Annotated in this window: 59 protein-coding genes and 1 pseudogene (1 of these 60 running past the window's edge); 28 read left to right on the forward strand and 32 right to left on the reverse strand. The window is 71.2% G+C overall.

All coding sequences use genetic code 11. The features are described 5' to 3' along the window. Positions 1-135: 135 nt before the first annotated feature. Positions 136-1500, reverse strand: a complete 1365-nt coding sequence (locus ACIPJI_RS26205) for an MFS transporter (RefSeq protein ID WP_402249206.1) — start codon at positions 1498-1500, stop codon at positions 136-138. A gap of 299 nt (positions 1501-1799) precedes the next feature. On the opposite strand from ACIPJI_RS26205, the gene ACIPJI_RS26210 reads away from it, so the two are divergent. The 13 genes from ACIPJI_RS26210 (at position 1800) to ACIPJI_RS26270 (ending at position 15187) form a co-directional block, all read left to right on the forward strand. Then, a complete protein-coding gene (locus ACIPJI_RS26210; RefSeq protein WP_402249207.1) occupies positions 1800-3284 on the forward strand; it encodes an aldehyde dehydrogenase in 1485 nt (494 codons plus the stop codon). 30 nt (positions 3285-3314) lie between these two features. After that, positions 3315-4316, forward strand: coding sequence for a VOC family protein (locus ACIPJI_RS26215; RefSeq protein WP_402249209.1), 1002 nt, complete (start codon positions 3315-3317; stop codon positions 4314-4316). Then, positions 4313-5110, forward strand: a complete 798-nt coding sequence (locus ACIPJI_RS26220) for an aspartate dehydrogenase domain-containing protein (protein ID WP_402249211.1) — start codon at positions 4313-4315, stop codon at positions 5108-5110. The genes ACIPJI_RS26215 and ACIPJI_RS26220 overlap by 4 nt, the downstream gene beginning before the upstream one ends. Before the next feature lie 107 nt (positions 5111-5217). Continuing rightward, positions 5218-5997 carry an alpha/beta fold hydrolase gene (locus ACIPJI_RS26225; RefSeq protein WP_356624569.1) on the forward strand — a complete coding sequence of 260 codons (780 nt, stop codon included), beginning with the start codon at positions 5218-5220 and terminating at the stop codon, positions 5995-5997. Between the two features lie 39 nt (positions 5998-6036). Further along, positions 6037-6558: a cupin domain-containing protein gene (locus ACIPJI_RS26230; protein ID WP_402249212.1), complete on the forward strand. Its 522-nt coding sequence runs from the start codon at positions 6037-6039 to the stop codon at positions 6556-6558. Next, positions 6551-7306, forward strand: a complete 756-nt coding sequence (locus ACIPJI_RS26235; protein ID WP_402249214.1) for an SDR family oxidoreductase — start codon at positions 6551-6553, stop codon at positions 7304-7306. The genes ACIPJI_RS26230 and ACIPJI_RS26235 overlap by 8 nt, the downstream gene beginning before the upstream one ends. Positions 7307-7325: 19 nt before the next feature. Beyond that, on the forward strand, positions 7326-8114 hold the full coding sequence (locus ACIPJI_RS26240) for an SDR family oxidoreductase (protein WP_402249216.1): 789 nt from the start codon (positions 7326-7328) through the stop codon (positions 8112-8114). A 9-nt stretch (positions 8115-8123) separates the two neighbouring features. Then, positions 8124-9749, forward strand: a complete 1626-nt coding sequence (locus ACIPJI_RS26245; RefSeq protein WP_402249218.1) for a thiamine pyrophosphate-binding protein — start codon at positions 8124-8126, stop codon at positions 9747-9749. A 56-nt stretch (positions 9750-9805) separates the two neighbouring features. Beyond that, positions 9806-10741: a PDR/VanB family oxidoreductase gene (locus ACIPJI_RS26250; RefSeq protein ID WP_402249219.1), complete on the forward strand. Its 936-nt coding sequence runs from the start codon at positions 9806-9808 to the stop codon at positions 10739-10741. Positions 10742-10785: 44 nt separating this feature from the next. Then, entirely contained in the window at positions 10786-11022 is a 237-nt protein-coding gene (locus ACIPJI_RS26255; RefSeq protein ID WP_402249221.1) for a recombinase-like helix-turn-helix domain-containing protein, read from the forward strand. Positions 11023-11024: 2 nt separating this feature from the next. Continuing rightward, positions 11025-12041 (forward strand): aromatic ring-hydroxylating dioxygenase subunit alpha, encoded by a 1017-nt coding sequence (locus ACIPJI_RS26260; protein WP_356624502.1) that lies wholly within the window; start codon positions 11025-11027, stop codon positions 12039-12041. A gap of 434 nt (positions 12042-12475) precedes the next feature. Beyond that, complete coding sequence (locus ACIPJI_RS26265) at positions 12476-13660, forward strand: low temperature requirement protein A (protein WP_402249223.1); 1185 nt, start codon at positions 12476-12478, stop codon at positions 13658-13660. Positions 13661-13741: 81 nt separating this feature from the next. After that, positions 13742-15187 carry a glyceraldehyde-3-phosphate dehydrogenase gene (locus ACIPJI_RS26270; RefSeq protein WP_356624498.1) on the forward strand — a complete coding sequence of 482 codons (1446 nt, stop codon included), beginning with the start codon at positions 13742-13744 and terminating at the stop codon, positions 15185-15187. Positions 15188-15251: 64 nt separating this feature from the next. Here ACIPJI_RS26270 and ACIPJI_RS26275 read toward each other — a convergent pair whose 3' ends face one another. The 4 genes from ACIPJI_RS26275 to ACIPJI_RS26290 all read right to left on the reverse strand — a co-directional run bounded on the left by ACIPJI_RS26275 (position 15252) and on the right by ACIPJI_RS26290 (position 19101). Then, complete coding sequence (locus ACIPJI_RS26275) at positions 15252-16307, reverse strand: maleylacetate reductase (protein WP_402249225.1); 1056 nt, start codon at positions 16305-16307, stop codon at positions 15252-15254. 98 nt (positions 16308-16405) lie between these two features. Further along, positions 16406-17527 carry a PP2C family protein-serine/threonine phosphatase gene (locus ACIPJI_RS26280; RefSeq protein WP_356624496.1) on the reverse strand — a complete coding sequence of 374 codons (1122 nt, stop codon included), beginning with the start codon at positions 17525-17527 and terminating at the stop codon, positions 16406-16408. 133 nt (positions 17528-17660) lie between these two features. Continuing rightward, positions 17661-17864: a cold-shock protein gene (locus ACIPJI_RS26285; RefSeq protein ID WP_005320750.1), complete on the reverse strand. Its 204-nt coding sequence runs from the start codon at positions 17862-17864 to the stop codon at positions 17661-17663. Positions 17865-18096: 232 nt separating this feature from the next. Next, positions 18097-19101, reverse strand: a complete 1005-nt coding sequence (locus ACIPJI_RS26290) for a glutathione S-transferase family protein (protein ID WP_402249227.1) — start codon at positions 19099-19101, stop codon at positions 18097-18099. 155 nt (positions 19102-19256) lie between these two features. On the opposite strand from ACIPJI_RS26290, the gene ACIPJI_RS26295 reads away from it, so the two are divergent. Then, positions 19257-20225, forward strand: coding sequence for a GNAT family N-acetyltransferase (locus tag ACIPJI_RS26295; RefSeq protein WP_402249228.1), 969 nt, complete (start codon positions 19257-19259; stop codon positions 20223-20225). A gap of 20 nt (positions 20226-20245) precedes the next feature. Here ACIPJI_RS26295 and ACIPJI_RS26300 read toward each other — a convergent pair whose 3' ends face one another. Next, positions 20246-23206 carry an ATP-binding protein gene (locus ACIPJI_RS26300; protein WP_402249229.1) on the reverse strand — a complete coding sequence of 987 codons (2961 nt, stop codon included), beginning with the start codon at positions 23204-23206 and terminating at the stop codon, positions 20246-20248. 353 nt (positions 23207-23559) lie between these two features. Here ACIPJI_RS26300 and ACIPJI_RS26305 point away from each other — a divergent pair, with 353 nt between their 5' ends. Next, complete coding sequence (locus ACIPJI_RS26305) at positions 23560-24678, forward strand: isoafricanol synthase (RefSeq protein ID WP_356624493.1); 1119 nt, start codon at positions 23560-23562, stop codon at positions 24676-24678. Between the two features lie 74 nt (positions 24679-24752). Here the strand turns inward: ACIPJI_RS26305 and ACIPJI_RS26310 are convergent, their stop codons facing one another. Then, complete coding sequence (locus tag ACIPJI_RS26310) at positions 24753-25823, reverse strand: alcohol dehydrogenase catalytic domain-containing protein (RefSeq protein ID WP_402249230.1); 1071 nt, start codon at positions 25821-25823, stop codon at positions 24753-24755. A gap of 165 nt (positions 25824-25988) precedes the next feature. Continuing rightward, positions 25989-26996, reverse strand: a complete 1008-nt coding sequence (locus ACIPJI_RS26315; RefSeq protein ID WP_402249231.1) for an NADP-dependent oxidoreductase — start codon at positions 26994-26996, stop codon at positions 25989-25991. A 101-nt stretch (positions 26997-27097) separates the two neighbouring features. Here ACIPJI_RS26315 and ACIPJI_RS26320 point away from each other — a divergent pair, with 101 nt between their 5' ends. Next, entirely contained in the window at positions 27098-28024 is a 927-nt protein-coding gene (locus tag ACIPJI_RS26320; RefSeq protein ID WP_402249232.1) for a LysR family transcriptional regulator, read from the forward strand. A 1-nt stretch (position 28025) separates the two neighbouring features. On the opposite strand, the gene ACIPJI_RS26325 is transcribed toward ACIPJI_RS26320, so the two are convergent. After that, a complete protein-coding gene (locus ACIPJI_RS26325) occupies positions 28026-28349 on the reverse strand; it encodes a hypothetical protein (protein WP_402249545.1) in 324 nt (107 codons plus the stop codon). A gap of 361 nt (positions 28350-28710) precedes the next feature. Here ACIPJI_RS26325 and ACIPJI_RS26330 point away from each other — a divergent pair, with 361 nt between their 5' ends. Beyond that, positions 28711-30834, forward strand: a complete 2124-nt coding sequence (locus ACIPJI_RS26330; RefSeq protein ID WP_402249234.1) for a SpoIIE family protein phosphatase — start codon at positions 28711-28713, stop codon at positions 30832-30834. Between the two features lie 16 nt (positions 30835-30850). Here ACIPJI_RS26330 and ACIPJI_RS26335 read toward each other — a convergent pair whose 3' ends face one another. From ACIPJI_RS26335 to ACIPJI_RS26365, 7 genes are all read right to left on the reverse strand, one after another. After that, the gene (locus tag ACIPJI_RS26335; RefSeq protein ID WP_402249235.1) at positions 30851-31972 is read right to left on the reverse strand and encodes an amidinotransferase; all 1122 of its coding nucleotides are present in this window, start codon (positions 31970-31972) and stop codon (positions 30851-30853) included. A gap of 220 nt (positions 31973-32192) precedes the next feature. After that, positions 32193-33371 carry a hypothetical protein gene (locus ACIPJI_RS26340; RefSeq protein ID WP_402249237.1) on the reverse strand — a complete coding sequence of 393 codons (1179 nt, stop codon included), beginning with the start codon at positions 33369-33371 and terminating at the stop codon, positions 32193-32195. Between the two features lie 622 nt (positions 33372-33993). Further along, the gene (locus tag ACIPJI_RS26345; RefSeq protein WP_402249238.1) at positions 33994-34833 is read right to left on the reverse strand and encodes an aldo/keto reductase; all 840 of its coding nucleotides are present in this window, start codon (positions 34831-34833) and stop codon (positions 33994-33996) included. 122 nt (positions 34834-34955) lie between these two features. Further along, the gene (locus ACIPJI_RS26350) at positions 34956-36515 is read right to left on the reverse strand and encodes an FAD-dependent monooxygenase (protein ID WP_402249239.1); all 1560 of its coding nucleotides are present in this window, start codon (positions 36513-36515) and stop codon (positions 34956-34958) included. Between the two features lie 134 nt (positions 36516-36649). Beyond that, positions 36650-37708: an ArsO family NAD(P)H-dependent flavin-containing monooxygenase gene (locus ACIPJI_RS26355; protein ID WP_402249241.1), complete on the reverse strand. Its 1059-nt coding sequence runs from the start codon at positions 37706-37708 to the stop codon at positions 36650-36652. Then, positions 37705-38742 (reverse strand): ACR3 family arsenite efflux transporter, encoded by a 1038-nt coding sequence (arsB, locus tag ACIPJI_RS26360; protein WP_402249546.1) that lies wholly within the window; start codon positions 38740-38742, stop codon positions 37705-37707. Before arsB ends, ACIPJI_RS26355 begins: the two co-directional genes overlap by 4 nt. Positions 38743-38864: 122 nt before the next feature. After that, a complete protein-coding gene (locus ACIPJI_RS26365; RefSeq protein WP_307704968.1) occupies positions 38865-39173 on the reverse strand; it encodes a helix-turn-helix transcriptional regulator in 309 nt (102 codons plus the stop codon). 220 nt (positions 39174-39393) lie between these two features. Here ACIPJI_RS26365 and ACIPJI_RS26370 point away from each other — a divergent pair, with 220 nt between their 5' ends. After that, positions 39394-39813 carry an arsenate reductase ArsC gene (locus ACIPJI_RS26370; protein ID WP_307704969.1) on the forward strand — a complete coding sequence of 140 codons (420 nt, stop codon included), beginning with the start codon at positions 39394-39396 and terminating at the stop codon, positions 39811-39813. Between the two features lie 559 nt (positions 39814-40372). Here ACIPJI_RS26370 and ACIPJI_RS26375 read toward each other — a convergent pair. Then, the gene (locus ACIPJI_RS26375) at positions 40373-40567 is read right to left on the reverse strand and encodes a hypothetical protein (protein ID WP_356620491.1); all 195 of its coding nucleotides are present in this window, start codon (positions 40565-40567) and stop codon (positions 40373-40375) included. Between the two features lie 178 nt (positions 40568-40745). On the opposite strand from ACIPJI_RS26375, the gene ACIPJI_RS26380 reads away from it, so the two are divergent. Next, the gene (locus tag ACIPJI_RS26380) at positions 40746-40898 is read left to right on the forward strand and encodes a hypothetical protein (protein WP_402249243.1); all 153 of its coding nucleotides are present in this window, start codon (positions 40746-40748) and stop codon (positions 40896-40898) included. Here the strand turns inward: ACIPJI_RS26380 and ACIPJI_RS26385 are convergent. Next, positions 40895-41407, reverse strand: coding sequence for a hypothetical protein (locus ACIPJI_RS26385; protein ID WP_402249245.1), 513 nt, complete (start codon positions 41405-41407; stop codon positions 40895-40897). The two genes, ACIPJI_RS26380 and ACIPJI_RS26385, sit on opposite strands and share 4 nt — an antisense overlap. A 5-nt stretch (positions 41408-41412) precedes the next feature. Next, positions 41413-41562 carry a hypothetical protein gene (locus ACIPJI_RS26390; RefSeq protein WP_402249246.1) on the reverse strand — a complete coding sequence of 50 codons (150 nt, stop codon included), beginning with the start codon at positions 41560-41562 and terminating at the stop codon, positions 41413-41415. Between the two features lie 118 nt (positions 41563-41680). Here ACIPJI_RS26390 and ACIPJI_RS26395 point away from each other — a divergent pair, with 118 nt between their 5' ends. From ACIPJI_RS26395 to ACIPJI_RS26405, 3 genes are all read left to right on the forward strand, one after another. After that, positions 41681-42250 (forward strand): TetR/AcrR family transcriptional regulator, encoded by a 570-nt coding sequence (locus tag ACIPJI_RS26395; RefSeq protein WP_402249248.1) that lies wholly within the window; start codon positions 41681-41683, stop codon positions 42248-42250. An 87-nt stretch (positions 42251-42337) separates the two neighbouring features. Continuing rightward, positions 42338-42535 (forward strand): hypothetical protein, encoded by a 198-nt coding sequence (locus ACIPJI_RS26400; protein WP_402249250.1) that lies wholly within the window; start codon positions 42338-42340, stop codon positions 42533-42535. Next, on the forward strand, positions 42532-43428 hold the full coding sequence (locus tag ACIPJI_RS26405) for an RNA polymerase sigma-70 factor (RefSeq protein ID WP_356620485.1): 897 nt from the start codon (positions 42532-42534) through the stop codon (positions 43426-43428). Before ACIPJI_RS26400 ends, ACIPJI_RS26405 begins: the two co-directional genes overlap by 4 nt. A 187-nt stretch (positions 43429-43615) precedes the next feature. Here the strand turns inward: ACIPJI_RS26405 and ACIPJI_RS26410 are convergent, their stop codons facing one another. The 7 genes and pseudogenes from ACIPJI_RS26410 to ACIPJI_RS26440 form a co-directional block, all read right to left on the reverse strand. Then, a complete protein-coding gene (locus ACIPJI_RS26410) occupies positions 43616-44251 on the reverse strand; it encodes a DUF305 domain-containing protein (protein WP_402249252.1) in 636 nt (211 codons plus the stop codon). 89 nt (positions 44252-44340) lie between these two features. Next, on the reverse strand, positions 44341-44760 hold the full coding sequence (locus ACIPJI_RS26415; protein WP_402249254.1) for a DUF6153 family protein: 420 nt from the start codon (positions 44758-44760) through the stop codon (positions 44341-44343). Between the two features lie 149 nt (positions 44761-44909). Further along, positions 44910-45038: a hypothetical protein gene (locus ACIPJI_RS26420; RefSeq protein WP_402249256.1), complete on the reverse strand. Its 129-nt coding sequence runs from the start codon at positions 45036-45038 to the stop codon at positions 44910-44912. A gap of 292 nt (positions 45039-45330) precedes the next feature. Continuing rightward, entirely contained in the window at positions 45331-45693 is a 363-nt protein-coding gene (locus tag ACIPJI_RS26425) for a metalloregulator ArsR/SmtB family transcription factor (protein ID WP_356620482.1), read from the reverse strand. After that, positions 45690-46136 (reverse strand): SRPBCC domain-containing protein, encoded by a 447-nt coding sequence (locus ACIPJI_RS26430; protein WP_307704983.1) that lies wholly within the window; start codon positions 46134-46136, stop codon positions 45690-45692. Before ACIPJI_RS26430 ends, ACIPJI_RS26425 begins: the two co-directional genes overlap by 4 nt. A gap of 142 nt (positions 46137-46278) precedes the next feature. After that, positions 46279-46563, reverse strand: a pseudogene (locus ACIPJI_RS26435) (iron chelate uptake ABC transporter family permease subunit); the annotation flags it as partial. 77 nt (positions 46564-46640) lie between these two features. Next, positions 46641-47138 (reverse strand): winged helix-turn-helix transcriptional regulator, encoded by a 498-nt coding sequence (locus ACIPJI_RS26440; protein WP_402249258.1) that lies wholly within the window; start codon positions 47136-47138, stop codon positions 46641-46643. Between the two features lie 101 nt (positions 47139-47239). On the opposite strand from ACIPJI_RS26440, the gene ACIPJI_RS26445 reads away from it, so the two are divergent. Together ACIPJI_RS26445 and ACIPJI_RS26450 are read left to right on the forward strand one after the other, a co-directional pair. After that, complete coding sequence (locus tag ACIPJI_RS26445) at positions 47240-48040, forward strand: crotonase/enoyl-CoA hydratase family protein (protein ID WP_402249260.1); 801 nt, start codon at positions 47240-47242, stop codon at positions 48038-48040. A 158-nt stretch (positions 48041-48198) separates the two neighbouring features. Continuing rightward, positions 48199-48708, forward strand: coding sequence for a DinB family protein (locus ACIPJI_RS26450; RefSeq protein WP_402249262.1), 510 nt, complete (start codon positions 48199-48201; stop codon positions 48706-48708). A gap of 30 nt (positions 48709-48738) precedes the next feature. Here ACIPJI_RS26450 and ACIPJI_RS26455 read toward each other — a convergent pair whose 3' ends face one another. After that, entirely contained in the window at positions 48739-49110 is a 372-nt protein-coding gene (locus ACIPJI_RS26455; RefSeq protein ID WP_402249548.1) for a helix-turn-helix transcriptional regulator, read from the reverse strand. Next, complete coding sequence (locus tag ACIPJI_RS26460; protein WP_402249264.1) at positions 48993-49511, reverse strand: cupin domain-containing protein; 519 nt, start codon at positions 49509-49511, stop codon at positions 48993-48995. Before ACIPJI_RS26460 ends, ACIPJI_RS26455 begins: the two co-directional genes overlap by 118 nt. 146 nt (positions 49512-49657) lie before the next feature. Here ACIPJI_RS26460 and ACIPJI_RS26465 point away from each other — a divergent pair, with 146 nt between their 5' ends. From ACIPJI_RS26465 to ACIPJI_RS26475, 3 genes are all read left to right on the forward strand, one after another. Next, complete coding sequence (locus ACIPJI_RS26465) at positions 49658-49882, forward strand: hypothetical protein (RefSeq protein ID WP_307704987.1); 225 nt, start codon at positions 49658-49660, stop codon at positions 49880-49882. A 96-nt stretch (positions 49883-49978) separates the two neighbouring features. Continuing rightward, the gene (locus ACIPJI_RS26470; RefSeq protein ID WP_356620478.1) at positions 49979-50437 is read left to right on the forward strand and encodes a CBS domain-containing protein; all 459 of its coding nucleotides are present in this window, start codon (positions 49979-49981) and stop codon (positions 50435-50437) included. A 54-nt stretch (positions 50438-50491) separates the two neighbouring features. Beyond that, positions 50492-50893, forward strand: coding sequence for a hypothetical protein (locus ACIPJI_RS26475; RefSeq protein WP_356620477.1), 402 nt, complete (start codon positions 50492-50494; stop codon positions 50891-50893). Between the two features lie 124 nt (positions 50894-51017). Here the strand turns inward: ACIPJI_RS26475 and ACIPJI_RS26480 are convergent, their stop codons facing one another. After that, positions 51018-51833 carry a NosD domain-containing protein gene (locus ACIPJI_RS26480; RefSeq protein WP_402249267.1) on the reverse strand — a complete coding sequence of 272 codons (816 nt, stop codon included), beginning with the start codon at positions 51831-51833 and terminating at the stop codon, positions 51018-51020. On the opposite strand from ACIPJI_RS26480, the gene ACIPJI_RS26485 reads away from it, so the two are divergent. Continuing rightward, positions 51799-52359, forward strand: a complete 561-nt coding sequence (locus ACIPJI_RS26485) for a GH32 C-terminal domain-containing protein (RefSeq protein ID WP_402249268.1) — start codon at positions 51799-51801, stop codon at positions 52357-52359. The two genes, ACIPJI_RS26480 and ACIPJI_RS26485, sit on opposite strands and share 35 nt — an antisense overlap. A gap of 156 nt (positions 52360-52515) precedes the next feature. Here the strand turns inward: ACIPJI_RS26485 and ACIPJI_RS26490 are convergent, their stop codons facing one another. The 3 genes from ACIPJI_RS26490 to ACIPJI_RS26500 all read right to left on the reverse strand — a co-directional run. Then, positions 52516-53559 carry a LacI family DNA-binding transcriptional regulator gene (locus tag ACIPJI_RS26490; protein ID WP_402249270.1) on the reverse strand — a complete coding sequence of 348 codons (1044 nt, stop codon included), beginning with the start codon at positions 53557-53559 and terminating at the stop codon, positions 52516-52518. 74 nt (positions 53560-53633) lie between these two features. Beyond that, the gene (locus ACIPJI_RS26495) at positions 53634-54470 is read right to left on the reverse strand and encodes an ATP-binding cassette domain-containing protein (protein ID WP_402249271.1); all 837 of its coding nucleotides are present in this window, start codon (positions 54468-54470) and stop codon (positions 53634-53636) included. Continuing rightward, positions 54467-54475, reverse strand: partial view of an ABC transporter permease gene (locus tag ACIPJI_RS26500; protein ID WP_307705001.1) — the 3' portion only. Its footprint extends 987 nt past the window's final position; only the last 9 of its 996 coding nucleotides appear in the window; its start codon lies off the right edge, out of view; the stop codon is at positions 54467-54469. The genes ACIPJI_RS26495 and ACIPJI_RS26500 overlap by 4 nt, the downstream gene beginning before the upstream one ends.

The raw sequence follows: 54475 nt of genomic DNA on the forward strand, positions 1-54475 counted from the left end.
GTCAGTTGGCCGGGGGGGGGGGGGGGGGGGGGGGGGGGGGGGGGGGCGGGGCCGGGCGGCGCGGGGGGGGGGGGGGGGGGGGGGGGGGCCCCCCCCCCCCGGCCCCCCCGGCCCCTCGCCGGACCGGCGGCCGTGTCAGGAGTTGAGCTCCTCCAGCGTCCGGCCCTTGGTCTCGACCGCGAACCAGGCGATCACGGCGCCCACCGCGGCCACGACCGCGAGCTGCGCGAAGACGAGGGACAGGCTTCCGCCCGCGCCGATGATCGCGCCGACGGTGACCGGGCCGATGATGACGCCGAGCCGGTTCCACAGGCCGCCGAACGCCGCGCCCTTGGCCCGGTTGGAGGTCGGGTACAGCTCCGGCGAGTACAGGTAGAGCCCCGCGTTGATCGCGTACAGGAAGAAGGTCGTGCACGAGGCGAAGACGGCGACCTGACCGCCCGACGTGGCGCCGGCCAGTGCGAGCACCCCGAGGGACAGCACGCTGCCGCCGAGCGCGGCCACCAGCGCCGCCCTGCGGCCCATCCGGTCGATGACCATGGCGACGACGAAGGTGCCGAGCAGTCCTGTGACGTTGCTGAGCAGCGTGTAGACCAGCGCGGTGGTCAGATCGAGGCCGAAGTGCTTGGTGTAGAGGGACGGCAGCCAGGTGGAGATGCCGTGGTTGACGTAGTACGCCACGAACCACAGGCCGGACAGGACCGCCGTGCGGCGCAGGTAGCGGCCCTTGAAGATGTCGCCGAGCCGGCCCCGGCCGGTGTCCTCCGTGACGTTCGCGGAGGGCAGCGGCAGCGGTTCCGCGGTGGCGCGGGAGACCTGCGCCTCGATCCGGGCCATGGCGGCCTCGGCCTCCTCCGTGCGACCGCGGGCCAGCAGCCAGCGCGGGGATTCCTCGACGTGTCGGGGCAGCGCGGCGGCGATGAGCACGGGCAGGGCGCCGATGACGAACATGGCGCGCCAGCCGAGGTTGGGCACCACCCAGACGGCGACCAGGGTGGCCGTGGCGAGACCGGCCGGAAAGATCATCTCGTACAGCAGCACGAAGCGGCCGCGCTTGTCGGAGCGGGCGATCTCGTTGATGTACGTGGCCGCCACGGGCACCACACCGCCGATGCCGAGTCCCTGGGCGAACCGGAACAGCGAGAACGTCTCGATGCTGCCGGAGAAGGCGACGGCGAGGCTTGCGAGCCCGGTGACGCCGACCCCGAGGGCCACCGTGCGCACACGGCCGATCCGGTCGCCCAGCCAGCCGGCGCCGATGGCGCCGATGAGCATGCCGATGGACGCGGCGGTCACGGCGAAGGTGGCCTGCCCGGTGGTGAGGTTCCATTCCTTCATCAGGACGGGCAGGGCCGAGGCGGCCAACAGCTGGTCGAACGCCTCGAAGAAGGTGACGGCGCCGATCAGGAACCGGACCTTGACGTGCCAGCGCGAGTGCGGCAGTCGTTCGAGTCTCGCGGCTATGGAGCCAAGGGCTGGCTTGCCGGCCACAGTCGTCATGGAGGGTCCTTCCGCGAACCAGAGGAGTTGCGGAGACAGTAGGTTCCTGTACCTAAGCGGTCAATGGTTAAGAGCTTAGGAATATCGAAGCCGTACGCTCGCCCCTCATCCTCAACGCCACCCAGATCGAGCTCAAGGCATGCCGGGCAACGATTTCACCTCGGGGTCTTGCGGCTAGAAACTTAAGCACTTAGATTTCTAGCACTTCAGGAACGACGCACGACCCGGCCGGCCCGGCCGCGTCCGGTGCCCGACCGCCCGAAGTCCCCCTTCCCGCCGCCTCGTCCGGAGGTCCCGCCGTGCCCACCGTCCCCACCGACATCCTGATCGCCGGCCAGTGGCGGCGCGGTGCGGGTGAGCCGCTCGACACCGTCGACCCGGCGACCGGCCGCGTCCTCGCCACCGTGAGTTCCCCCTCCGCCGCGGAGGTCTGCGAAGCGGCCGAGGCCGCCGCCCGCGCGGCGGCCGAACCCGCCTGGCGCGACCTGCTCCCGCACGAGAGGGCCCGGCTGCTGCACCGCATCGGTGACCTCACCGAGCAGAGCGCGGACGAGTTGTCCGCCCTGCAGACCGCGGACACCGGGAAGACCCTCGCCGAGACCCGTGCCCTCGCACTCAGCGCGGCCGGCACCTTCCGCTACCTGGCGGCCGCGCTCGAGACGGCCGAGGACACCCTCACCCCCTCCCGCGGCCCCTACGTCACGATGAGCGTCCACGAGCCGATCGGTGTCGTCGGCGCGATCAACCCCTGGAACTCCCCCGTCGCCAGCGACGCCCAGAAGCTCGCCCCCGCGCTGGCCGCCGGGAATGCGGTCCTCCTCAAGCCCGCCGCCTGGACCCCACTGGTCTCGCTCGCCCTCGGCCGGCTGATCACCCGGGCACTGGAGGAGTTCCGGCTGCCCACGGCACTGCTGTCGGTACTGCCGGGCAGCGGCCGGGTGGTCGGCGACGCCATCGTGCGCCATCCGCTCGTCGCCCGTATCGGCTTCACCGGAGGAACCGCCACCGGCCGGTCGATCGCCGCCGTCGCGGCACAGAAACTGATCCCCGCCTCGCTGGAGCTCGGCGGTAAGTCGCCGACGATCGTGCGCGCCGACGCCGACGTCGAACAGGCCCTCGCCGGCGTGCTGTTCGGGATCTTCTCGTCCAGCGGCCAGTCGTGCATCGCCGGTTCCCGGCTGTTCGTCGCCCGCGGGATCTACGACTCCTTCGTCGGCGAACTGGTGGACCGCGTCCGCGCGCTGCGCGTCGGCCCGGGTACGGACCCCGCCACGCAGGTCGGCCCGCTCGTGCACCACCGCCACCGCGACGCGGTCGCCGCCTACGTCGACCTCGCCCGCTCCGAAGGCGCCCGCGTGCTGTGCGGCGGCTCGGCCCCCGAGGGCGAGCGGTACCGCGACGGGGCGTACTACCTGCCGACCGTCCTCGACGGCCTGCCCAACACCTCCCGCACCTGCCAGGAGGAGATCTTCGGTCCGGTCCTCGTGACCCTGCCCTACGACGACGAGGAGGACCTGGTCCGCCAGGCCAACGACTCGGTCTACGGACTCGCCTGTGGCATCTGGACGCGCGACGCGCGCGACGCGTGGAGCCTGGCCCGCCGTATCGAGGCGGGCACCGTCTGGATCAACACGTACAAGCAGTTCAGCGCCTCCACCCCGTTCAGCGGATGGAAGGACAGCGGCCTCGGCACGGAGAAGGGCCGTGACGCGATCCGCGCCTACCAGCGCCAGAAGTCCCTGTACTGGGGCACCTCCACCGCCCCGCTCCCCTGGGCCAACTGACCCGGCACGCCTGCCCGTCTGGAGAGACTCATGCACCGTCCACCGCCCGGTCCGATCGCCCGGCTCCGCTCCCTGCGCTACGTCGAGCTGCACACGCCCGCCTTCGCCGAGGCCGCCGGCTTCTACGAGGAGGTCTGGGGCCTGACGAGTGTCGAGTCCGACACCGGCGCCCGCTGGCTCCGCGGCACCGGCGACGAGCACCACGTCCTGCACCTCACGGAGCGGGAGCGGGTGGGCCTCGGCCGGCTCGCGTTCGCCGTCGGCACGCCCGCCGAGGTCGACGAGGCCGCCCGCCGGCTCGCGGCGCACGGCATCGTCCCCGTCTTCGGCCCCGGCCCGCTCGAGCAGGCCGGCGGCGGCTACGGGCTGCGGTTCACCGACCCCGAGCAGCGGCTGATCGAGATCAGCGCCCATGTCGAGGCGGTCGCTCCGAGCGGCAGGGACGCCGCGGTGCCCGTCGGCGTCACGCACGCCGTGCTCAACACCACCGACATCGACGCCGCCGTGACCTTCTACTGCGACGTGCTGGGGCTGCGCGTCTCGGACTGGTCCGAGCACCAGATGGTGTTCCTGCGCTGCAACGCCGACCACCACTGCATCGCCTTCAACCAGGCGGAGTGGACCTCCCTCAACCACGTGGCCTACGAGATGCCCTCGGTGGACCACTTCATGCGGGGCCTCGGACGGCTGCGCCACCACGGCATCGCACCGAAGTGGGGGCCCGGCCGGCACGGCCCCGGCAACAACACCTTCTCCTACTTCACCGACCCGTCCGGCCTGGTCTGCGAGTACACCTCCGAGGTCGCCCAGATCGTCGAGGACGCCTGGATCGCCCGCGTGTGGCGGCGGGTCCCCGAACTGTCCGACCTGTGGGGCACGGCCGGGCCGCCGTCGAAGGAGATCCGCTGCCACATGGCGGGCACGCCCGACCCCGGACCGCTCGCCGCGCCCGTCGACGCCGCGCCGCCCAGCAAGAACCCCGCGGACGACGACTCGGACCGCACCCACCACGCAGAGGAGAACGCCGCATGAGCACCGTGCGCAAGGTGGGCATCGTCGGCTGGGGCGCCATCGGCCGGGTCGTGGGCGCCGCTCTCGCCGAGGGCCGGGTGGGCTCCGCCGAGCTGGTCTGTGTCGTCGACAACCGCCCGCTCGGCGAGGCGGCACCGGCCGCGCAGGTCACCTTCGAGGACGCCATCGAGCGCTGCGACCTGATCGTGGAGGCCGCAGGTCAGGGCGTCGTCCGCGATTGGGGCGAGCGGGTCCTGGCCTCCGGGACGGACCTGCTGATCGCCTCGACGGGCGCGCTGACCGACGAGGAGCTCGCGAAGCGGCTCCTCGCCGCCGGCCCGGGACGGGTGTACTTCACGGGCGGCGCGGTCGGCGGCCTCGACCTGCTCCAGGCCGCCCGCTCCCTGGGCCCGCTGGAAGAGGTCCGCCTGACCACCACCAAACTGCCCGCCACCCTCGAACAGCCTTGGATGGACGCCGAGTTGCTGTCCCGTATGCGGACCGCGACCGGACCTGTCGTGGTGATGTCCGGCACCGCGCGGGACGTACCGGTGAAGTTCCCCAAGTCCACGAACGTGGCCGCCTCGGTCGCGCTGGCCGTCGGCGACCTGGACACTGTGCGGGTCCAGGTCGTCGCCGACCCGGCGGCGCACCGCACCCGGCATGTGGTCGAGGCGTCCGGTGAGCTGGGCGCGTACCGCTTCGAGGTCACGCATCTGCCGGACCCCGGCAACCCGGCGACCAGCCGGATCGTGCCGTACACGGTGCTGCGCTCGCTGGCGGCGATCACCGGCCGGACGGGGCAGATCCTGTGAGCGCCCGCACCGGCGTCGACGTCGACGTCCAGGCGGACGACGCCCACGGGCCGGGCGGCCACAGGGCCGGCGCCCGTGTGCCCGGTGTCCATGTGCCCGGCGCCCGTGTGCCCGGTGTCCATGTGGAGGAGGCCGGCGACCAGGGGCCGCTGCTGCTGTGCCTGCACGGCATCGGCTCGTCGTCCGCCGCCTTCGCCCCGCAGCTCGCCGGACTGTCCCCGTACGTCCGGGTCGTGGCCTGGGACGCACCGGGGTACGGCAGATCCCCTGACCCCGAGGGCCCGCTCACGCTCGACGACTACGCGGACGCGGTGGCCGCCGTCATCCGCGAGCGCGGCACGAGCGCCCATGTCCTCGGAGTGTCCTGGGGCGGTGTGATCGCGCTGCGGCTCGCCACCCGCCACCCCGGCCTCGTCGACTCGCTGATCGTCGCCGACTCCAGTCCCGGTTCGGGCACGGACGCGGCGAAGGCGGAGGGCATGCGGGCGCGGGCCGCCGAGCTGGCACAAGCCGGCCCACGGGCCTTCGCCGAGGCGCGCGGCCCACGGCTGGTGTCGCCGGGCGCGCCGGCTGACCTGGTCCGGCGTGTGGTCGACACGATGGCCGCCTCGGTGCGGCTGCCGGGTTACGCGTACGCCGCCGAGTCCATGGCATCGGCCGATCTGCGTGCCGAACTGCCCTCGATCGCCGTGCCCTTGCTCGTCCTGTGCGGCGACAAGGACACGGTCACCGGCATCGAGGCGAGCCAGGCGCTCGCCGGAGCCGTCCACAAGTCCGCCTACGTGATCGTCAAGGACGCCGGTCACCTGGCCAACCAGGAGCAGCCGGTCCGCTTCGACGCCTGGGTGCTCTCCCACCTGAGGATCACCGCGCGCATCCCCGAGTGATCCCGCCCCCTGAACCCCCGTCAACAAGGAGCAGTCACCATGCCTCTGACCACCACCGAGTACGACAACGGCGGCGACCTCGCCTCGTACACCGACTCCCTCATCGCCACCAAGGACTCCCGTGTGGCGGACTTCGGCACCCTCTCCTTCCAGGAGAAGGCCGGCCCGCAGTACCGCCGCGGCCAGATCCGCTACGTCGGGTCCGGTGCCACCGGCAACCACGAGAACGACAGCCGCATCCTGCCGTCCGGAGGCTTCACCTTCTCCAACATGCTGCTGCCGCCCGGCGCCGAGGGCCCGGCCCACACCCACCACGACGTGGAGGAGGCCTTCTTCGTCCTCGAGGGGCAGGTCCGGGTGGGTATCCACCGCGGCCCCGACGAGGTCGAGTACCGCACGCTCGGCTACCGCGACATGATCGTCGTGCCGGCCGGTGTGACCCGTTCCCTGAAGAACGAGGGTGACTCCGACGCCCTGTTCTGCGTCGTCATCGGCACGCGGAAGCCGCAGGTGCCGACCTACCCCGAGTACTCGCCGATGCACGGCGTCACCCGTGACTGACACGCCCCTGGCCGGTGTGCGCACCGTCGTCGTCACCGGGGCGGGCCGTGGCCTGGGACTGGCCATGGCCCGCCGGGCCGGCGAGGACGGCTTCCGGGTCGTCCTCGCCGAGCTGGACCAGGAGACGGGCGAGAAGGCCGCCGCGGAGCTGCGTGCCCAGGGCGTCGACGCCCACTTCGTACGCTGCGACGTCGCCGACCCGGCGTCGGTCGCCGCGCTGGCCGACGCCGTGCGGGAGCTCGGTCCGCCGTACGGGCTGGTCAACAACGCGGCACTGGCCAACGGCGTGGGCGGCAAGGAGTTCTGGGACATCGACGTCGAGGTGTGGGACCGGCTGATGACGGTCAACGCCCGCGGCCCATGGCTGGTGTCGAAGGCCCTGTACCCGCTGTTCACCGCCCCGGGCCGGATCGTCAACATCGCCTCCGACGCCGCCTTGTACGGCTCGCCGCGGCTGTCCCACTACATCGCCTCCAAGGGCGCCGTCATCGCGCTCACCCGCGCCATGGCGAGGGAGCTCGGCGACAAGGGCATCACGGTGAACGCCGTCGCCCCGGGTCTGACCGAGTGCGAGGCGACGGAGAGGGTGCCCGCCGAACGGCACGACCTCTACCGCGCCAACCGGGCTCTCTCCCGACCGCAGCAGCCGGACGACCTCACGGGGATCGTCTCGTACCTGCTCGGCGAGGAGTCCCGCTATCTGACCGGACAGGTGATCGCCGTCAACGGCGGCTTCACCATGAACTGAACCCCAGGAGAACCGAGTTATGGATCTGGGCCTCGCCGACCGCACCATCGTGGTCACCGGCGGCAGCTCGGGCGTCGGCCTGGCCACGGTCCGCGCCCTGCTCGACGAGGGTGCCCGCGTCGCCACCTGTGGCCGCGACGCCGACCGGCTGGACAAGGCGGCCGCCCGCCTCGGCGCCGCACCCGACCGGCTGCTGACCGGGGTGTGCGACGTACGGGACGCCGCGGCGGTGCGGGACTTCGTCCTGCGCGCCGCCGGGCATTTCGGCGGCATCGACGGACTGGTCAACAACGCCGGCCAGTCCCGGATGAAAAACCTCGACGAGTCCACCGCCGACGACTGGCGCGACGAGCTGGAGCTGAAGTTCGCCGGGGTGCTGAACCCCCTGCACGCCGCGCGCCCGTATCTCGCCGCCTCCGACGCGGCGAGCATCGTCAACGTCAACGCGGTCCTCGCCAAGCAGCCGGAGCCCCGGCTGATCACCACCAGCGCCGCCCGCGCGGGCATCCTCAACCTCTCCAAGTCCCTGTCGTCGGAGCTCGCCCCCGACGGCATCCGGGTCAACTCGGTCTGCCTGGGCCTCGTAGACACCGGCCAGTGGGCCCGCCGGCACGCGGCGGCCGGCTCCGGAACGAGCTACGAGGACTGGCAGGCCGAGCTCGCGGCCGACCGCGGGATCGCGCTGGGCCGCCTCGGCCGGGCCGAGGAGGTCGCGTACGCGGTCGTCGCCCTGCTCTCCCCCCGTGCCTCCTACATCACCGGCACCTCCATCGACGTCTGCGGCGGAGTCGGCCGCTCCATCCTCTGAGGAGACACCATGCGTCACGACACCGGAGGCGATCTCCTCGTCGCCGTCCTGCGCGAACTCGGCATCGACACCGTCTTCGGCATCGTCAGCGTGCACAACCTGCCGCTGGTCGAGGCCGTCGACCGCGATCTGCGCTTCGTGCCCGTGCGGCACGAAGCCTCGGCGGTGAACGCCGCCGACGCCTACGGGCGGGCCCGTGGCGGCATCGGCTGCGCACTGACCTCGACCGGCACCGGCGCGGGCAACGCGGCCGGTTCGCTGATCGAGTCCCTGAGCGCGGGCAGCTCCGTGCTGCACATCACCGGCCAGGTCGAGAGCGAGTACCTCGGCAGCGGCCGCGGGTTCATCCACGAGACCAAGGATCAGCTGGGCATGCTGAGCGCCGTGTCGTCTTACGCGGCGAATGTGTCCGACACCGCGCAGGCCGGGCGGATCCTGCGCGAGGCGGCGCGCGCCGCGCTCGCCGTGCCGGGTGGTCCGGCGAGCGTCGAGTGGCCGATCGACCTCCAGTACGCGGCTCAGACCGACGCTCACGCCGACCTCCCCGCACCGACCCTCCCCACTCCCGGGGACGGTGAACTTGCCTCCGCCGGCGCGCTGCTGGCCGCCGTACGCCGCCCGCTGATCTGGGCCGGCGGCGGCGCCACCGGTGCCAGCGGCGAGCTCGTGCGGCTGCTGGAGGCCACCGGGGCGGGCCTGATCACCTCCAACTCCGGCCGCGGGTCGGTGCCCGAGGACCACGGGCAGGTCGTCGGCAACTTCGCCACCGCCCCCGCCGCCCGCGCGCTGCTCGCGGACGCGGACGTCCTGCTCACCGTCGGCACGCACTTCCGCTCCAACGAGACCGCCGACTACACGCTCCAGCTGCCCGCGGCACACATCCAGATCGACGCCGACGCGGCCGCGCTCGGCCGCGTCCACCCGGCGACGCACGCCCTGCACGGCGACGCCGCCGCGGTCCTCGACGCCCTGCTGCCGTACGCGCGGCCGGCGGAGGCCGGCTGGGCCGAGCGGGTGGCCTCCGTACGCACCGAGGTGCGGGCGGCGCTGCACGACAGCATCGGCCCGCAGGCCGTGATCTGCGACGCGATCCGTGCCGCACTGCCCAGGGACGCGGTCGTCGCCCGGGACGTCACCATCCCGTCCAGCAGCTGGGGCAACCGACTGCTGGAGATGTACGACCCGCGGGACAACGTCTTCCCGCGCGGCGGAGGCATCGGGCAGGGCCTCGGCATGGGCATCGGCGCGGCGCTCGCACGGCCCGGCGCGCCGACCGTTGTGATCGCCGGTGACGGCGGTCTCGCCGTCCACCTCGGAGAACTCCTCACCCTCGCCCAGGAACGGCCCCGCCTCACGCTCATCGTGTTCAACGACGGCGGCTACGGCGTGCTGCGCAACATGCAGGACCGCTACGGCGAGCGGCGCTCCGGCGTGGACCTCACGACGCCCGACTTCGAGCTGCTGGCCCGCGCCTGCTCGCTGCCGTACCTGCGGATCTCGGCCGAGGAGCACGCCGCACCGGTGATCTCCCAGGCGGTCGCCTCCGACGGACCGACGCTGGTCGAGGTCGACCTCGAGGCACTCGGCCCGATGAAGAACCCGTTCACCCCGCCCGTGAGGATCCCGGGCCAGTAGTCCCGGACCCCCGGGTCCGCGCGTACTGCCCACTGCCGGTAAGGAGGCACCAGGCCATGAGCGAGAACACGCTGCAGCTGATCGTCCGACGTATGACATGGGAGGCCGAGGGCGTGCTGTCCGTCGAACTCACCCACCCCGACGGCAAACCCCTGCCGGCCTGGACGCCCGGCGCGCACCTCGATGTCCATGTCGGCGGCCAGGTCCGCCAGTACAGCCTGTGCTCGGACCCGCACACACCGGACGTCTACCGTGTCGGGGTCCTCAACGAGCCGTCCTCGCGCGGTGGTTCCCGGTATGTGCACACCACGCTGCGTCCGGGTCAGGCGGTGACCGTGTCCGAGCCGCGCAACCACTTCGCCCTGGAGGACGCCGACGGCTACGTCTTCGTCGCCGGCGGCATCGGGGTCACCCCGCTGCTGGCGATGGCCCGGGAGGCCGGCCGCCGGGGAGCCGCGTGGCGGATGGTGTACGGCGGGCGGAGCCGCGCGACGATGGCGTTCACCGCCGAACTCGCCGCCCTGGGCGGCGATGTGACGCTGGTGCCGCAGGACGAGCAGGGCCACATCGACCTGGACGCGGCGCTCGCGGACCTTGGTGAGGGTGCCTTGGTCTACTCGTGCGGCCCCGAACCGCTGCTCGCCGCAGTGGAGGGGCGGTGCCCCGAAGGCCGGCTGCGGCTGGAGCGGTTCGCCGCTCCCGTCGTGGAACGCGACGGCGACGACACGGCGTTCGAGGTCGAATGCCGCACCTCCGGAGTGACGCTCAGCGTCGGCGCGGACGCCTCGATCCTCGACGCCGCGGAGGCGGCAGGCCTGAGCGTGAACAGCTCCTGCCGGGACGGCATCTGCGGCACGTGCGAGACCCGGGTGCTCGACGGCACCCCCGAGCACCGCGACTTCCTGCTCAGCGAGGCCGAGCACGCCTCGGGCGCCACGATGATGATCTGCGTCTCGCGGTGTTCCTCCGGCCGGCTCGTCCTCGATCTGTGACCCCCCGTGGCCCCTATTTCCCCCGCGCACTCTCAGGAGACACCGTGACCGACACCGCGACCGGCGCCTGGCCGTACCTGGACGTCCACCAGTCCCGTACCCACGAGCCGACACCGTACGAGTACCGACTCGCCGCCACCCTCGAAGAGATCTTCACCGAGGAGGGCCATGAACTGGCCGACGTGGTCCGCGGCCTCAACGCGCGCAACGTCGGCACCCCCGACGGCAGGCAGTGGACCGAGGAGACCTTCCGCGCCGAGATGAACCGACTGGGAGCCTGACCATGACGCTGTCGACGTCCGCCACCGCGGACCACATCTACGCCAACGGGCTGCGCAACCAGTGGCACGCCGTCGTCCCCTCGCACTTCGTCGCCCCCGGCGCGATGCGCAAGGTGACCGCCCTCGGTGAGCAGTGGCTGCTGTTCCGCCGCTCGGACGGCGCCCTGTCCATGCTGGCCGACCGCTGCCCGCATCGCGGCGCGCCGCTGTCGCTCGGCAAGCACCTCGGGGACCGGGTCGCCTGCTGGTACCACGGTGTCGAGGTCGAACCGGACGGCACGGTCTCCTCCGTGCCCGGTCTGCCGGGATGCAACCTGGAGGGCAAGAAGCTGGTCACGTCGCTGCCCGTTCGCGAGGCCGCGGGCGCGATCCTCGCCTACTTCGGCGACGAGGAGCACCCGGAGCCCCCGGGGTTGGTGCTGCCCGAGCCGCTGACCGATCCCGGCACGGACGCGTTCCTGTGCTACGCGGAGTGGAACGTTCCGTGGCGCTACGCCATGGAGAACCTGCTCGACCCGATGCACGGTGCCTTCCTGCACCACGAGTCGCACACGATGTCCGACGGCGACACGACGGCCAAGTTCCGCATCCGGGAGACCGACCGCGGCTACTTCTTCGAGAAGACCGATCAGCGGGGCGTCAACTTCGACTGGGTGGAGCTGTGCCGGACGGGCGTGGACTGGGTGGATCTGTCCATCCCTTACCCGCCGTCCGCCGGCCCCGGCGGACCGTTCGGCATCGTCGGCATGGCCTGCCCGGTCGACGCGGGTCGCACCGGGGTCTTCTTCTGGCGCTACCGCCGGGTGGAGGGCTGGCAGCGTGACACCTGGCGCTTCCTCTACAAGACGCTGATCGAGAAGCGCCACTGGGAGGTGCTGGAGCAGGACCGGATGATGCTCGAAGCGATGCCGGCCGACGCGGACCAGCACGAGAACCTGTACCAGCACGACCTGGGCGTGGTGCGGCTGCGCCGCCTGTTCCGGGCGGCTGCTGACGCACAGTCCTCCGCGGGCGTATGAGCGTGTGAACGGGCCGTCCGCCGCGCCGGCCGGCGCGGCGGCGGCCGCGTTCGAGCACTTCATCCGGGCCCTGTGGGAGGAGTTGTTCGGCCGAGGACGACGACCCGATCGCGTACCACAAGTCGTCGGCCGTGAACGGGGACCTCACCAAGATCGAGGACGTCGTGGCCTGGGTGCGGCACCTGCTCACCGACGACTGGTGGGCGAACGGCCGGACGATCTTCCTCAACAGCGGTTACACCACTCGCTGAACCTTCAGCCGACAGGTGGTGGGCCGTGGCGCGGCCCACTACCTCGTCCGCGACCGGTGTGGTAATCACTAGGGGCCGGCTCCACCCGGAGAAACAGGCCCAGCCCGTGGCCCTGACCGGCCGCTTCGACAGCGGACCAGGTCCGAACGTCCCCCCGCCCCCTCACTTTCGAGACGCGCACCTATGAGCCAGTCACACTCCCCCGCCGGTGCATGGCACCGGCCGATGGTCGCCCGCCTCTCGAGCGAGGCCCATCGCACCGCCACCGCGCTGGAGCTGTTCTTCGACCTGTGTTTCGTCGTGGCCGTCGCCCAGGCCGCCGCGGCCTTCGAGCACGAGCTCGCCGAAGGACACGTCGGCCACGGCGTCCTCGGATACGCGCTGGTGTTCTTCGCGATCTGGTGGGCCTGGATGAACTTCACCTGGTTCGCCTCCGCCTACGACACGGACGACGTCCCCTACCGGCTCCTCACCCTCGTCCAGATCACGGGTGCGCTCGTCATGGCCGCCGGAACGGCGGAAGCCCTGGAGCACGACGACTTCACCGTCATCACGTGGGGTTACGTCATCATGCGGCTCGCCATGGTCACCCAGTGGCTGCGCGCCGCACACTCCGATCCCGAACGGCGGCGCTGCTGCCTGCGCTACGCGGTGGGCATCCTGATCGTGCAGATCGGCTGGGTGGCCCGGCTGGCACTGCCCGACGACGGCGGCCTGGCCACGTTCGTGGTCCTGGCCCTGGCCGAACTCGCCGTCCCGGTCTGGGCCGAGACCGCTGCCAACACCACCTGGCACCCCCACCACATCGCCGAACGGTACGGCCTGTTCACCATCATCGTCCTCGGCGAGACCATCACGGCCGCCACCACCGCCGTCCGCGCGGCCCTCGACACCGACGCGGCCCTCGGCGACATCGCGACCCTCGTCGTGGGCGGGGTGCTGACGGTGTTCGCCCTGTGGTGGCTCTACTTCGCGCAGAACGCGCCGCGCCGTCTGACGAGCCTCAGGACCGCGCTGCTCTGGGGCTACGGCCACTACGCGGTCTTCGCATCCGCGGCCGCCGTCGGCGCCGGCCTCGCCCTGAACGTCGCCCATGCCACCGGCCACGGCCATCTCACCGACCGTGCCGCCGCCCTGGCGTACACCGTCCCGGTCGCCGTCTTCCTGACCATGGTGTGGCTGCTGCACCACCGGGCGGCCGAGCTCCGCAGCCGGACGGACCTGGTCCATCCGGTGGCCGTGCTCGCGGTCCTGGCCTCGGTCTTCACCCCCGCCCCGGTCCTCGTCACGGGCATCCTCACCGCCGCTCTGGTCGCCGCGACCCTCGTGCTGACACGGCGCGCGGGGAAGGCCGCTGCGGCAGCGTGATCGCGCCCGTGTGGACCCCCGTCAAGATCGAAAAGACAGGGGGTTAGCATATGAGCGCCACCTAGCTCGAAAGATAAACCTGTGACTGTCAACGAAGACGCGTTCACCAACTGGAAGACCCGCGAGGAGATCGCGGAGTCGATGATCCCGATCATCGGGAAGCTGCACAGGGAGCGGGACGTCACCGTCCTGCTCCACAGCCGCTCCCTGGTGAACAAGTCGGTGGTCAGCATCCTCAAGACCCACCGGTTCGCCCGGCAGATCGCCGGTGAGGAACTGTCCGTCACCGACACGATGCCGTTCCTGCAGGCCCTTACGACGCTCGACCTCGGCCCCTCCCAGATCGACCTCGCCCTGCTCGCGGAGGCGTACAAGGCCGACGACCGCGGACTGACCGTCGAGGGCTTCACGGCCGAGGCCGTGGCGGGCGCCACCGGCGCCAACAAGATCGAGCGCGGCGAGGGCCGTGACGTCGTCCTGTACGGGTTCGGCCGCATCGGCCGCCTCGTCGCGCGCCTCCTCATCGAGAAGTCCGGCTCCGGCAACGGCCTGCGGCTGCGCGCGATCGTGGTGCGCGGCGGCGGTGAGCAGGACCTCGTGAAGCGCGCCTCGCTCCTGCGCCGCGACTCGATCCACGGCCAGTTCCAGGGCACGATCACCGTCGACGAGGCCAACAGCACGATCGTCGCGAACGGCAACGAGATCAAGGTCATCTACGCGGGCGACCCGTCGGAGGTCGACTACACGGCGCATGGCATCGACAACGCCATCCTGATCGACAACACGGGCAAGTGGCGTGACCGCGAGGGCCTGTCGAAGCACCTGCGCCCCGGCATCGACAAGGTCGTCCTGACCGCTCCGGGCAAGGGCGACGTCCCCAACATCGTGCACGGCGTCAACCACGACACGATCAAGCCGGACGAGCAGATCCTGTCCTGCGCGTCCTGCACCACCAACGCGATCGTCCCGCCGCTGAAGGCGATGGCGGACGAGTACGGCGTCCTGCGCGGCCACGTGGAGACCGTCCACTCGTTCACCAACGACCAGAACCTGCTGGACAACTACCACAAGGCCGACCGCCGCGGCCGCTCCGCGCCGCTCAACATGGTCATCACCGAGACCGGCGCCGCCTCCGCCGTCGCCAAGGCGCTGCCCGACCTGAAGGCGCCGATCACCGGCAGCTCGATCCGCGTGCCCGTGCCCGACGTCTCGATCGCCATCCTCAGCCTGCGCCTGGGCCGTGAGACCACCCGCGACGAGGTCCTCGACTACCTGCGCGACGTCTCGCTGCACTCGCCGCTCAAGCGCCAGATCGACTTCACCACGGCTCCCGACGCGGTCTCCATGGACTTCGTGGGCTCGCGCCACGCCTCGATCGTCGACGCCGGCGCCACCAAGGTCGACGGCGACAACGCGATCCTCTACCTCTGGTACGACAACGAGTTCGGCTACTCGTGCCAGGTCATCCGCGTCGTCCAGCACGTCTCCGGCGTGGAGTACCCGACCTACCCGGCCCCGGCGGCCTGACCCCGGCGCTGCCCGTAAGGCCCGTGTCCCCACCCCCTGCGAGGCAGGGGGTGGGGACACGGCCTTACCAGGCGCTGTGCAGGAGTCGGGTCACGGCCTCGGTCTCCGGCGGTCGAGGATTCGGATACGGCCGGTCCACGACCCGCTCCGCCACCACGCGCAGGGCGTCGCGCGGAACTCCCAGGGCCCTGAGCGTGGTCGGGCCGTCGTAGCCGCCGGCGAGCCGGGCGACGACCTCGACCGGGTCGCCGCCGGCGATCCGCTCCAGGCGGGCGGCGGCCTTCGGCGCCGACGGGAGATCGAACGCCATGACGTGCGCCAGCAGCAGCGCGTGGAGATCCGCGTGCGGCAGGTCGAACATCCCACCGAGGATGTGCGCCAGCTGGTGGTGCAGCCCCGTCCTGGTCCGGGCCAGACACAGGCCGGCGAGCCAGGCCGACTCCTGGAGCCGTTCGCGTCCTGGGAGCGCCGACAGATCGGAGAGGACGTGCGGGAGCGCGGTCAGGATGCCGTCGGCCGCCTCGGTCGCGAGGGCGTCGCTGAGGGCGGTCGCGTCCGGTGCCCAGAGCGCCTCGACCGCGTGGGCCAGGGCGTTCAGGGAGCTCGTCAGCGTGAGGCCCGCAGGCATCGTCAGCGTCAGCTCCGGGTCGTAGACCACCGTCCCGGGCGTGATGGCCGGGTCGCGTCGCGTCGTCTTCACCCCGTTCTCCGTCTCGCCCAGGACGGGGGTCACCTCCGAACCCGCGTACGTGGTCGGGACGGCGACCTGCGGCATCCCCGTCCGCGCCGACAGCGCCTTGGCGAGGCCGACGGCCGAGCCGCCCCCGATCGCCACCACGACGTCCGCCGACGTCTTCCCCACGGCCTCCATCGCCTTGCCGGTCACGGCCACCGGAGTGTGCACGACTGCTCCGTCGAAGCGTGCCGCCAGCCGGGGGCCGAGTGCCCCGGCGAGCTCGTCGGCCGCGGCACTGGCCGACCGGGTCGCGACCAGCAGCACCCGCCGGGCGCCGAGCCGTTCGATCTCCCCGGGGATGCGGTGGCGTGCGCCGGGGCCTACGAGGACGCGGGAGGGCGGCGTCTCGTGGACGGTCACGGGAGCGGCGGGGTTCTCGGACATCGGTCGGTGCCTCCGTGGTCTGAACTCGGGCTTGGGGAGGACGAACGTCCGCGCATCGGCGGGGACGGCTCGTGCGGTGCGTGACGCGCGGCCGTGCGCTAGGCACGCGCGGAACGGGAGACGGCCACCATCGCGGCGTCGTCGCCCAGGCTCCCACCGGCCGCATGTGCGAGCAGGTCCTGGCGGAGGCGGCCGAGGAGCGCGTGCGGGGCCCGGCCCGCGCAGTCGGCGAGACGGTCCGCGAGCGGGAAGAAGGTACCGGCCTGGTCGCGTGCCTCGATGACGCCGTCCGTGTACAGCAGGAGGGTGTCACCGGGCTCGAATGCGAACGTCTCCGCGGTGAAGACCGACCCCACGAACTCGGTGAGCCCGAGCGGCGGGGCCGTACGGCGCACCTCCAGAGCCACGACCTCGCCGTCGCGAAGCAGCAGGGGCGGCGGGTGACCGCAATTGACCAGGTCGACGGCCGGTACGTCGTCGGGGACGTCGAGCACGGCCGCGGTGATGAACGCCTCGGTGGGCGTGCCGCCGGGCCCGGCCGCACCGGGGTCGTCCAGGTCGGAGGATACGGTTCCCTCCAGGTAGGCGACCAGCGCGGGGAGGTCGGCCTGCCGGTGCGCGGCGCCCCGGAAGGCGCCGAGGAGCAGGGCGGCGTCCCCGACGGCCTCCAGGCCCTTGCCGCGGACGTCACCGATGAGGAGCCGGGTCCCGTGGGCGGTGCGGGCGGCCGCGTACAGGTCGCCGCCGATCTGCGCCTCGGCCTCGGCGGCCAGGTAGACGGAGGCGATGTGCAGGGGGCCGATCCGGTGCGGCAACGGTCTCAGCACGACCTGCTGCGCGGCCTCGGCCACGGAACGCAGCTGGACCAGTTCCTTCTCGTGCCGTTCCCGCAGATGGGCGAAGAAGGTGACGAACGCCGAGATCAGTATCAGTGCGATGAGCTGGAAACTGTGGTTCAGATCGATGAGGCTGGTGCGGACGATCGCCACCACCGCCTGGGCCAGGACGGCGACCGCGCCGATGCCGGCGGTGACCCGCGGGCCGGCGAACGAGGCCGTGACGGCGGGGGCTGCCGCCAGGAAGGGGCCGAGGTGGACCTCGGGGGGCGCGAGGATGTCCACGACCGTGACCGTCACGATCAGCGCGAGGACCACGGCCAGCAGCGTGTGGCCCGTCTCCCATGGCCGGGGTCGAATCCCGCGCGGCAGCCGATGACCCATGCCTCTTGGATACACCCGCCCAGGGCTGCGCACCTCCGCGCCTCCGCGCCCTCGCGGTGGGACGGCGCGTCCGGGCACGAGGGCGCCCCCGGCACATGGTGCCGGGGGCGCCTGTCGCGCGAGTGCCGTCAGGTCAGACCGGACGGACGTTCTCGGCCTGCGGGCCCTTCGGGCCCTGGGTGATGTCGAACTCCACCTGCTGGTTCTCCTCGAGGGAACGGAACCCGGAGGCGTTGATCGCGGAGTAGTGGACGAAGACGTCGGGGCCGCCGCCGTCCTGGGCGATGAAGCCGAAGCCCTTTTCCGCGTTGAACCACTTCACGGTGCCTGAAGCCATGCTGCTCTCCAATTTCGGACGCGGGGCATCGGCTGTCCGATGCCCTCTGGGTGAGGTGATCGCCCTGGTCCTCGGACTGCTGAACAGCAAATGCGCCCACGGGAACTCCCCGTGAGCGCACGAGACTTCGGAACCACGACTGCTGGACCTGAAACTACCCCATGAGTGACCGCCCGGCCACAGAACGCGGCTGCGGAAATCTTCACGGCGTACAGGTTGTCCTTCATCGGGCCTACGACCTTCCCGTAACGGCCGGCACTTCCTCCCCCGGTGCGACCGGCCCCGGCGGCGTGCCGTCGCCGAACGGCCGCCCGCCGAGCGCCGCACGGTCGTGCGGCTCGAGCCAGCCCGACAGGTCCGGGCCGACCGGCACGATCCCGGTCGGGTTGATGTCGCTGTGCACCAGGTAGTAGTGCTGCTTGATGTGGTCGAAGTCGACCGTGTCGCCGAAGCCGGGCGTCTGGAACAGGTCACGCGCGTACGCCCAGAGCACCGGCATCTCGGACAGCTTCTGCCGGTTGCACTTGAAGTGACCGTGGTAGACGGCGTCGAAGCGCACGAGCGTGGTGAACAGCCGTACGTCCGCCTCGGTGATCGTGTCGCCGACGAGGTAGCGGGACCCTTCGAGCCGCTCCGAGAGCAGGTCGAGCCGCGCGAACAGGCGTTCGTGCGCCTCGGCGTACGACTCCTGCGACCCGGCGAACCCGGCCCGGTAGACGCCGTTGTTCACGTCCTTGTGGACGACCTCGTTCACCGCGTCGATCTCCGGCCTCAGCTCGGGAGGGTAGAGCTCCGGCGCCCCGTCGCGGTGGTACGCCTTCCATTCCAGCGACATGTCGATCGTGATCTGCCGGAAGTCGTTGGTCACGACCTTGCCGGTCGGCACGTCGACGACGGCCGGCACCGTGATGCCCCGGTCGTAGCCGGGATCGCGGGCCAGGAACGCCTCCTGGAGCCGCCCGATGCCGAGCACCGGGTCGCGGCCGCCCGGGTCGAGGTCGAAGCTCCAGCTGCGCTCGTCGTGCGTGGGCCCGGCGATGCCCATCGACAGCACGCCCTCCAGCCCGAGCAACCGCCGCACGATCACCGCCCGGCCGGCCCACGGACAGGCCCGGCTGACCACCAGCCGGTAGCGGCCGGGTTCCACGGGGAAGCCGTCGCGTCCGTCCGCGGTGACGCGGGTGGTGATGTACCGACTGTCGCGCGAGTACTCCCCGCCAGGGTTCACATAACTCACGCCCTCCCCCTACCCGCGCCCCACAGCGACGAACGCGGCGATCGGTCGCGAATGACAGAGGCTCACCGGGCCGGGATCGGCCGGCGCCAAAAGGGCTGTGTGGCGAGGGCCGCCCTGTGTGATCATCGCGGGGCGCCGCATCCGTGGCGCACCCCATGCGCCCCGGAGGCCTTGTGCTCGTCCGCTCCATCACCGCCGCAGAATCCGAACGCGTCGCCACGTTCCTCGCAGACCCGCCGCTCGACTGGATCAACGCGGAACGCTTCCGCGAAGACTGGGAGACACGGCAGTACCGGCCCGAATGGACGTGGACTGCCGAGGACCCCGACGGCGAGCTGGTCGGGCGGGCCCTGTGGTGGGGCCGCACGGACGGGGAGCTGCCGGTGGCTCTGGACTGCCTCCATGTCCGCGAGGGTGTACCGGACCGCGCGGCGGTGGCCGTGGCGCTCCTCGAGGCCGGCCACCGTGCGTTCCGGGAGCGCGGCGCCGAGCGGGATCCGCTCTACAACCTCGCGCTGCCCCGGGGCTGGCGCGGCGACGCCGGCACGGCGTCCGCGGTCGAGTGGCGACGCCTCGCGGCCCACCGCGCCGGCCTGACCGATGAGGTCGAAAGGCTGCGTTACGAGTGGACCCCGCAGGCGGGGCTGCCTGCGGCCGGCACCAGGCTGACGTTCGCACCGGCTGACGACGCCGCGTTCCTCGACGCCTTCCGCCGCCTCGCCCAGGGCAGCCTCGACGTCCGGACCGGGCGTGAACTGGCCGCCAACGACGCGGACGTCCAGGCCCGGGAAGACATGCAGTTCTATCTCGACGCCCCTGGAGAACGGGACTGGTGGCGGCTCGCGTACACGGCCGAGGGCATGCTCGCGGGCCTTGCCATACCGTCCAGTACCGGCGGCGACAACCGGAACGTCGGATATCTGGGCGTGGTCCCGGAGCTCCGCGGCCGCGGGCTGATCGACGAGATCCTGGCCCACATCACCCGCTTCCAGGCGGCGGCCGGCGCGGAGCGGATCACGGCCACCACGGACACCGTGAACCTGCCGATGGCCGCAGCGTTCGACCGCGCCGGCTACGAGGTCACGGAGATCCGTCTGGTCCTGGAGCAGCCGGCGAAGCCGTGACCCGTCACGACTTCGCCGGGTCATGACCCCATGGGACCGCCGGGGAGCCCGGGACCGGTGGACGCGCCGGAGTCGGGTCCCGCGAGCAGCCGTGGGAGTCCCGCCCGGTCGCAGCCGGCCTTCAGGTATATGTCGGACAGCAATCGGGTCACCACCGGGTCCGTGGCTCCCAGCGCCTCCGCGATACGGGCGTTGGACCAGCCACGGGCGGCCCATTCGGCCACGGTGCGCTCCTGCACGGTGAGTGAGTCGGCGGCCGCGGTACGCGGCTGGAGGGGCCACATCCCGGTCGCGTCAAGCTCCTCGCGGGCCCGCGACACCAAGGCGTCGGCCCCGCACTGCACGGCGCCCTCCAGCCCCCGGTGCAGCTGCTCGGCCGCGTCCTGCGGGAGCCCGCTGCGGCGCAGTGCCACGCCGTGGTCGATCAGGGCGCTCGCCAGGTCGTGGCCGGAGGGCGAGCGCTCGAGGTGCGCGACGGCCTCGGCGAGGACCTGGGCCTGCTCGGGTCCGGGCGTCACCGCGGCCATCGCGTGCAGCGCCTGTCCGACGGCGGACCGAGTGCCGAACCGGCGCGCCCTGCGGACGCCTTCGGCGGCGAGTTCCCGGGCCTGCTCCGGGTCGGTGGCCGCCTTGGCCCGGGCCAGGTGGAGCTGCCAGGGGCACCATGCCGGGTTGCGCATACCGCGGGGCTCGAGGCGCTCGCCGACGCGAACGAGCTGCTGTTCGGCCTCACGGCGCCTGCCGAGGGCGAGCAGCAGTTCACTGTGGACGGTCTGGGCGTCGGGGTACACCACCGCGCTGGGCACGATGTCGCCGTAGTGGTACGTGGTGGCGACCTCCTCCGCCTCCTCGGTGCGGCCGCGGGCGAGGAGGATCTCGATGAGGATGCCGATGGCGAAGTACTGCGCCGGCACCTGGTGTCCGACCCTGTCCGCGATCCGCAGACCGTCGCGGACCAGCGTCTCCGCGGAGTCGAGGCGTCCACGGCGGTAGCGGATGTAACCAAGGAGCGTGTAGCCGAAGGACAGGTGCGCGCCGCGCCAGCCTCTGTCCTGGCACTCCGCGATGCCCTTCTGGAACAGTTCCTCGGCCCGTCCGGGCTGGTCGCAGTACATGAAGGTGAGGGCCACCAGGACCGGGACCTCGAAGCCCCACTGCTCGTCCGTCCACGGCAGGCCGTCACCGAGGGCCTTCTCCGCCCACTCGAGCGCCGTCGGCGCCGGTTCGCCGCGCACCATCGCGTCCCAGGCCCGCAGGCCCATGATGTAGCGCTCCGCGGTGCCGGTCCCGGTGAGATGCTCGGCGAGCCGGGCGAGCTTGCGTGAACGGGCGGGCGAGTCCTGCTCGTCGGCCCGGAAGGCGTTCCACATGAACTGCTCCGCCTGCATGTGCAGCCGGGTCCTGGTGTCGGTGGCCCAGCGGGCCGCGTCGGCGACCGTCCGGGCGGCCTCCGCCATCCGGTCCGAGTGGCCGAGGGCCTGCGCCAGCCGGTAGACGATCGCCTCCCGCAGGGCCGGGTCGAGGACGGGTTCGTCCAGCGCGGCCCGCAGGTGGTTGACCGTGACCGCGGGTTCCGTCAGCAGCGCGGAGCAGCCGAGGTCGAACAGCACCTGGGCGCGGTCCTCCATGGCCGGTGGTTCGCGCAGCGCCCGGGTGAGGCAGCGCCGGGCGGCGTCGGGAGCGCCTGCCCGGAGGTAGTCGCGGGCGGCTTCCGACAGTTGCTGCACCACCCACGGGTCGCTCTCGGGGTGCGTCTCCAGCAGGTGCCGGGCGGCGGCGGTGGCGCCGAGGCCCGCGTGGGAGATGACCGCGGCGGCCTGGCCGTGCATGGCGACGCGGAACGCCGCTGGTATCGCCCGGTAGACGGCGGTGGAGACGAGGGGGTGGAAGAACTCGAGGTGGTCGTCGTCCTCGTCGCTCCCGTCGCGGGCCGGGTCGGCGAGGATGCGGGCCTCGCGCAGTTTGGCGACGGCGTCCGCGGACTCGGCGTCCCCCAGTCCGCCGACGCTCGCGGCCCGGCTGCGGGACGCCTCCGCGCCCAGCACGGCGGCGCCCCAGGCGAACCGGACGGCGGAGGTGCCGAGCCGCTCCAGGCGCTCGATGAGGCCGCCGCCCTTCACCGCCGAGGCCAGTTGCCGCAGTTCGGGCAGGTGGGCGCTCTGGGGCTTGAGTCCGCGGTCGGCGACCCTGGCGGCGAGCTCGACCGCCTCGAACGGGTTCCCTCCGGTGACCGCCCAGGTCTCCCGGCAGAACGCGTCGTCGGCGTCCTCCCCGAGGGCGTCCCTGACGATGCGGCTGATCGCGCCGGGCGTGAGCGGAGCGAGATCGAAGGGGCGCGACCCGTGCCGTTCGGCCAGCTTGCCGAACGCCAGTGCGTCGGCGGGGAGTTCGTCGGGGCGGTAGGCGACGACGAGGAGCATCGGCAGCTCGGTGACCCGCGGCGCGAAGCCGGTCAGCCAGGTCAGCGACTCGGCGTCCGCCCAGTGCGCGTCGTCGAGCATGACCACCAGCGGCGCGTGCTGGACGGCGAACCGCGTGGCGACCCAGTCCAGACCGTCCCGTACTCCCTGCGGATCGGGAGAGCTGTGGCCGGCGCCTGCCACCAGGCCCACCGCGGGAGCGACGATGTCGTACCAACTCCCCAGCGTCCTGCGGTGTTCCTCCTCGCTGCCGGCTGCGAGCACGGGCTGCACGAGGTGGCGTACGACATGGAACGCGACGCCCTGTTCCTGCTCCCCGCCCCGTGCGGAGAGCACGGTGCAGCCGCGGGCGAGGGCCCTTCTGCGCACCTCGTTGAGGAGGGTGGTCTTACCGAGCCCGGCCGGCCCGGCGAAGACCAGCAGGCCGCCGGAGCCGGCCGCCGTCAGTCCCTGGGACGGCCCGCTCAGCTCGGTCAACAGGCTCTCCAGCGCCGCTGTTTCCGTCTCGCGCTCCAGCAGCAGCCGCAGCGGCCGCCCCGGCCGGTCTCCCATGTAAGCCATGTCCGTTCCCTCGACCGCGTGTCGTCCCGAGTCCGGGTCTTTGTCCCGGAATCCCAACTCCCGGGTGCGCAAAGCGTACGCACGCGAGGACGATGTGTAGTGCTCCGCACGGCTTTTTCTCTCGGGATGATCTGATCGCGGTACAGCGTGGCCGGATCCAGGTAGGCTCGCCCCTCACCAAAGGGGGCGCGTCGAGGGGCGCACAAGTGGCCGTGTGCGCTGGGCGCGCACCCCGTCCCATCTGCCGACCACGGTCCTTCCACCAGCACAACGCCTAGTCTCAAAACGGCACTCGGACGCGTCGGACCCGCAGCGCGTACCGGTCCGGCGTGCCGCGACACCCAGGGGGGCGCATGGCACACGAGACGAATTCCGGCCGTCGGCTCCCGGGTCCCGCGAGCCCTTCGGACCCCACCCGGCGCACCGCGGCCATCAGGATCCCGTTCCCGGCCCGCCTGAGCCCGTACGCGGAACGTGCCCGGCAGCACACGCTCCAGTGGGTGCAGGAGACAGGTCTGCTCGCGGGCGACGTGGCGACGGCCGAGTACGACGCGCTGCGGCTGGAGCGGCTGATGGCGTACTTCTACCCCGACGCCACGGCCGGCGACCTCGAGCTGGCAGCGGACTTCAACGCCTGGTTCTTCATCTTCGACGACCAGTTCGACGGGGGACTGGGCACGCGGCCCCACGAGATCCGCGGCGTGGTGGACGCCCTCGTCGCGACGATGACGACGGACGGCGCGCCGCAGGCGGCAGGCGGCCGGGACACGCCGCTGGTCCGGGCGTTCCGGGACATCTGGCTGCGGTCCACCGCCGGCGCTCCGTACGAATGGCGGCTCCGTTTCCGTGACCACTGGCAGGCGTACCTCGCCGCACATGTGGGAGAAGCACACCATCGCAATGCCGACCGCCTGCCTTCGCTCGAGCAGTTCCTCGAAGTGCGGCGGCACTCCATAGGGGTGCAGCCGTGCCTCGACTTCACCGAGCGGTGCGGGGGTTACGCCCTGCCCGAGGAGCTGCACCGGTCCTTCCCGTTGCGGGAGATGCGCGAGATCACGGGTGATGTGGTGATCTTCGTCAACGACATCGTCTCGCTCGTGAAGGAGCTGGCCGCCGGAGACATCAACAACAGCGTGGTCATAGAGCGTGAGCACAAGGACTGCACGCTCGAGGAGTCGGTCGAACACATCACCGCGCTCGCCAACGCCCGGACGGCCCGCTTCGCCCGGCTCGCCGCCTCCCTCCCCGGGACGCTCGCCGAGCAGGGCGTGCCCGGCGAGACACGCGAACACGTCAGCCACTACGTGGACGGCATGCGCCATGTGATGGCGGGCAACCTGACCTGGTCCCTGGCGACGTCCCGCTACGACGAGACCGGTATCGCCGCGGTGAGCGGCGGGCGCCGGCGCCCCTGGGACGGTCTCACCACGGTGACCGGAACGGCCTCCACCCGGCACCGCCACCAGGCATGAGGTCCGCCACTCAGCGCCGTGACCCGCAGGCGGGGCTCGGTGGTTCGGGTCCCGCCTGATCGGAACGAGAGGCCCTAGGCGGGCACACTGACCTCGTCGTGCCGCGGGCCGCCGAGCACGACCTTGAGGGCCCCGGTGTCCGTGGCGCGGGTGAAGACGTCGTACGCCTCCTCGATCTGCCCCAGTTCGAAGCGGTGCGTGACCATCGCCGACGCCGCCGGGAGCCGCCCGGCCGCCATCATGCGCAGCAGCATCGGTGTGGAGTGCGTGTCGACGAGTCCGGTCGTGATCGTCACGTCCTTGATCCACAGCTCCTCGAGATGGAGCGCCGCGGGCTTGCCGTGCACGCCCACGTTGGCGACATGGCCTCCGGGACGCACCATTCGGGTGCACTGCTCGAACGCCTCGGGCACGCCGACGGCCTCGACGACGACATCGGCTCCGAGTCCTCCCGTGAGGTCCTCGACCAGTGCCTCGGGGCCTTCGTCGGCGGCGACGGTCGCGTCGGCGCCCATGTCCCGTGCCGCCCGGAGCCGGGATTCGGCCAGGTCGACGGCGATGATCCGCCCCGGACCGTAGAGCTGGGCGGTGGCGATGGTGGCAAGCCCGACCGGCCCGGCGCCGACCACGACGACGGTGTCGCCCGGCCGCACCTGTCCGTTGAGGACGCCCACCTCGTACGCGGTGGGGAAGATGTCCGCCAGCAGGACCGCGTCCTCGCTGGTCACACCGCCGGGAAGCGGGTGCACCGACAGGTCCGCGAAGGGCACACGGACGTACTCGGCCTGGGTTCCGTCGATCAGATGCCCCAGCACCCAGCCGCCGCCCCCGCGGCACTGTCCGTAGCGGTTCTCCCGGCAGAAGACGCAGCGACCGCACGCCGCGATGCAGGAGACCAGCACGCGGTCACCGGGACGGACCGTACGCACCTCGCTGCCGACCTCCACCACTTCGCCGACCGCTTCGTGACCCAGGACCGTGCCGGGGGTCACTTCGGGGACGTCGCCCTTGACGATGTGCAGGTCCGTGCCGCAGATGGTGACGGCGTCGACGCGTATCACCGCGTCTGCGGCGTCCTTGAGGTCGGGGTCCGGAACGTCCTGCCAGGACGTCTGTCCCGGGCCTTGGAACACCAGTGCCTTCATGAGGTCGTCCTTCCGGTCCCGCTCCCACCGGCGGCCGCACAGCGTGCGTCCGGGCCGGGTCGCCGCCGGCCTCTTCCAGGGTCCCGCCACCCCGCGACACCGCAAGTCCTGTTGCCGGCCCTCGCGGCTTCCCGGAGGGAACGACCTGTCGGGTGCGTCACCGGTTCACCCTCCGGGCCGGGACACCAGCATCTTTCCGGTGTTCTCGCCCCGCAGCATGCCGAGGAACGCCTCCACGATGTTCTCGAACCCCGTGACCACTGTCTGGTCCGGCGCGATCCGGCCGCTGCGCAGATGCGGCACCAGGAAGTCTTCGAGCTCCTCCTGCAGATGGGCGTGGTCGCGGACGAGCACGCCCTGCAGGCGCAGGCTCTTGCCGACGATGTCGAAGAGATTGTGCGGCGCTGCCGGCGGCCGCGCGTGGTGGTACTGGGCGACCGCCCCGACCCAGGCGATCCGCCCGTGATCACGCAGGACCTCGATGGCGCCCTCCAGATGCTCTCCGCCGACGTTGTCCACGTAGGCGTCGATCCCGTCCGGCGCGGCCTTCCCGAGCAGTTCGCCGACCGGGCCGTCGTGGTAGTCGAAGGCGGCGTCGAAGCCCAGCCGTCCGGTGAGGTGCGCGACCTTGGCGGCGGAACCGGCACTGCCCACGATCCGGCCCGCGCCCAGGATCCGGGCGATTCGGCCGGCCGCCGTCCCCACGCCGCCTGCGGCCGCCGAGATGAACAGGTCCTCCCCCGGCTTCAGCCGCAGCGTGCGGGTTAGTGCCACATAGGCGGTCAGACCGGTGCCGCCGAGGATGCTCAGGTGGGCGGAGAGCGGGACGCCGTCGTACCGCCGGAGCTTGCGTGTTCCGGCCGTGCCGAGCGTCACGAGGGCGCGGGTGCGCCACCCGCTGCGATGGAGGACGAGGTCGCCTTCGGTCAGGCCCGGGTCATGGGATTCGACGACCCGGCCGATCGTGCGGCCCTCCAGCGGCGCGTTCAGCGCGAAGTCGCCGTCCATCATCTCGCGGTGGTACGGGTCGACGGACCAGTGGAGGTTCTCCACGAGTGCCGTGCCGGGCCGGGGTTCCGGTACGGGTGACTCGACGAACCTGAACTGGCCGGAGGTCGGGAAGCCGTCGGGTCGGGCGGTCTGGTGCACGGTGAGCGAAGTCTGCGTCGTCATGATCGAGACCGTAGGGAGCTTCCGGTGGGCCGGGCAGTAGGGTGCGTCGATGGAACCACCCCATCCATGAACGGCTCTCATATCGGGAGGTCAGCGCCTCGATGTCCGATCTCGCGCCGCAAGAACTGCGTGTGCTCGTCGCCGTCGGCGACGAGGGCGGCTTCTCGGCGGCGGCCGCCGCACTCGGCATGACCCAGTCGGCGGTCTCGCACTCGGTGCGCGGCAGCGAACGCAAGCTCGGGGCGGTGCTCTTCGACCGGGGGCGCCGCGGGGCCGTTCCCACGGCCGCCGGTGAGAAGGCCGTCGCCCATGCCCGGCGCGTACTGCGTCTGCTCGAGGTGATGGGCGCCGAGGTGCGCGGAGCGGAGAGCCGCTCCGCGTCCGGTCCCCTGCGCATCGCCGCATTCCGCAGCGCCGCTCTCCACCTGCTGCCGCGTGCCTTGGAGGCGCTGGCCAGGAGCCATCCGGAGGTGGTGCCGGAAGTGCGGATCGTACGGGAGGTCGGGCGCGGCACGGCGGGCGAAGTACTGGACGGGCGCGCGGACCTGGGCATCGCGACGATCGGGACGACTTCCCCCGTACCGCCGGAGCTGATCGGTGCGGTCCTGCTGGAGGAGGGCTACGCGCTGGTGCACCCGGCCGGGCATCCGTCACCCCACACACTGCCGTTGGTCGACTGGGCCGAGAACTGCACCTCGTACACGCGCACTTGGTGGCAGGAGCAGGAATGGCTGCCGCCGGCGACCGTCGAGGCCGAGGACGACGGAGCAGTGCTCTCATTGGTGAGCAGCGGTTTCGGCATGGCTGTCATGCCGAAGTTGTCCCTGGTCGGAGCGCCGGACACCGTCGAGATCCTTGATCTCGGCCCGGAGCGCCCCACACGGTCGGTCGGCTATGTCACCACCCGCGAACTGGCGGCGTCGGCCGCCGTCCGGGCCTTGATCCGGGAGCTGCGGTCGCCGGGCGGGTGGGAGTTCTCCGGCTCTTCCGGCCTCCGGAACGGGGCCGCGCCGGGCCGCGCGAAGTGACCTACGCGGCGCCGGGTCCGTCGAGGAAGCCGAGCAGCACGGCGGCTTCCGCGCGGAGCCGCCCGGCCCGGTCCGCGTGCGCCGACGCGGTCAGTTCCGCCGCTGCCTCCAGCCGTTCGGCGATCTCGGCGCGCACGATGTCCACGGTGGCATGCTCGCTCAGCTCTCGCCGCGCCACCTCGGTCGCGCCGGCGCCGACCGGTGACTCCTCGAGGGACGCCGCCCCACGGATGCCGGCTGAACCCACGGGCACCGCCTCGGCGTTGTCCAGCGCCGCGAGCGTCGCGCGGAGAGCGCTCACCGCGACCTTGTCTCGGGCGCGCATGGCTTGGGGCAGGGATTCACGCATACGGACTCGCAGAGACATGCGGGTGACCCTATGCCGTACCCCGGGCCCTACAACGGGATATCCGACCCTACCGAGGGTGGACGGCCCCCTCCGCTGTGCTGGTACACCAGGGCGGACGTATTGTCCATATATGGTCGATGAACGGTGTGATCGAAGCGGTGCTCGGCCACCGGATCCGGCCGGGCCCGTGGCACGGTCGGCGCATGCGGGGCACCGGCGGACGGGAGCATGCCGGGCCCGGGACGTCTCGCGACCGGCCGTGTACGGCGCGGCGGCCCGCAGCCGCCCCGGACGCCGCGGCGACGTCACGTCACACACCGTGGCCAGGTGAAGAAGCATGCAGCCCGCTGAGACGGACGCGTCCTCCGGTCCGGGGCTCGAGCACCTCGTCCCCGTCATGGGCGACGTCGTGCGTGACACCGGGGCATCGGTCGGCCTGGTCTACCTGCTGGAGCCGGACGAGCACATGCTGCGTCTTGCGCTGGTGTCGGGGGCGTCCCAGCGGATCACCGCGCCGTGGTCCCGCATCCCCTTGGACACGTCGATCCCGGTGGCCGACGCGATGCGCAGCGGGCAACTGGTGTGGCTGGGCAGCCAGGAGGAGATCGCCCGCCGGTATCCGCGTCTGGGGATCGTGCTCCCGTACGACTTCATGCTCGGCGCCGCTCCTGTGGTCGGCGGGGGTCATGTATGGGGCGGGATCGTGCTGCTGTGGCCGATCTGGCACCCGCCGCGGCTCAGCACACACGAACGGGAGGCCGTCGACGGCTTCTGCCGCCGCGCGGGGGACATCCTGCGGCACGCGGCCGACAGCGGTCACCGGCTGCTGCCTGAAGGCGAACCGCGGATCGTGACGCCGCCGCGCCCGCAGGAGACCGACCCGGCGCAGGCCATGGCCGCGCACAGATTCGCCGAACGCCTGCCGGTGGGCTGCTGTGCGCTGGACCTGGACGGCCGCATCACGTTCATCAATCAGGCCGGCGCCGAGCTGGTGGGCGCCGGGGCCGCCTCCCTGCTCGGCAAACGCCCGTGGGAGATCCTGCTGTGGCTGCAGGACCCCGTGTTCGAAGAGCGCTACCGGGCCGCTGTCCTCTCACGACAGCCGACGTCCTTCGTCGCCGTCCGCTCGCCGGGTACGCGGTTGGCCTTCGAGCTGTACCCGGACGAGACCGGCCTCAGCGTCCACATCAAGCCCGCCGCGGAGGACGGGGCCGTGCCTGTGGCACAGCAGCCGGCGTATCCGGCCGAGGCCGTGAACGTCATGGCGCTGTACCAGCTGACGCATCTGGCGGCCGCCCTCGCCGAGGCGGTGAGCGTCCAGGATGTCGTCGACCTGGCCGCCGACCAGATCGTTCCCGCACTCGGTCCCCAGGGCCTGGTCCTCATGACGGTGGACGACGGGCGGCTGCGGGTAGTCGGCCATCGCGGCTACAGCGACGAGTTCCTTGAACGCGTCGACGGCACGCCCGTGACCTCCGACGTCGCCGGAGTGCACGTGGGGACGACCGGAGCGGCCGAGTTCTTCCCCAGCTTCGACGACTTCCGGCTCGCCCACCCACACACCTCTCGCTACCGGAACAGGAGTGCTTGGGCGTTCCTGCCGCTGACCGCCTCGGGCCGCCCGGTGGGGTCCCTCGCCCTCTCCTACGACCGGCCGCGCCCCTTCCCTCCGGCGGAACGAGCCCTGCTGACCTCACTGGCCGGGCTGATCGCCCAGGCCCTTGACCGCGCCCGGCTCTACGACGCCAAGCACACCCTCGCCCACACCCTGCAGACAGGGCTGCTCCCCCACACCTTGCCTCACGTCGCCGGCCTGGACGTCGCCGCCCGCTACCGGCCCGCCGGCCACGGCATGGACATCGGCGGCGACTTCTACGACCTGATCCGTTGTACGGCGACCACGGTGGTCGCCGCCATCGGCGACGTCCAGGGACACAACACGACCGCCGCGGCCCTCATGGGCCAGGTCCGCACCGCCGTCCACGCCCACGCCACCGCGGGCGCGTCACCCGGCGACATCCTCACCCGGACCAACCGCCTGCTGACCGATCTGGACCCCGGCCTGTTCACCAGCTGCCTCATCGCCAAGCTCGACCTCGCCCGCCACCGGGCGCACCTCGCCACCGGCGGGCACCCGCCGCCGCTGCTCCGCCACCCCGACCGGCGCACCGAGGTTCTCGACGTGCCGCCGGGCCTGCTCCTCGGTATCGACGAGAACGCCGAGTACTCCACAACGGAGATCGCTCTCCCGCCCGGCGCGGTTCTGGCCCTGTACACCGATGGACTGGTGGAGGTCCCCGGCGCCGACATCACCGACACCACGGACGGTCTCGCCCGGCGTCTCGCCGACTGCGAAGATCCGCACCTGGACGACATCACCGACTGTCTCGTCCACCACGCCGACGGCTCTGCCGCCCGCACCGACGATGTCGCTCTGATCGTCGTCCGGCCGCATCTTTGATCAGCCGCAGCCCTGATCAGTCGACATACGACTCGAGCGTGCCGCGTCGCCGGATGTCGAGGGTGGCGCAGTGGAAAGAGCCGCCGAACGGCGCGTAGTGGAGCAGGTCGCCGGGGATCGGCTCGAAGCCCCACTTTTCGAGGGCGCGCAGCATTCCGGTGTGGTGCCGTTCGGCGATCATCCTCTTCTCGTCGATCATGAGGATGTTCATGTTCAGCCACTTGCCGCACATCGAGGTGATCTTGAGCAAGGGCTCGCCGACGGGGTCGGGTTCGGGGGCGATCAGGATGTCCCACGAACTCAGGACGTCGGGCAGCCGGTCGATGTCGATGTATTCGGGGTTGACCAGTACCTTGCCGGGCGAGAGCGGCAGGAACGTCGTATCGATGTGCATCGGCGTGCGGCAGCGGCTCTCGATCTCATGAATGCGATAGCCGGGCCCGAGATGGCGCCGCAACCATTCGATGCCCATCCGGTTGGTGACGTTGCTGCGGGTGACGAACAGGTCGCGGCCCGCGCGCACGAAATCCGCGGCGTCGAAGACCGGCTCGAACTCGGTGAGGATGTAGCGCATGGGCTCACCGGCCTCGGGGATACGGAAATCCGTCTCGAACAGCGCGTCGGTGAGCTGTGGTCTCGGTGCCGCCGTCCACCGCGCGCCGCGCCGGAAGTAGTCCTTGAGGATCGCGCGATAGGAATGCGTCTCGAAATACCGGCACGGCCATGCCATCGGGGTCTCGATGATCTCGTCGCCGATCACGAGCATGCTGTCCCGGGGGCAGGTGTTGCAAAAGCCGCGCGACGACCAGTCGGGGGTGCCGAAGCGCTGCCTGTGGTCGACCGCGTCGGGGCGCCTGACGGTGATGCCGAGGGATTGCAGGAGAGCGACGAACTCGTCGAGTTCGTGCTGCGCCGGCTCGATCAGCCTGCGCGGATACCTGAAGCCGGCGGCGAGCCCCTGCAACCGTGCTGCCCATGGCGGAATGTTGCATCCCACGACCGGATGGTCGGAGGGGATCGTCGCGCCGTCCAGACGCCCGACGATGATCTCCTCCAGCGGATCCCACTCGTTGTGCGAATTGACCGGCGACAGGAGAGGGCCCGCCGCGTCGGCTGCCGGTTCCTTCGGCGCCGGCATCAGGGGTGCTCCACAGTCCGCATACAGGCATCGTTCCCGGCCGACGCCGTCCGAATGCCGGGCATCCGCACCACCGTCATGATCAACCGCTCCCACCGCGGATTCGGTGACCCACTGCTTTTCGTCACGGTACCGCGAGGCAGCTGGTGCAGGTCGGTGCGCGGATCCCGCTCCCCCACGAGGTGTTGAGAGCTGCGGCCGTCATCGATCGGGCGCGACGCTACGGCGGCCCGGAACCGTGCAGCCAGAAGGCGCCGTAAACAGCCGCCACCAAGGCAGCCGTTCCGACGATGAGCCACGCCCGCGTCCCTCTGGTGCGGCTCAACATGTTCGCGACAGGGAGGAGAAGCGGAAAGGCAGGAATCAGCAGTCGAGGCTTGGACCCGAAATACCCGGAGGCACAGACCGCCAGGATCACCACCACCCCGCAGTACACGGTCAGAGCCACAGGTTGCTTCTCGGTGATGGTTCTTCTGTAGAGCCAGCCGATCGCGAACACACCGACGAGGAGGGCCAGTCCCGCGAGGAAGGCCGAACTGAAAAGGAGGTCGGCGATGAATTTCGAGAAGGCCAGCCCTCCGTCGAAGCCGTTGCCCCACTCGGCCTGCACGTGGAGATAGCCCCAGGGCGTGCCCACCCGATGGCCGACCCAGAGTATGTAGCCGACGGCTCCGAGGGGGGCGACGAGCAGGCCCACAATCATCCGGCCCGTCGGCCGGGCCTCGGCACGGCTGTCGGATGTCGCCCACATCTGGAGGATCGCCGCGGCCCAGACCGCCGCGGTGACCGCCAGTCCGACCGGGCGCGTCAAGCCGGCCAGCGACGCGAGGACGCCGGCGCGCATCCAGTCCCCGTTGAGTGACCATCGCAACGACCACACGGCCAGAGCCACGAACAGCGATTCGCTGTAGGCCATCGACTGGACGATGCCGACCGGCAGCGCCGCCCAGAGGACAACGGCGAAGAGACCGCTCCTCGGACCGTACAGCTGATCCGTGACGGTGAATATCCCGAAAGCCGCCACAAGGGATGCGACGGCGCTGATGAAGAGACCCGCATGCGCGGGACTCAGAGACGTGACCGCCGACACCAGCGATTCGAGCCACGGCAGAAGCGGGAAGAAGGCCATGTTCGAAAGGACTCTGCCGTCCGGCGCCTGGAGAGTGAATCCGTAGCCTTCTTCAATGACCCTTACATACCAAAGGGAATCCCAACGCCGCGCGAGCAGATCGATTGCATCGCGGCCTGTGACATAGGACCACAGAAAGAGCACGGCGAGGCACAGGATACGAATGACGGAATAAGCAAGCAGTGCAGGCGCGGCCGCCCTGAGCGCCCTGAGACATGAATCGCCTCGTTCACCGGAAGCGGTCAGCCCCTCCGGCCGGACGATCACCATAGGTGTCGCGGTTTTCTTTTCATACAAAGAGATTCACCGGGGGACGGCTTCTGCTCGGTCACACTGCCGGTGAACCCGGGCCGGCCACCGACGCCGCCCATGCTTGTGCGGCCGGTCGGCACCTGCCGGTCGACAGCGGGCGTCGGAACCGCTTCCGCAGGCAAGGGGACAGCGCCGAGTACGACGGTCGACGACTCAAGCGGAATCACCTTTCCCCCTTTTCTTCTTCGCTTCCCCCACTCAGGGGGCAGTCGCTTCGGCTCGATCTTCACACCACGGCCACACCATCGTAATCGCCTTCGCGCCCCTCAAGGACATTGGATGCGCATCAATGCGGGCAATGCCGACTCCAGCCGGGCACCTCTACGCTCAAGGGGCGGATTCGGGATTAAAGTGCATAAAAGGGACGGCGGTAATGGTGTGCCGCATCACGCGAGGAGTCTCCCCATCGCCAGGGCAGCGCGTGGATTCTCAACTCGCCGGGTCATGCGTACGGCTGCGCAGACGGCCCCGGTTCGGTACGCACGATATCGGTCGATGGGGGCTGCCTTTCCGCAAGGAAAAGCCGGCAACGTGGCCGCGGAAGCCGAGGAGCGGTCGTCGGGTACGCGCGGCCGTGGCCCTATGCCGGCGCGGGCAGCCGGTCGAGGCGGTCGCGGTGGGCGGGCGACAGCTGGAGACGTTCGGCGGCGAGATTTTCTTCCAGGTGGTCGATCCGCGTGGTGCCCGGGATCGGCAGCACTACCGGCGAGTGCCCGAGGAGCCACGCGAGCACGACCTGGGTGGGCGTGGCACCGAGCTCGGCCGCCACGGCGGCGATCTCGGCCGTCGCCCCCGACTTCCCCCAGGCGACCGGCCGCCACGGCAGAAACGCGATCCCGGCCGCTTCGCACGCCGCGAGCACGGGCTCGTACTCACGGTCGAGCAGGCTGTAGCGGTTCTGCACGCTCGCGATGTCGACGATCCCTCTCGCCTCCTCGAGCTCGGCGACGGTGACCTCGGACAGTCCGATCCGGCCGATCTTGCCCTCGGTCCGCAGGTCCCGCAGGGTGCCGACCTGGTCGGCGAGCGGCGTCTCGGGGTCGATACGGTGCAGTTGGAGCAGCTCGATCCGCTCGACACGAAGTCGGCGCAGTGCCTCCTCCACCTGGTCGCGCAGGACGCTCGGCCGCCCGTCGAGCCGCCACTCACCCGAGGGGCCCGATCGCGCAACGCCGACCTTGGTGGTGATGACCAGCCCGTCCGGGTAGGGGTGCAGGGCCTCGGCGAGGAGTTCCTCGTTGGCTCCCCCGCCGTACAGGTACGCGGTGTCGATCAGCGTGACGCCCAGTTCGACGGCCCGCCGGGCGACGGCGAGGGACGATGCCCTGCCAGGACCGGGCTCGGTCGGCAGGCGCATGGCCCCGAACCCCAGCCGCCGTACGCTCAGATCGCCCCCGATACGGAACGCGTTCGATGTCATCTGCTGCCTTCGCCCCCTCGTTCAAGAGGCAACGCTAGCAGCGCAGTCGGCCGCGGTCGGCCGCCGACGGCCACGTCGCGGGCCGGTGGGTCCGGCCGGTCGGCGGTCGGGCAGCGGTCCCGTCAGGGTGCTGGGCGTTCCTGTTCCCGGGACGGGAGCCAGCGGTCGAGGTACGCGATGAGGCGGGTCAGGTCCGTGCCTGCCGCGAGGTGGCCGATGTAGCCGTCGGGCCGCACCAGGCAGTGAGCGGCGCCGGGCCAGGGCGCGTTCGTTCCGAGTCTGTGCACGTGGACGAGACCGGCGCGTGCCGCATCGAGGGCGGCCGGGTCCGGGGCGCTTCTCCAGCTGTCCGCCGGACCGCACAGAAGCAGGTGGTAGCCCGCCGGGGCCGTCAGGGCATGCAGGCCGTGCGGGGTGTCCGGCAGCCGGTCGCCGGCCTTGGGACCGTGGCGGGGTGGCCGGGAGCCCTCGCTGGTGGCGGGGCTGCGCCGGTAGTTCACGGCGAGTTGGCCGAGCCGCCGGAAGGCGGCGGCGCGCAGCGGGGCGGGGCGCAGGACGAGCGGTGCGATGCGGGGCGCGAGGCGGATGCGTGCCGACCGGATCAGGGGGTGGGCACTGGTCGCGATCTTGAAGGCGAGGTCCGTGAAGCGCAGGACGTCGCGGCCGACCGGCGCGCGTTCCGCTTCGTAGGTGTCCAGCAAGGCGGCCGGTGCGGCGCCCCGGCAGACGTGGGCGAGCTTCCAGCCGAGGTTGAGGGCGTCCTGGATGCCGGTGTTCATGCCCTGGGCGCCGGCCGGACTGTGGATGTGGGCCGCGTCGCCGGCCAGGAAGACGGGCCCGGACCGGTAGCGGCCGGCGCCGCGGTTGTGGATCCGGAAGTCGGTCATCCACACCGGGTCGCGCAGCCGCAGCGGCAGGTCCACGTAACGGTCGACGAGGGACTGCAGCATCGCCAGGCTCACATCCGCGTCTGCGGCGCCCGGGGTGTCCGGGGGCCTCATCGCGAGCATCCGCCAGCTCGCGGGCGACGCGAGCGGGAAGAAGAACACCATCCCGGCGTCGGTCATGAAGGCATGCGCGGCTCCCTGCTCGAGACCGTCGGCCTCCAGATCGGCGAGCAGGAACGTCTGCGGGTAGGAGTGGCCCTCGAAACCGATACCGGCCTGCCGGCGCACGGTACTGCGGGCCCCGTCACAGCCGGCCACGTAGCGCGCGGTCACGCGCTCCTCGGCCCCGTCGCCCCTCCTCAGCCGACAGGCCACCTGCTCGCCCGTGCGGGCCAGTTCCAGCAGTTCGACGCCTCGCTCGAGCGGTGTCCCGCTGTCGGCCAGGAAACGGCCGAGGACGCTCTCCGTCTCGGCCTGCGACAGGAACAGCAGGAACGGGTACGGCGTATCGGCGACGCCCAGGTCGAACAGCGGCACCCGGACCGTCCGGCCCGGCAGATGCATCCTCAGCCGCACCGCCGGATTACCGCGCCGCACCAGCTCCTCGCTGACCCCGAAGGGGGCGAGAGCCTCCAAGGTCCGCGGCTGAACGGCCAGGGCGCGGGACTCGCGGGCGCGGTCCAGGTGCCGGTCGACGATCCGGAACCGGGCGCCGTACGCGTGCAGTTGAGCCGCCAGGGCCAAGCCGGTCGGCCCCGCACCCACGATCAGCACATCGAGCGGCGGCTCCCTCATGCCTTGCAGTGTCGCCCGCCGGCCCGCTTCGTCCAAGCAGCGGCGGCGGCCGGTCGCCCTCAGGCTGTCGGGGACTTCGCGCGGGCACGCCCTCGTCCTTACGTCGGAGCTCGGGAGCGCTGAGCGGCACGGCCTCAGCGCAGCAGCTGGGCGATCCGGCGGGCCGCGTCGCGGGCGGGCCGGCCCACCCCGATCAGGGTGGCGGAGGCGGGGCCGGTCCAGTCGCCGTAGCCGAGGAGGTGCAGGCGCGGCTCGTCGACGGCGCGGGTGCCTTCGGTCGGGACGCGGCCGCGTGGCCCGCGCAGTCCCAGGGGGGCGAGGTGGGACAGGGCCGGACGGAAGCCGGTGCACCAGATGACGGTGTCCGCTTCGGCCCGGGTGCCGTCCGCCCACTCGGCGCCGGTGGGCGTGAGCCGGGTGAACGGGGGTTCGGCGTCGAGCAGTCCGGCGTCGCGGGCGGCACGGACCGGTGGGACGGCGACGATGTCGCCGAGGGAGGCGACGCCGCCACTGTCGGCGCGGCCCTCGTCGAGGGCGCGGCGACGGGCGGTGGCGACGTCGAAGAGGACACGGCCGTCGATGTCGTCGGCGAGGTAGCGCGGTGGACGCCGGGTCGCCCATGTGAGCCGCACACCGTCCAGGGCGAGGTCGGCTGCGACCTGGGCGCCGGAATTGCCGCCGCCGACGACGATGACGTGCTGCCCCGCGAAGTCGGCCGGGCGGCGGTAGTCGGTGGTGTGAAGCTGCCGGCCGGCGAAGACGTCGCGGCCCGGGACGGCGGGCAGGAACGGGCGGGACCAGGTGCCGGTCGCGCTGACGACGGCCCGGGCCCGCCAGTCGCCCGCCTCGGTCTCCACCCGCAGGAACGTCCCCTCGCGGCGCACCGCCTGGACCTGGACGCCGTGCTGCACGGGCAGCTCGTACCGCTTCTCGTAGTCCGCGAGATAGTCGAGCACATGGCCGGCATCCGGGTGCGTCTCCCCCGGCTGCGGCGGCATCAGGCGGCCCGGCAGCGACGAGTACGCGGCCGGGGAGAACAGGCGCAGCGAGTCCCAGGTGTGCTGCCAGGCGCCGCCCGGCGTGGACTGCGCGTCGAGGACGACGAAGTCCACGCCGAGGCGGCGCAGGTGGTAGCCGGCGGCGAGCCCGGACTGGCCGCCGCCGATCACCACCACATCGGCGCGCTGCGTCACGAGACCGGCTGCGTCGCGGTGAACTTCTTACGCCAGGCCAGGGAGACGTAGACCAGGGCGACGAGGACGGGGACCTCGATGAGCGGGCCGACGACGCCGGAGAGGGCCTGACCGGAGGTGACGCCGAAGGTGGCGATGGCGACCGCGATGGCGAGCTCGAAGTTGTTGCCGGCCGCAGTGAACGCCAGCGTGGTCGTGCGCTCGTAGTTCAGACCGATCATCTTGCCGAGGGCGAAGGTGCCGAACCACATGACCGCGAAGTAGACGAGCAGCGGCAGCGCGATGCGGGCGACGTCCAGCGGCTGCGAGGTGATCGTCTTCCCCTGGAGGGCGAAGAGGATGACGATCGTGAACAGCAGGCCGTAGAGCGCCCACGGACCGATCTTCGGCAGGAAGCTGTTCTCGTACGGTTCCCGGCCGAGCTTCTTCTCACCGATCCGCCGGGTCAGGAATCCGGCGAAGAGCGGAATGCCGAGGAAGACGACGACGTTGAGCGCGATCTTCCACATCGAGATGTCGAGACTCTCGCCGTCGCCGAGGCCGAGCCAGCCGGGCAGCAGGTCGAGGTAGAACCAGCCCAGCAGGCCGAAGGCGATGACCTGGAAGACGGAGTTGAGTGCCACCAGGACGGCGGCGGCTTCGCGGTCGCCGCAGGCCAGGTCGTTCCAGATGATGACCATGGCGATGCAGCGGGCGAGGCCGACGATGATCAGGCCGGTGCGGTACTCGGGCAGATCGGGCAGGAAGATCCACGCGAGCGCGAACATCACCGCGGGCCCGAGGACCCAGTTGACGACCAGCGACGAGACCATGAGCCTGCGGTCGCCGGTGACAGCGTCCAGCTTGTCGTAGCGGACCTTCGCGAGCACCGGATACATCATGATCAGCAGGCCGACGGCGATGGGGAGCGAGATGCCGCCGATCTCCACCTTCGCCAGCGCGTCGTTCAGGCCGGGGATCAGCCGGCCGAGCCCGAGGCCGAGGCCCATGGCGATGAGGATCCAGACGGCGAGGAAACGGTCGAGCGTCGACAGTTTCGCGACGACCGACCGGCCTTCGTCGGTCGCGGGCCCCTCGGCGCGGGTCGCCGCGGGTCCTTCGGTGCCGGGCGTCGCGGGTACTTCGGCGCGGGTCGCCGCGGGTCCTTCGGTGCGTGTCACGGACAGGCCCTCTTGTTGTCGGTGGCGGTGCGGGCGGACTCGGCCAGGTCGGCGAACTGACCGGCGAGCTGGGCGATGACGTCCGGACGGAGCTTGTAGTACGTGAAACGGCCGCACGGTTCGGTCTCCACGACCCCGGCCTCGCGCAGCACCTTCAGGTGGTTGGAGAGGTTGGTCTGGCGGGCACCGGTCTCCTCCACGAGATGGGTGGTGCACAGGGTCTCGCGGGCGAGCAAGGTCACGATCCGGAGCCTGAGCGGGTCGGCCAGCACCCGCAGGAGATCAGTGTCGACTGACGTCATCATGGGCTGATACTGTCACATCACCTTCAGCTGATACCAGTCCGGGCTGACCTGAGCCCGGCGCACACCCGCCTCGCCGTGCGTCAGATCCGCGACGACAGCCGCCCCGGCAACCGCCCCGGCAACCGCGTCGGCTCGGACGCCGCATCACCGGCCTGCCGGCATCCTTGCCCGCCTGAACCCGCCCCTCGCCCCGCTGCCTCACTCCGTGAAGGAAGAACGCATGTCCTCCGCCCCGCTCGCCTCCGTGCTGTTCGTCTGCGTCCACAACGCGGGCCGCTCCCAGATGGCCGCCGGCTTCCTCCACCACCTCGCGGGCGACCGGATCGAGGTCCGCTCGGCCGGCTCCGTCCCCGCGGACCAGGTCAACCCGGCCGCCGTCGAGGCCATGAACGAGGTCGGCGTCGACATCGCCGGCCAGAAGCCCAAGGTGCTGACGACGGAGGCCGTGCAGGCGTCCGACTACGTCATCACCATGGGCTGCGGCGACGCCTGCCCGATCTTCCCCGGCAAGAAGTACCTCGACTGGGCCCTGGAAGACCCCGCGGGCAAGGGCGTGGAGTCCGTACGCCCCATCCGCGACGAGATCAGGACCCGCATCGAGGCCCTCATCGCCGAGATCGACGCCCAGCGGGAGGCGTGAACCCGCCGCCGGGCGGCTCCACGGCGTCGGGTTCCGTGCCCCGCGCACTTCGTGAAGCGTGAGGTCCCGTCTTCACCGGCAGCGTTTCGAGACCGCCGGTGGGACGTCGCCACGGAGACCGGCTCACCGACCGGGGACAGCGAACCGCGTGGCCTGGGAAGCGGTGCACGAGCTGATTGAGCACAGCAGCGCCATGGGCGAGTCGAGGCCGCCGAGCCGCGTCGCTCACGCCGGGGGACGGCTGAGCGCCGTTCCCCGGCGCCTACGGGGAGGCGGAGCGCCGGCCGGTTCCGGCCGGTCATGCGACTCGGCCACCCGTGATCCCGGCTGCCCCCCAGTACCGTCCGCACCGCCGGTAAGACACCATGGACAAGCGTCAAGGGGTGCCCCCCTCACAGGCCCGGCTGGTCGGTGATCTCGATCGCCCCGTCGCCGTCGCGTGTCTTCGCGTTCTTCCCTGGAGGAGTGCGATCCGCCCGCGTTCGCCGGGCACAAAGAGTTCATCCGGCCGGAGTTCCCCTCCCGCCGGCTCTGGTGAAGGGGCTTCACCAGAGCCCTTTCAGGCAGTGAAGCGGCCCGGGACGCGATGCGGCTCAGGGGCCGGCACGAACCGGCTCAGCCGGTAGGTGGTCGGCTGCACCAGTCGTCCGCAGAGCGTGTCGATCCGGGTCAACGCCCAGTCGATCCGCACGTCCGCGGAACGCAGACGGTGCAGGTGAGCACGAAACTCCGCCGCGTCCTGGGTCTCGAACATCACTTCCCAGCGGCCGGCGCCATGCGCGGTGCCGCGTCGACTCGCGTCCTGCTGTCGGCGTTTCCTCTTCCGCTGTCCTGGCACCGCCCCAGCATCGCTCGCCGGGCGGCCACCCAGCAAGGCCATTACCCCAGGTCCGGGCTCGTGCGCTGACTGCCCGTCGGGGCAGGGTTCCCGCATGTCCGAGCCCGCCGCGTACCCGGTCTTCCGCACCACCCAGCTTCTGGAAGTCGGGGACCAGCGGTACGCGGAGGTCTCAGTGGACGTCGAGCTGCGCACCGTCCGGGAAGTGCTGCGGATACGCGAGAAGGGCGGATTGGACACGTCCTAGCGTGGTGCAGCCGCCCGCATGCGGCGCTGCCCGTAGCGCGTCGCCCCCCGGGGCTTGAAGACCGACAGTGCCACCGCCACGAGCAGCACCAGGAGCGCCGCACCGGCGTCGGCGGCCAATTGGAGGCGTACACCGCCGAGTTCGCCGTCGGCCAGGGTCGCCTGCCTGACGGCGTCGGCCATGTGGCCGACGGGCCGCATATGGACGAGCAGCAGCGCGGTGGCCAGGACGCCGATCAGGAGCTTGACCAGAACCCAGTAGTGGCGGAACAGTCCCCAGACCGTCCCCAGCGACTGGATGAGCCCGGTGAGCAGACAGGCGAGGGCGAGCGGCACGATGACCAGCCGTGCGGTCAGCTCCATGGACAGGTACGCCGCCCGCACGGTCTGCGGGTCCTGACTGCTCAGGCCGGTGACGGCGAGAGCGAGGAAGACGGCGACCGCGCCGATCCAGCCGACGGACGACGTGACGTGCGCGGTGAGTGCGATCTTGCGTGTCCGGGGCGTCATGGCCGTCATGGCGTGTGCCCTCCCATGCCGCCGCCGGCGAGATGCACGACCACGATCAGCACGACGAGCAGGAGCGCGACAGCGCCGAGCACCTTCACCCAGCGCGGCGCGCCGCCCTCGTCCGGGGGTTCGGGGGTGGGAGGCGGGTCTGTCATGACGGTCCTCATCTGTGGCGGTCATCCGCGGCGAGCGCCCTGTGTCGCATTTTTACGAGACAGCGTGTCTTCACTATAGCCAGGCCGTTTCGCACAGGGCGGGCACCATACTGAGGGGGTGCCCAAGCTGTGGAACGAGACGGTCGAGGAACACCGCCGTGCGGTGCGTGACGCGATCCTGGACGCGACCGCGCGACTGGTCGCCTCGGAGGGTCTGCGGTCGGTGACCATGTCGCAGGTCGCCACGGAGACCGGCATCGGTCGGGCGACGCTCTACAAGTACTTCCCCGATGTCGAAGCGGTTCTGCTGGCATGGCACGAACGCCAGGTGCACGCGCACGTGGCGCATCTGGCACAGGTCCGGGACCGGGAAGGCGCTCCGGTCGAACGGCTCCGGGCGGTACTGGAGGCGTACGCCTCGATCGCGCACGAGCGTCACGGTGACGAACTGGCGGGCCTGTTGCACCGCGGAGAGCACGTCACCCGGGCCCACGGGCATCTTCACGGAATCATCCGCGACCTGCTCGACGAAGGGGCCCGCAGCGGCGGGATCCGCCACGATGTCGCGACGGACGAGCTGGCGAGCTACTGCCTCCACGCGCTCACCGCGGCCGGCGGGCTGCGGAGCAAGGCCGCGGTCCGCCGCCTCGTCGCGGTCACCTTGGCAGGACTGCGCCCCGAGCACTGACCCCTTCGGCGAGGACCGCTGTCACAGCGATCGACCGCCTGGTGTCTTGAGGCAGAACCCCCTCGGCATCGAAGCGAAGGAGACACCATGACCGGGAGCACCGACGTGGTCGTGATCGGCGGCTGCTCCGGCGTCATGGCCACCAGGCGCGGCGAGGCGCCGAGCACCGCCGGACCGGCAGTCTGGGCGACGAAATCCCGGGCGGTCCGGTCGAATACCGCTGTGGACGCACGCTCCAAGGCCGTCGGCGACAGCCCGGCCGCGAAGGAAAGGGTCGAGAGATGAGCGACCAGCCCGCTGACCAGGCGACCGACACGTTCGTCGCCCACCGCAACCTGCTCTTCACGGTCGCCTACGAGATGCTCGGATCGGCCGCCGACGCCGAGGACGTCCTCCAGGAGACCTGGCTGCGATGGGTCAAGGTCGACCTGGAACAGGTCCGCGACCAGCGCGCCTACCTGGTCCGGATCACGACCCGGCAGGCACTGAACCGGCTGCGCACCATGAAACGCCGCAAAGAGGCCTACGTCGGCCCCTGGCTGCCCGAACCCCTGCTCACCGCACCGGACGTGGCCGAGGACGTCGAACTCGCCGAGAGCGTGTCGATGGCGATGATGCTGGTCCTCGAAACCCTGTCACCGACCGAGCGTGCCGTCTTCGTGCTGCGCGAGGCCTTCGACGTCGGCTACGACGAGATCGCCGCCGCCGTCGACAAAAGCCCCGCGGCCGTCCGCCAGATCGCCCACCGCGCCCGCCGGCACGTCGACGCCCGCCGCCCCCGCCAGGCGGTCACCCCCGGCCAGACCCGGGCCGCCCTGGAGTCCTTCCGGCGCGCGCTCGAAACCGGCGACCCGCAGGAACTCCTCGACGTGCTCGCCCCCGACATCGTCCTGATGAGCGACGGCGGCGGCATCAAGCAGGCCGCCCTGCGGCCGATCATCGGTGCCGACAAGGTGGCCCGCTTCATGATGGGTCGTCTCGGCAAGAACAAGCGCCCGATCACCGTCTCTCCCACCGTGGTCAACGGCAGCCCCGCACTCCTCGTCCACCTGGACGGCGAGCTCGACGGCGTCATGGCGGTCAGTGTCGAGGATGCCCAGGTCACCGGCCTCTACTACGTCCGCAACCCCGAGAAGCTGAACCGCGTCGAATCCGAGACCCCGCTCACCCTGCGATGAACACCGGCGGCAAAGCCTGGCCGTAGCCCTGCCGGAGCCCTGCCGCCGGAACGGGACCGGGCGGGGCAACGGGACCCGGGCGGCGCCGGACCCGGGCCGGGGCAGCCAGTGCCGGCGGCCCCCAGGGCCCTCGGCAGGAGAACAGCGGGGGCGGCCGCACCGCCCCCGCTCCGGGGAACCCCCGCCGTCAGTTCTTGCCGAGCAGCTCGTTCATGCGCGTGATCTCGGCGCTCTGGGAGGTGACGATGTCGCCGGCCATGTCCTTCGCCGGCTGGTAGGAGCCGTCGGCCTGTTCGGTCTTCGCCATGTCGAGGGCACCTTCGTGGTGCTTGATCATCATCTTGAGGAACGCGGTGTCGAAGGCCTCCCCGGACGCCTTCTCCAGCTGGCCCATCTCCTCGGGCGTCATCATCCCGGACATGGAGTGACCGGCGTGCTCGCCGCCCTCGTCGTCCTTGGGGACGTCCTCGCCCCACGAGGTGAGCCACTCGGACAGGGTCTTGATCTCCGGGTCCTGCGCCTTCTTGATCTCGGCGGCCAGTGCCTTGACGTCCGCGGAACCCGCGCGGGTCGCCGCCAGGTCGGCCATCTCCACCGCCTGCCGGTGGTGCGGGATCATCCCCTGCGCGAAGGCCACGTCGGCGGCGTTGTGCTTGCCCTCCTGGGCGGAAGCCGACGTCGAGGCGCTGGGCGCCGAGGGCGCGTGGCCGCCGTGGCCGGAGGAGCTCTCGTCTCCCCCACCGCAAGCGGCGAGCAGCACGGCGGCGGCAGCCGCGGCAGCGACGGCGGCGGCACGGCGGATCGTGGAACGGTGTGCGGTCATGGTGGTGCTACTCCTGTGATGTGCGTTCGATCGGGCATGGCTCGCACGGCGGCACCGGCCGGAGAAGACCGGGCGCGCCGAGGGCTGCCCTATATGCGCAGGAGTTGCAGTTCACTCAGTGACGGCGGGGCGCGAACACCTGGAGTCGCCTCGAAGGCCGATGCCGGGGGGTCCGCATCGGGCGCCGTGCAGACCGCGGACGGGACGAGGGCAGGAAGTGCGGGGGCCGCGCTCGTGCCGCTCGCGGCGCACGTCTCGTCGGCGTGGGAGACATGCCCGCCCCCACCGTTGTGGTGGTCCCCGTGTGCGCAGTCACAACCGGCCGAGTCGTCGTGCACCTCGGCAGGGGCCGCGGGACCGGCGGTGGTCGACACCGTGTGGCCGGCAGCGAAGGCGGTACCGGGCGCCAGTCCGTGCATGGCCACGACGCCCAGAAGGACGGCCAGCACCAGCATCACGTAGGCGCGCGCCCTGGAGGGGCCGACCTCGCGGCGGGTGTGCTGACTCATGCCCGCATCCTAACCAGCCACGCTCCGCCACCCGTCGACCACCGCGCCGTCGAGCACTCCACCGTCAAGCACCCCGTCGTCGGTAGTCGTTCTGCGTTCTGTGCCGAAATCGTCCGCCGTCCTCCTGCACCCGGTTCGCAGAACTCGTCTCAACGAACGGGCCGCCCGGCCTCGGCTTCGTTCGCGAAGAACCCGATGAACAGCGCCGGGACCACGACCGCGAGTGCCATGCGGTCGGCGCTGAGGAAGACCAGCGGCAGGGTCGCCAGGCCCTGCACGGACAGGCCCGCGACCAGGACCGTGCGGGAGTCGAAGCGCGAAGCGCCTTGCCATCACTCCGGCGGCCACGGACGCGACAGGGGGGCCCGGCGATCCGCGGGCTGTGGTTCCTGCGACCGCAGCGCGCGGCACATCGTCGGGGCAGCGCTGCCGCGGCCCGGTGCGCTCGAGTCGCTCACCGGGCCGCGGCGGCAGGAACCCCGGTTGTACGGCCGGCACCCCGATGGACCGACGACCGTCAGCCTGGCGACGCTCAACCAGCCTTGGCCGGAGCAACGGCAACCTGGAGCGCTAGCCCGAATCCCGCTCCGCTTCCTCCGCGGCCTCGGCGACGCGCTTGATGTTCGCCAGTCGCCGATCCCAGTCGGCCGCGAGCGCGGCCATCCATCGCGCCGTCGCGTCCAGCGCCGTGGGCCGCACCGCGTACCGCACCTCGCGTCCCACCCGGGTACCGGAGACCAGCCCGGCGGCGTCCAGGACGGCGAGGTGTTTGACCACCGCCTGCCGCGAGACGGGAAGCGGCTCTGCGAGCGTCGTCGCGGTGGCCTCGCCCTTCGCGGCAAGCAGTTCCAGCAGCTGACGCCGCGTCGGGTCGGCCAGCGCGACGAGCACGCTGTCGACGGCCTCGCCGGCGCCGCGAGCTCCGTCCGTCACGCGGACGACTGCTCGGCGCGGGTCTTGAGTGCGTCGAGCTCCAGGGGCCAGCCCTCGCTGTGGTCCTTCCGGTTCTGGCTGCGCAGTTCCTGGGACCCGGCCAGTGCCGCGAACCCGCTCTCGACGACGTGCAGCCGCGTCTGCTCGCCTTCCTGGGTCAACGTGAACTCCACGAGGGTGCTGTTGTCCTCGCGCAGTTCCTCTCCGGGGAACGCGCTGGTCCAGCGGTACGCCAGGTACGTGGGCGGCTCGACCTTCTCCACCCGCACCGGGAAATCGCCGTGCTCGGCGTTCTTGGCCACCATCGACTCACCTTCCCTGGCCACGGTGCCGGGCAGGCTCGCCTTGTCGGCGACCCAAAAGCCGGGCTGCGCCACCAGCGACCAGACCCGCTCCAGCGGTGCCGCGATGAGGGTTTCGCTTTCGATCCGGTCCTCGCTCATGAGGGGACTCCTTGTTCGCTTCCGTCATCAGTGCAACTCCAGAGTTGCACATCAGGTTTTGAGGCGCAACCCAAAGGTTGCACTACCCGGGCGCTCACCCCTGCGCACCGAGCCGGTGGGTCCGCCGAGCGCGGCATTCGTTCTACCGGCGGCTGCGTACAAGCAGATGAAGGAAGTACGGAGTACCGATCACGGCGGTCATCAGGCCGGCACCGAGCTGGGCCGGTGCGATCACGGTGCGGCCCACCAGGTCGGCCGTGCCGACGAGCACGGCTCCGAGGAGCACCGCGACCGACACCATCCGGACGCGCTGCCGGCCCACGAGGGCACGGGCCGCGTGCGGTGCCACGAGTCCGACGAAGCCGATCGCGCCGGCGGCGGCCACGGCGGTGGCGCTGAGCAGGACGCCGAGGACGCGACCACGTCGTGATCCTGCGGGAAGAACGCGTCTTCACCGCGGGCCCCGGCACCCCGCATCACCAACGGCGCCCGCGCTCCACGGATTCAGGAAGAGAATCGCCTGCTGATGCCGGGATCGTCGAGCAGCCGGGCGGGGTAACCGGGGCCGGTCCGCACGGCGATGTCCTGATGGTGCAGCGATTCGCCGCACGAGGAGCAGACCACCTTCGCCTGGGTGTCGTGGTCGCAGGCGGTGTGATGCATGACCACCGGGATGCCGTCGTCACCGGTCAGCCACCGGTCACCCCAGGCGTTGATCGCGGCGAGCACGCCGAAGAAGTCACGGCCTTTTTCCGTCAGGAGGTACTCGTGGCGGACGGGGTCGCTCCGGTAGGCGCGCCGCTTCAGAAGGCCCGCTTCCTCCAGGCGTCGGAGCCGATCGGTGAGGGTGTTGCGGGCGATGCCGAGCGAGGTGATGAAGCCGTCGAAGCGAGACTCGCCGTAGAAGACCTCACGCAGCACCAGGAGCGTCCAGCCGTCGCCCAGGATGTCGACGGTGCGGGCGATCGAGCAGGGCCAGCTGTCGAATGAGGTCCTTCTCATGCCAGTGACCTTATCAGTCTCATCATGAGATTCGCTTGCCCGCCACGGCCGGTCCGGCTAGCGTCCGGCAAGTCTCATCATGCAACTGAAGAGGAGGAGCCATGGGCTCCACGCCTGAGGACGCGGCAACGGTCACTGTCGAACGGGAGGGACGCGTGCTGCTGATGGGCCTCGACCGCCCCGCCAAACGCAACGCCTTCACCAAGCAGATGATCAGCGAACTGTCGGCCGCCTACGGTCTGCTGGAGTCCGACGACGACCTGTGGTGCGGAGTGCTGTTCGCCCACGGCGACCACTTCACCGGTGGGCTGGACATGCTCGACGTCGGTGCAGAACTGGCGGCGGGTGAGTTCGCCGCCCCGGAGGGCGGCCGCGATCCGTGGCGGCTGGACGGTCACTGGTACAAGCCCGTCGTCGCCGCCGCCCAGGGTTGGGTGATGACTCTGGGCATCGAACTCCTGCTGGCCGCCGACATCCGTGTCGCCGCCCAGGACACCCGCTTCAGTCAGTACGAGATCCGCCGCGGGATCTACCCCTTCGGCGGGGCCACGTTCCGCTTCCCGCGGGAAGCGGGGTGGGGCAACGCCATGCGCTGGATCCTCACCGGTGAGGAATTCGACGCCGCGGAGGCCCACCGCATCGGCCTGGTCCAGGAAGTCGTCTCCGACGGCGCCACGGCCCTCGAGCGGGCCAAGGAGATGGCGCACGTCATCAGCGAACGGTCCGCGCCCCTGGGAGTGCGCACGGCTCTGGCCTCTGCCCACCGGGCCCGCGAACACGGGGACGCCGCGGCCATCGACCGACTGCGCCCCGACATCGCCCGGCTCATCGCCACCGCGGACGGTGCCGAAGGCGTGACGTCCTTCGTCGAACGCCGCGACGCCGTCTTCACCGGCCGATGACCCCTCGCCCCGCCACCGTCGGAAGGCCCCGCTGCGCCCGGCTGCGGCTGTGGCGGCGCCCTCCGCGGTGACGGTCAGGTCTGGTCGACGGCCTTCGACGGGGACCGGCGGAAGTGGATACTGGCCCACGATGCAGGCACGGATGAGGAGCAGCGTCAGTGACGAGCGACAACCGCGCAGGACCGCCCAGTTTCGGCAGCGAACGCGACATGCTGCGCGCTTTCCTCGACTACCACCGCGCCACCCTCGCCATGAAGTGCGAAGGGCTCACCGACGAGGAGTTGCGGCAGCAGTCGATGCCCCCGTCCACGCTGTCGCTGCTCGGTCTGGTGCGGCACATGGCGGAGGTTGAGCGTGCTTGGTTCCGCCGGGTGTTCGAGGACAACGACGCGCCCATGGTCTGGTCCGACAAGGTCGACTTCCAGGCGGCGTACGACGCGAGCGCGTCGACCAGGGAAGAGGCGTTCACGGCCTGGGAGGCCGAGGTGGAGAACTCCCGCCGTGTCGAGCGAAAGGCGAAGTCCCTTGACCAGGCGGGATATCAGCCCAGATGGGGCCAGGAGGTGTCGCTGCGGATGGTAATGGTGCACGTGCTCCTGGAGTACGGCCGTCACAACGGGCACGCGGACTTCCTGCGTGAGGGTGTGGACGGGACCGTAGGCGCCTGAACGGGGCTCGATACTGGTCAGCTCGCCTGTTCAACTGCCGCCAGTTCTCCGGGATGTCCGGCTCGTTGGTGATCGTGGTTTGATCGGCTCGGAAAGCGCGAAGGGATGTCCAGCGGCGAGTTCGTGGAGCAAGTCGCTCTGGCTCATGCCGCGCGCCTTCTTGCACGCGACGCTCAGGGCGAAGGCGCTGGAGAAGCCGACCCGGCCCGCCACAGCGGCGAGCGTCGCCTCCGGCCGGCGCAGCAGTTCGGTGGCAAGGGCGATCCGCCGTTCGCGCAGGTAGCTCATCGGAGGCTGCCCGACCAGAGCGGTGAAGCGCCGGGCCAGTGCCGCCCGGGAGACGCCTGCCTCGGCCGCCAGGGCCTCGACCGTCCATGAGTGGGCCGGGTCGGCCTCCAGCAGCCGTAGGGGCCTGCCCGACCACCACGTCGCTGTGCGCCCGGTACCAGACGGGGACCTGGGCGCCGGGGCGGGTAAAACCAGGCACGCAGCGCGGCGAGCAGCATCAGGTCCGGCATCCGGTCCAGGAGGGCCTGCCGCCCCGGGGCCGGGCGGCTGACGTCCTCGAGTGCCGCCTCGCTGACGGGGCAGGGCCCTTGCCCGGCGGGGACGACGGCGAGCGGGGGCAGCGCCGCGAGCAGCCGGTCCGGCGCGACGCCGGTCCCCACCGTGGCGCCGGTTCCCGTCGTGCAGAGGCCGTTCAGCAGCACCGTGCGGTCCGGTGCCGGGCCGCTCCCGATGGTGCTCGCCTCCTGCCCGTCCCGGGTGGTGCAGACGCCGCCCGGGCGGATGACCGGTGACATGGAGAAGGTGCTGGCCGCCCGCCCCGGGACTTCACCGACTACGCCCGCACGGCCGCCGCCGAGGGGGCCTGGAACCTCTGACCCGCTCCTGCCGGTCCTCCGCTCCGTGAGTGGCTGCCGTGCCCACGAGACGGCAGGCTTGATGTGTGGGTAGAGCGCCGATCGTTGTGCACCGGCCGTCACCGTCGGGCGGCCGGCGGGTGACGGTGCACCTGTCCGACAGGGACGAGATCCTGGGCACCGCGTACTCCGATCATGACCTGGTGGTCTTCCTCGAAGCCGCCGGGCTCGACGACCCGGACACGGTGATCGACGACCCTGGCATGGTGGAGTGGCGCGGCGGCCGGGCCCACGAGTGGACCGCCGCCTGACCCACAGCGTGCTGACCTGGAACTGCGAGGCAGACACACATCCGAGAGCTTCGGACGCGACCTCGACTCGCAGGACAAGGGCGAAGGAGGACGGCTGTGCGTGCGCGGGACCTTGCGGAGACGTATCCGTTCGTGACCACCGACGACGCCGCGATGGACGCCGCCAGGATGCTGGCCGAGCTGTCGCTGCCGGCCCTGCTCGTCCTCGACGCCGACGGGCATCCCTACGCCATCGTGCCCGGTTCTCAGCTCGTCCGGCAGCTGATGCCCCACTACATCCTCGAGGATCCGCGGCTCGCGGCTGTCGCCGACGAGCGGCCCGACACCGATGTGGCCGAGCGGCTGGCAGGGCTCACCGCCGCGGAATGGGCGCCCCGGAGTGCTTTCCCACCGCCGGTCGTAGGACCTGACGCACGTCCGATGGAGGTCGCCGCGCTGATGGCCCGCACGCGAAGTCCTCTGGTGGCGGTCATCGAGCGCGACGCCGACGGCGTGCGTCTGCTGGGCACGGTCACGGCCGCCCGACTCGTGGCGCATTTCATCCGGGGTACGTGATCCGGGCCGACGGGGACTTGACCTCAAGCGTGGCTGAGGTTTCAGGATCGAGCCATGACCGGACAGAACGATGGAATCCTTCTCTTCCGCAACACCATGCGCATCAATGACGGCCATCTTGAGCGCTTCCGCGGCGCCATCGCCGAAGCGGTGGACTTCGCGGAGCGGCACGGGCCGCAGCTGATGGTGCAGACGTTCGTGGACGAGGAGCGGATGCTCGCGCACAGCTTCCAGCTCTACCGCGACTCCGACGCGGTCCGCCTGCACTGGAAGCTCGCGGACCCCTACATCCAGGAAGTCATGGAGCACTGCGTGGTGGAGCACTTCGAGGTGTTCGGTGAGCCGGACGCCGACGTGGCGGCCGGACTGCGCTCGGCGCTCGGCGCGCACGGCGCGCTCAGGTTCTCTCCCCGTATCGCGGGCTTCGACCGCTTCACCGCGGCGCCCGAAGCGTAGTCCGCTCCCGGACGCCCTGAACCACCACCCTCTGCGGCGAACCGTCACGCTTCGGCCCCGCACCTGGTCAGGGTGCGGGGCCGAAGGTTCGCTGCGGGGACGACGGACCGTGGGGACTTGCCGGCTACGGAGTCGCCACCATGGAGTGGTTGGACGTGAAGGCGTCGAGCTGCGCGGTGGTGGCGCTGAACAGCACCTTGGTGGCCGTGGTGCTGGCGTCGAGGACGACCTTGGCCGGCACGTTGCTGGTGATGTGGTTGGCAGCCAGGTAGTTGTTGTCGCCGCTCTTCACCAGCACGATCGTCGGGTCGGAGCCTGCCGGGGTGATGTTCTGCGCCGGCACCGAGAACGAGAACTGGTTGGACGTCAGTGTGTTCTTGTTGCCCGCGATGTGCACCAGGCCGAACTTGTCGTCGAAGCGGTTGCTCGCGCCGTCTCCGTGGACCCGCCGGAAGTGGTTGCTCGCGATCAGGTTCTCGGAGCTTCCGTTCAGCAGCGCGATCATGCTCGGGAAGTTGCTCAGCAGCTTGTTGCCGGTGATGGAGGCCCGGTTCACGTTCTGCAGCGTGATGTTGCAGGCCCACAGCACGGTGTTGCCCGATATGTGCGGGCCCTCCGCGTTCTCGGCGAAGATCGAGTAGCCGCCCCAGGAGCTGATGAGGAAGTTGTTGGTGATCTTGGCGACCTGCGACGCCCCGGTCAGCGCGATGCAGGAGCCGCACTCCGCGATGAAGTTGTTGGTGATGTCGGGAGCGTCGGCGCCCTTCACGATGATCGCGTGCTCCAGGTAGACGAACGGCCGGGGCGCGGTGCTCGTCAGCGCGTGGGACCCGCACGAGGGCGCTTTGTGCACGGCGGCGTGGTCCGCCCCGAGTGCGTGGACGGACGAGGTGGGATGGGCAGGGATGCTCTCGCTGCCCCGCCAGGTGACGATCGACAACGACGGGGCGCTCCTGCAGCGACCCGCCCAGGAGGTCGAGCGGCTGCGCCGGGACCGCCGGATCCGGGCCGCGGGAGAGGTGCGCGCGGGCCGGCCGGTCGAGTTGGGAGAGATCGGACCGGCGTGCGACATCACGGCCCGTCTCGACGCTGCCGGGGGCCTGCGGCTGGTCACGGACGCGGCCGGCAGCGAATACCTCGACCTCGTCCGCGACCCGATGACGGGAGAGGTGGTCGTCGACCGGTCCCGCGCCTCACTGGACCCCCGGGCCAAGGGCGGCAGTTGGCGGCTGCCGGCGCGCCTCGGGCCGGTGGACATCCGTGTCGTAATCGACCACTCGGTCGCCGAGGTGTTCACCGCCGAGGGGCAGGCCCTCACTCTGCGGCTCTATCCGGTCGGCGGCGCCACGTGGCGCCTGCAGGCAACGGCGTCCGGTGCGGCGCCGGTCCCCTACGCGGTCGAGGCGTGGGACCTCCGCGGTCTCCAGGTCCACGACCGGCGGCCGGAACCGGAGAGGGCGTCATGACCACCCTCGTCCACGGCGGGACGGGGTCGCCCTCGTACGCACAGCCGGACGCTTCCCCCGGCGGCGCGTAGTCGCCGAAGCGGCAGGCCACGCAGGGGTTCGTAGCCGCCTGCGTGGCCTGCCCGCGCACTGACCCGTCCGCCGTGACGGCCTTGTTCAGCTGCCCGCGTCCGCCGATGTGCGGGCCCGCCGTGGCGGCCTGCTGGAGCCGCGGACGACCAGGCGCGTGGGGACGGTGACGGTACGGGCCCGGGAGCGGTCACCGTCCAGGCGGGCGAGAGCGGTCCTGGCCGCCGCTTCGCCGATGGCCGCCGGATCCTGCGCCACGACGGTCAGCGCCGGTTCGAGCACCTCGGCCAGCGGGAGGTCGTCGAAGGCGACCAGGGAGACGTCCTTCCGGCCGGCGCGGGTCAGGTGGGCGACGACACCCATGGCCACGATGTTGTTGCCCGCGAACAGGGCGGTGGGCGGATCGGGCAGGCCCAGGAGTTCGGTGGTCGCGGCAGCGGCGGTCTCCTGGCCGTGGGCGCCGGTCACCAGAGTGCGGTCGTAGGGCAGGCCCGCCTCCTCGAGCGCCGAGGTGTAGCCGGCGAGCCGCTCACGCCGGGTGTAGAGCCTCGCGGGCAGGTCACCGATGAACCCGATGCGCCGGTGGCCCTGGGCGATGAGATGCGAGACGCCTTCGTGGACGCCGGTCCGGTTGGAGCTGACGACGCAGTCGGTGGACAGACCGACCCCGGGGCGGTCGAGGAACACCACCGGCAGGCCGGCCGCGCGTGGCGCCTTGAGGTAGCGGTGGTCGGCGCCGAACGCGGGGACCACCATCAGGATGCTGACACGGCGGGCCAGGAAGGTCTGGGTCAGCACCCGTTCCCGTTCGGGGTCTTCGGCGGACGAGCCCATGAGCAGGGTCAGTCCACGGCTGCGCACCGCGTCCTCCATCCCGCCGGCGACCGTTCCGAAGAACGGGTTGCCCAGGTCGGGCACCACCAGTCCCACGGTGGTGTCGGGGCCTCCCACGCGGATGTTCCGCGCCATGAGGTTGGGCTGGAAGCCCAGTTTCGCCACCGCCGCGAGGACGCGCTCCCGGGTCTGCGGGGAACTCGGACCGTCCTCGTTGAGCACCCGTGAGACCGTCTTGGCGCTGACGCCCACTTCTCGGGCGACGTCGGCCAGTGTGGGGCGGCGGGTCGCGGCCATGTACCACCGTTCCTGTGCGTTCGTCGGGCCCGGCCCGGACGGGCCGGGCCCGCTGTCTTCTCTGAGCTGCTGACTCAGTGGGCTGACACGCCTGCCGCTCTGGCGGCGTCGGCGTCGGTGACGACGGTACCTCCGTCGCTCTTGACCGTGAGCGCCCCGGTCATGATGGCGACCACCTCGGCCATGGAGTGGTCGGAGGGCTTGATCAGGGCCTCGCGCCGCCCGAGCCGGTGGACATGGATCCGGTCGGCGATCTCGAACACGTGGGGCATGTTGTGACTGATCAGGACGACGGGCATGCCCTTGTCGCGGACGCGGCGGATGAGGTCGAGCACCTGTCCCGACTCCCTGACGCCCAGCGCGGCTGTGGGCTCGTCCATCACGACGACGCTCTTGGCCCAGGCCACGGCGCGGGCGACGGCCACGGCCTGGCGCTGTCCGCCGGAGAGGGTCTCCACCGCCTGGGTGAGCGACCGCAGCCCGATCTTCAGATCGGCCATGTGTGCGGCGGCCTCCTCGCGCATCCGCTTCTTGTCGAGCAGGCGGAACGCGCTGCCGAGGACGCCGGGGCGGCGCAGTTCGCGCCCGAGGAACATGTTGGAGGCGATGTCCATGGAGGCCGCGACGGCGAGGTCCTGGTAGACGGTTTCGATCCCGTGCTCGCGTGCGCTCTGCGGGCCGCTGAACCGGATGGGCTTCCCGCCGAGTCTGATCTCGCCCTCGTCGGGGACGATCGCACCGGTCAGCGCCTTGATCAGGCTGGTCTTACCGGCTCCGTTGTCACCGATGACGGCGAGGACCTCGCCGGGCATGAGGTCGAAGTCGGCGCCGTCGATGGCGGTCACATGGCCGTACTTCTTGACCAGGCCGCGGGCCTGGAGGACGGGGGTCGCGGACGTGTCGGTGCTCATCGCGC

Origin of the sequence: Streptomyces sp. NPDC086835 (genome assembly GCF_044745705.1) — a bacterium.
Lineage (GTDB): Bacteria > Actinomycetota > Actinomycetes > Streptomycetales > Streptomycetaceae > Streptomyces.

What these genes read in the sequence shown, in the direction of transcription:
- ACIPJI_RS26310 (WP_402249230.1), bottom strand. Translation starts at nt 25,823, where the DNA reads ATGAAGGCACTGGTGTTCCAAGGCCCGGGACAGACGTCCTGGCAGGAC.
- ACIPJI_RS26490 (WP_402249270.1), bottom strand. Translation starts at nt 53,559, where the DNA reads ATGGCCGCGACCCGCCGCCCCACACTGGCCGACGTCGCCCGAGAAGTG.
- ACIPJI_RS26320 (WP_402249232.1), top strand. Translation starts at nt 27,098, where the DNA reads ATGTCCGATCTCGCGCCGCAAGAACTGCGTGTGCTCGTCGCCGTCGGC.
- ACIPJI_RS26390 (WP_402249246.1), bottom strand. Translation starts at nt 41,562, where the DNA reads ATGACAGACCCGCCTCCCACCCCCGAACCCCCGGACGAGGGCGGCGCG.
- ACIPJI_RS26245 (WP_402249218.1), top strand. Translation starts at nt 8,124, where the DNA reads ATGCGTCACGACACCGGAGGCGATCTCCTCGTCGCCGTCCTGCGCGAA.
- ACIPJI_RS26485 (WP_402249268.1), top strand. Translation starts at nt 51,799, where the DNA reads ATGCTCTCGCTGCCCCGCCAGGTGACGATCGACAACGACGGGGCGCTC.
- ACIPJI_RS26385 (WP_402249245.1), bottom strand. Translation starts at nt 41,407, where the DNA reads ATGACGCCCCGGACACGCAAGATCGCACTCACCGCGCACGTCACGTCG.
- ACIPJI_RS26370 (WP_307704969.1), top strand. Translation starts at nt 39,394, where the DNA reads ATGTCCTCCGCCCCGCTCGCCTCCGTGCTGTTCGTCTGCGTCCACAAC.
- ACIPJI_RS26440 (WP_402249258.1), bottom strand. Translation starts at nt 47,138, where the DNA reads ATGAGAAGGACCTCATTCGACAGCTGGCCCTGCTCGATCGCCCGCACC.
- ACIPJI_RS26335 (WP_402249235.1), bottom strand. Translation starts at nt 31,972, where the DNA reads ATGCCGGCGCCGAAGGAACCGGCAGCCGACGCGGCGGGCCCTCTCCTG.
- ACIPJI_RS26305 (WP_356624493.1), top strand. Translation starts at nt 23,560, where the DNA reads ATGGCACACGAGACGAATTCCGGCCGTCGGCTCCCGGGTCCCGCGAGC.
- ACIPJI_RS26285 (WP_005320750.1), bottom strand. Translation starts at nt 17,864, where the DNA reads ATGGCTTCAGGCACCGTGAAGTGGTTCAACGCGGAAAAGGGCTTCGGC.
- ACIPJI_RS26445 (WP_402249260.1), top strand. Translation starts at nt 47,240, where the DNA reads ATGGGCTCCACGCCTGAGGACGCGGCAACGGTCACTGTCGAACGGGAG.
- ACIPJI_RS26365 (WP_307704968.1), bottom strand. Translation starts at nt 39,173, where the DNA reads ATGATGACGTCAGTCGACACTGATCTCCTGCGGGTGCTGGCCGACCCG.
- ACIPJI_RS26430 (WP_307704983.1), bottom strand. Translation starts at nt 46,136, where the DNA reads ATGAGCGAGGACCGGATCGAAAGCGAAACCCTCATCGCGGCACCGCTG.
- ACIPJI_RS26205 (WP_402249206.1), bottom strand. Translation starts at nt 1,500, where the DNA reads ATGACGACTGTGGCCGGCAAGCCAGCCCTTGGCTCCATAGCCGCGAGA.
- ACIPJI_RS26260 (WP_356624502.1), top strand. Translation starts at nt 11,025, where the DNA reads ATGACGCTGTCGACGTCCGCCACCGCGGACCACATCTACGCCAACGGG.
- ACIPJI_RS26330 (WP_402249234.1), top strand. Translation starts at nt 28,711, where the DNA reads ATGCAGCCCGCTGAGACGGACGCGTCCTCCGGTCCGGGGCTCGAGCAC.
- ACIPJI_RS26400 (WP_402249250.1), top strand. Translation starts at nt 42,338, where the DNA reads ATGACCGGGAGCACCGACGTGGTCGTGATCGGCGGCTGCTCCGGCGTC.
- ACIPJI_RS26475 (WP_356620477.1), top strand. Translation starts at nt 50,492, where the DNA reads ATGACCGGACAGAACGATGGAATCCTTCTCTTCCGCAACACCATGCGC.
- ACIPJI_RS26415 (WP_402249254.1), bottom strand. Translation starts at nt 44,760, where the DNA reads ATGAGTCAGCACACCCGCCGCGAGGTCGGCCCCTCCAGGGCGCGCGCC.
- ACIPJI_RS26240 (WP_402249216.1), top strand. Translation starts at nt 7,326, where the DNA reads ATGGATCTGGGCCTCGCCGACCGCACCATCGTGGTCACCGGCGGCAGC.
- ACIPJI_RS26340 (WP_402249237.1), bottom strand. Translation starts at nt 33,371, where the DNA reads ATGGTGATCGTCCGGCCGGAGGGGCTGACCGCTTCCGGTGAACGAGGC.
- ACIPJI_RS26405 (WP_356620485.1), top strand. Translation starts at nt 42,532, where the DNA reads ATGAGCGACCAGCCCGCTGACCAGGCGACCGACACGTTCGTCGCCCAC.
- ACIPJI_RS26345 (WP_402249238.1), bottom strand. Translation starts at nt 34,833, where the DNA reads ATGACATCGAACGCGTTCCGTATCGGGGGCGATCTGAGCGTACGGCGG.
- ACIPJI_RS26375 (WP_356620491.1), bottom strand. Translation starts at nt 40,567, where the DNA reads ATGTTCGAGACCCAGGACGCGGCGGAGTTTCGTGCTCACCTGCACCGT.
- ACIPJI_RS26410 (WP_402249252.1), bottom strand. Translation starts at nt 44,251, where the DNA reads ATGACCGCACACCGTTCCACGATCCGCCGTGCCGCCGCCGTCGCTGCC.
- ACIPJI_RS26325 (WP_402249545.1), bottom strand. Translation starts at nt 28,349, where the DNA reads ATGCGCGCCCGAGACAAGGTCGCGGTGAGCGCTCTCCGCGCGACGCTC.
- ACIPJI_RS26300 (WP_402249229.1), bottom strand. Translation starts at nt 23,206, where the DNA reads ATGGCTTACATGGGAGACCGGCCGGGGCGGCCGCTGCGGCTGCTGCTG.
- ACIPJI_RS26250 (WP_402249219.1), top strand. Translation starts at nt 9,806, where the DNA reads ATGAGCGAGAACACGCTGCAGCTGATCGTCCGACGTATGACATGGGAG.
- ACIPJI_RS26495 (WP_402249271.1), bottom strand. Translation starts at nt 54,470, where the DNA reads ATGAGCACCGACACGTCCGCGACCCCCGTCCTCCAGGCCCGCGGCCTG.
- ACIPJI_RS26215 (WP_402249209.1), top strand. Translation starts at nt 3,315, where the DNA reads ATGCACCGTCCACCGCCCGGTCCGATCGCCCGGCTCCGCTCCCTGCGC.
- ACIPJI_RS26220 (WP_402249211.1), top strand. Translation starts at nt 4,313, where the DNA reads ATGAGCACCGTGCGCAAGGTGGGCATCGTCGGCTGGGGCGCCATCGGC.
- ACIPJI_RS26460 (WP_402249264.1), bottom strand. Translation starts at nt 49,511, where the DNA reads ATGTCACCGGTCATCCGCCCGGGCGGCGTCTGCACCACCCGGGACGGG.
- ACIPJI_RS26230 (WP_402249212.1), top strand. Translation starts at nt 6,037, where the DNA reads ATGCCTCTGACCACCACCGAGTACGACAACGGCGGCGACCTCGCCTCG.
- ACIPJI_RS26295 (WP_402249228.1), top strand. Translation starts at nt 19,257, where the DNA reads ATGCGCCCCGGAGGCCTTGTGCTCGTCCGCTCCATCACCGCCGCAGAA.
- ACIPJI_RS26380 (WP_402249243.1), top strand. Translation starts at nt 40,746, where the DNA reads ATGTCCGAGCCCGCCGCGTACCCGGTCTTCCGCACCACCCAGCTTCTG.
- ACIPJI_RS26265 (WP_402249223.1), top strand. Translation starts at nt 12,476, where the DNA reads ATGAGCCAGTCACACTCCCCCGCCGGTGCATGGCACCGGCCGATGGTC.
- ACIPJI_RS26275 (WP_402249225.1), bottom strand. Translation starts at nt 16,307, where the DNA reads ATGTCCGAGAACCCCGCCGCTCCCGTGACCGTCCACGAGACGCCGCCC.
- ACIPJI_RS26280 (WP_356624496.1), bottom strand. Translation starts at nt 17,527, where the DNA reads ATGGGTCATCGGCTGCCGCGCGGGATTCGACCCCGGCCATGGGAGACG.
- ACIPJI_RS26350 (WP_402249239.1), bottom strand. Translation starts at nt 36,515, where the DNA reads ATGAGGGAGCCGCCGCTCGATGTGCTGATCGTGGGTGCGGGGCCGACC.
- ACIPJI_RS26315 (WP_402249231.1), bottom strand. Translation starts at nt 26,996, where the DNA reads ATGACGACGCAGACTTCGCTCACCGTGCACCAGACCGCCCGACCCGAC.